The sequence below is a fragment of the Paracoccus onchidii genome (genome assembly GCF_028294535.1).
GTDB lineage: Bacteria > Pseudomonadota > Alphaproteobacteria > Rhodobacterales > Rhodobacteraceae > Paracoccus > Paracoccus onchidii.
Map to the genome: position 1 here is coordinate 1 of NZ_JAQBIE010000011.1, position 56,302 is coordinate 56,302.

A 56,302-nucleotide genomic window follows, 5' to 3' on the forward strand; every position below is an offset into this window, starting at 1 on the left:
TCATGTTCGGCAGCCTCAAGGATTGGCGGCGTGTGGCGACCCGCTATGACCGATGCCCCGTGGTGTTCCTATCGGCCATCGCCCTCGCGGCGACCGTAATCTATTGGTTATGAATCCTGACCCTAGCTTGATGGTGATGGACTGACCGTCCACAGGAACCGCCGCTGTTCTTCCCTTTGCCATATCGACCACGGCGGCAGGTATCCGCTCGTAGACGTAGAACATGCCCGACCCAGGATGCTTCTAAGGTGTCGCCATTCTCAAGCCCATGTATTCATGCCCTGTATCAATTTGGGGCAGGCCACAGCCCTGATAAATCAGGAAGTTCTCGCAAACCAACGGGATAAACTGGTGCTGTGAGCGAGGATTGAACTCGCGACCTCTCCCTTACCAAGGGAGTGCTCTACCACTGAGCTACCACAGCATCGTGGAGGGGCGTTTAGACAATGCGGCCGGAGGGCGCAAGGGGGCATCGCAAATTTTCTTTGGCTTTTGGCGGCGTCATCTGGCCGAACATATGCGGCATTGCTGGACTGCGACGCCCAGCAGCGATAACAGAACCAGATGACTGATCGATCCAAGAACAAACAAAACGGAAACGATACGCGCGAAGACAGGCTTCGGGCTGCGCTGCGCGCGAATCTGCAGCGGCGCAAGGCCCAGGCGCGGGCGCGTGCCGAGCAGGTCGATCAGGAACAGGACAAAGGCAGCGAGACAGGCGGAGACGATAGCTAGATGGATCAGATCATCGTTCAGGGAAATGGCCCGCTAAAGGGTGAAATTCCGATTGCGGGCGCCAAGAACGCCTGTCTCACACTGATGCCGGCAACCTTGTTGACCGATCAGCCGTTGACATTGACCAATGCGCCGCGCCTGTCTGATATCCGCACCATGACGGCGCTGCTGCAAAGCCTTGGGGCCGAGGTTGCGCCATTGCAGGACGGTCAGGTTCTGGCGCTGTCAAGCCATGACCTGACCAGCCACAGGGCCGAATATGATATCGTGCGCAAGATGCGGGCGTCGATTCTTGTGCTTGGTCCGATGCTGGCGCGCGATGGGCGTGCCGAGGTTTCATTGCCGGGGGGCTGTGCGATTGGCGCGCGGCCGGTCGATCTGCACCTGAAAGCGTTGGAGGCGATGGGCGCCGAGCTTGATCTGCGCGATGGTTATGTTCATGCCAAAGCGCCGTCATCCGGATTGCGCGGTGCTGTCGTGGAATTTCCGTTGGTATCCGTGGGTGCGACTGAAAACGCGCTGATGGCTGCGACTCTGGCCAAGGGGACGACGGTTCTGCGAAACGCGGCGCGTGAGCCCGAAATCGTCGATCTTGCGCAATGCTTGCGCCGCATGGGGGCGCAGATCGAAGGCGAGGGCGAAAGCACCATCACCATCCAGGGCGTCGAGACGCTGCATGGCGCGACCCATCCGGTCGTCACTGACCGGATCGAACTGGGCACCTATATGCTGGCCCCGGCGATGTGTGGCGGCGAGGTCGAGTGTCTGGGTGGCAGGATCAGCCTGCTATCGGCTTTTTGCGAAAAGCTGGACGAGGCCGGCATCGATGTCGAGGAAACCCCCCGCGGCTTGAAAGTGTCGCGCCGCAATGGCCGCGTGCGCGCCGTCGATGTCACGACCCAGCCCTATCCCGGATTTCCGACGGATCTTCAGGCGCAGTTCATGGCATTGATGTGCATGGCCGAAGGCACCAGCAGACTGGAAGAAACTATCTTCGAAAATCGCTTCATGCATGCCCCCGAACTGACCCGGATGGGCGCACAGATCGAGGTTCACGGCGGGCATGCGACCGTCACCGGTGTTGAAAAGCTGCGTGGCGCGCCGGTCATGGCCACCGATCTTCGCGCTTCGGTCAGCCTGATTCTGGCAGGCATGGCCGCCGAGGGGCAAACCACGGTCAGCCGTGTCTATCACCTGGATCGCGGGTACGAACATGTCGTGCGCAAATTGCGCGGCGTTGGAGCCCATATCGAGCGCGTCAAGGAAGAGGAGCAGGTCTGATGGTTGAAGACGCCCGTTTCGCGGACGGAGACGAACGCCCGCTGTTGCTCAAGGCCGAGGACGAACAGGATCTTCAGATCCTGAGCGCCCTTGTTCAGGACGCGGTTCTGCCTGCATCCGAGATAAGCTATGATCCCAAGGCGCGCCGCCTGGCGTTGTTGATCAACCGGTTCCGCTGGGAAGATGCAAACCGCGCCCGCGCGGAAGGTCGCGGATTTGAACGCGTGCGCAGCTTGTTGGTCATCAGCGATGTAACCGGATTGAAGAGCGACGGGATCGACCGTGACGCCGATACCGTTCTGGAGTTGCTTGCACTTGGCTGGCAGGCCGGAGAGGACGGGACCGGTCGTCTGACGCTGGATTTCGCGGGTGACGGCGCTTTGGTCGCCGAGGTGGAATGCATCAATCTGGATATTCGCGATGTGACCCGGCCATATCTTGCGCCCTCGGGCAAGGCCCCCAAGCACCCCGAATAAGGGGTGGATAGATGAATCAGGAATGATGGAACAGCCATGCCGGTCACGCTAAATACTGCAGATGCCGATTTCGAAACGCGTTTTATTGAAATGCTGTCGGCCAAGCGCGAGGATTCGACCGATGTGCATGACGCGGTGGCCGGTATTGTCGCCAGGGTGCGGACGGAAGGCGATCTGGCGTTGTGCGAACTGACCGCGCGTTTCGACCGGCTGCAGCTTGACCCTGACGGGTTGCGGATCACCGAAGCTGAAATTGCCCGGCAGGTGGCCAAGGTATCCGCCGAGGATCGCGCGGCACTGGAATTGGCCGCAGAGCGGATTCGGGCCTATCACGAAAGGCAATTGCCACGGGATGAAAGCTGGGTCGACGATTCCGGGGCGACCCTGGGGTGGCGCTGGACGCCGGTATCGGCGGCGGGCCTTTATGTGCCGGGCGGGCAGGCGGCCTATCCGTCATCGGTGTTGATGAATGCGATTCCCGCCCGTGTCGCCGGGGTAGAACGGTTGGTGGTATGCGTGCCGACGCCGGATGGCGTGCTGAATCCGCTGGTTCTTCTTGCGGCGCAACTTTCGGGCGTTGACGAAATCTATCGGATCGGTGGCGCGCAGGCGGTTGCGGCCATGGCTTATGGGACCGAAACCATCGAGCCGGTCGACAAGATCACCGGTCCGGGGAACGCATATGTCGCGGCTGCCAAGCGGCAGGTCTTCGGGCGGGTCGGAATCGATATGATCGCGGGGCCATCGGAAGTGCTGGTCATTGCCGAAGGGGCGCAGAACCCTGACTGGCTGGCGTTGGACCTGTTGGCGCAGGCTGAACATGATGCGGATGCCCAATCCATCCTGATGACCACCGATCCGGCGTTGGGCCATGCGGTGGCAGGGGCGGTGGATCGAATCCTGCCGACCTTGCCGCGCGCCGAGATCGCCGGCGCAAGTTGGCGTGACTATGGCACCATCATCATCGTGCGCGACTTGCAGGAAGCCGCGCAATTGTCGAACCGGATCGCACCCGAACATCTGGAACTGTGTGTCGACGACCCCGAGGCGTTGTCGCAGGATTGCGTTCACGCGGGTGCGATCTTCTTGGGGGCACACACGCCCGAAGCCGTCGGAGATTATGTCAGCGGCCCGAACCATGTTCTGCCTACCGCGCGGTCTGCGCGCTTTTCCTCGGGGCTGTCAGTGATGGATTTTCTGAAACGGACCACGCTTGCACGCCTGACACCGGGGGCTTTGGCTGCGATCGGCCCCGCGGCGATGCGACTGGCCGCATCCGAGGGCTTGCAGGCGCATGGCGCTTCGGTTGAAGCTCGTCTGGTTCAGCTGAATGAAAGGCAAAAGGAATGAGCCGTCTGATCCGCATACAGATCGATGATTCCGCCATGCCACCCGCAACTGCGGAAATGGAACAGGAGCGCAAGGTCGCCGTCTTCGATTTGCTGGAGGATAACAGCTTTTCCCTGCCGGGGCGCGAAGGTCAGGCCACACCTGACGGGCCGTTCGCCTTGGATCTGTGTATTCGCGAGGGCCGGCTGGTTTTCGACCTAAGCTCCGATGCGAATGAAAAAGTGGCGGAATTTCACCTGTCCCTCGGGCCGTTTCGGCAGGTGGTCAAGGATTACTTCCAGATTTGCCAAAGCTATTTCGATGCGGTGAAGAAGCTGCCGCCCGCACAGATCGAGGCGATCGATATGGCGCGGCGCGGCATTCACAATGAAGGCGCGCGTACGTTGCAGGATCGACTGGAAGGCAAGGCCGATCTCGATATTGATACGGCGCGACGTCTGTTTACCCTGATCTGTGCGCTGATACCGCAGGCCTGAGGTATGGCGCAGGACAAGATACCGCATTCGATCCTGTTCTGCTGCGACCATAACGCCATTCGCTCGCCCATGGCCGAGGGGATGATGAAGAAATTCTATGGTCATACGGCCTATGTGCAATCGGCGGGCGTCAAGAACGATATGGAAATCGACGGTTTCGCAATATCTGTCTGCGAGGAAATCGGCATCACGCTTTCCGCCCATCGCAGCCGAAGCTTTGATGAAATGCAGGAATGGGGCGATGATCTGGGCGGGTTTGACCTGATTGTGGCGTTGTCGCCGGCAAGCCAGCGACAGGCCCTTGAAATGACACGGTTGTTCCATCTGGATATAGAATACTGGCCGATCATGGATCCGTCCGGAATGGCCGAGGGGCGCGACGCCAAGCTGGCATTGTATCGCCAGACCCGCGACCAGATCGAAACCCGGATGATCGCAAGGTTCGGCCCGCCAACCGCATGAGTGTGCGTGGCGGAACCGTCCGGTTCAGGTCAGCCGCGCTAGACCACGACGCCCGCACCCGCCGTCGCAGGCCCCGCGACGGCGCGAAACGCGGCAAACATCTCGCGGCCCATGCCTTCTGCGCTGTAGCTGCCATCGAACGGTGCCGGCGTTCTGGTTTCGAAATCTTCTGCCAGACAATCGACCGTGCCCATGGTTGCATCCAATCGGATCATGTCGCCGTCACGCAGGCGGGCCAGCGGTCCCCCGGCCGACGCTTCGGGGGAAACATGGATCGCGGCGGGCACCTTGCCCGAGGCGCCCGACATGCGCCCGTCGGTCAACAGGGCGACTTTCAGGCCGCGATCCTGCAGGACAGCCAAGGTGGGGGTCAATGAATGCAGCTCGGGCATACCATTGGCGCGCGGACCCTGAAAGCGGACCACGACCACAGTGTCCTCGGTGAACTCGCCGGCGCGAAAGGCGGCCTTGACCTGTTCCTGATCCGAGAAGACACGGGCTTTGGCCTCGATGATATGGCGGTCATCCGCGACAGCGCTGATCTTGATGACGCCACGGCCAAGATTGCCCTGCAACTGCTTGAGCCCACCTGTGCGCGCGAATGGGGCTGAAACGGGACGCAGGATCTTTTCATTCAGTGATGTGTCGCTGCCCTCTTCCCAGTCAAGTTCACCTCCGCGCAGCTTGGGCTCGGCGGTGTAACCGTCCAGCCCGGTGCCGTTGATGGTCTTGACGTCCTGATGCAGCAGCCCCGCTTTCAGCAGGTGGCGGATCATATAGCCAAGGCCGCCAGCCGCGTGGAAATGGTTCACATCGGCCAGACCGTTGGGATAGACGCGGGCCATCAGGGGAACAGCTTCGGAAATGTCGTGGAAATCCTCGATGTCGATATGGATTCCCGCAGCGCGTGCCATGGCCGGAATATGCATGACCAGATTGGTAGAGCCGCCCGTGGCCATCAAGCCGACGATCCCATTCACGAACGCCTTTTCGTCCAGGATATGGCCGGCGGGCAAGTATGCGTTGCCCAGCCGTGTCAGCGCGGCTGCCCGTGTAACCGCCGCTGCGGTCAGGGCGTCGCGCAGTTCGGTGTTGGGGTTCACGAAGCTCGATCCCGGCAGGTGCAGGCCCATGAACTCCATCAGCATCTGGTTGCTGTTTGCCGTTCCGTAAAAGGTGCAGGTGCCGGGTGAATGATAAGAGGCCATTTCTGCGGCCATCAGCGCATCGCGACCGACTTCGCCGGCTGCGAATTGCTGGCGGACGCGTGATTTCTCGTCATTTGGCAAGCCGGACGGCATCGGACCGGCCGGCAGGAACACGGCCGGGACATGCCCGAAGGTCGCCGCCGCAATCACCAGTCCGGGCACGATCTTGTCGCACACACCCAGATACAGCGCCGCGTCAAAGCAGTCATGCGACAATGCCACGCCGGCGGCCAGGGCGATCACATCCCGGGAAAACAACGACAACTCCATTCCTGCGCGTCCCTGTGTGACACCATCGCACATCGCAGGAACGCCCCCTGCAACCTGAACGGTGGCCCCGATCCGGTCGCCGATGCGACGGATCACATCGGGATAGCGCTCATAGGGCTGATGCGCCGACAGCATGTCGTTATAGGCGCTGACGATTCCGATATTCGGCTTTCGTGTGGTCGCCAGATCGTCCTTGTTGGTCATGGCAGCAAAGGCATGGGCCTGATTGCCGCAGGACAGATGCGCGCGGCGCGGGCCGTCCTCGGCAGCCTTGTCGATTTTTTTCAGATAAGCATCGCGGCTGGCTTGCGAGCGTGATCTGATGCGGTCGGTTACGCGGTCGATCGTAGCATTCAGGGTCATCTGCTGGGCTCCTCTGGCGTTGGGCAATGAATACTATGTTAGCGGTAACGATTCAACCTTTGCCTTCGCGCTTCATGAAACCTGCGCGACGATGCGGCTTTGCGGAAGCTTGCTTCTTGTGCCTTGCGGGATGTCATGCGAGATCGGCAGGGAAAGGAATATTCCGCCATGAACGATCTGCCCGTTATCCGTTTGCGCCCGAAATCCAAACCTCAGGCGATCCGTCACGGTTTTCCTTGGGTCTATGCCGATGAAGCCGTGCTGGATCGACGCACACGAAATCTTGCGCCAGGAGAATTCGCAATACTTGAAGATCCCGAGCGGCGGCCATTGGCATTGGTGTCGGTCAATCCGGCCTCGAAGATTGTTGGCCGTGTCATGGATCGCGACCTGTCCGCGCAGATCGACGAAGATTGGGTGCGGGCGCGTCTGCGCGTCGCGTTGACCATGCGTGAACGTCTGTACGAGGCGCCATTCTATCGTTTGGTCCATGCCGAGGCCGATGGCCTGCCGGGGCTGATTGTCGATCGATTTGGCGATGTCGCGGTGATGCAGCCAAATGCTGCCTGGTCTGATCGGATGGCTTCGGTGATTGCTGATGCCATCGTTGCCGTGACGGGGGTCAGTTCGGTTATCCTGAACGGGCAGGGGCGTGCGCGTGGGCTGGAAGGGTTGCCCGAGCGGATGGACGTTCTCGTCGGTCAGGCACCGGCCAACCCGATCCCGGTGCAGATGAATGGTGCAACCTATATGGCCGATCTGATGGGCGGGCAAAAAACGGGTATCTTCTTTGATCAGCGCCCCAACCATGCCTTCGCGCAACGGCTGGCAGCGGGCGGCGATATGCTTGATGTGTTCAGCCATATCGGTGGATTCGGGCTTGCCGCTCTGGCCGCTGGTGCATCCAGCGCGACCTGTGTTGATGGCAGCGCGGCCGCGATCGAGCTGGCCCGGCAGGGCGCCGTGGCGGACGGACGGGAAGACAAGCTGGAAACGGTTCAGTCCGATGCGTTCAAGGCGATGGAGAAAATGGCGGAAGAGGGGCGTCGCTTCGATCTGGTGGTGTGCGATCCTCCGGCCTTTGCGCCCTCGCGGCAATCGCTTGAAGCCGGTCTGCGTGCCTATGAACGCGTGGCAAAGCTTGCGGCACCGTTGGTCAAGCCGGGCGGTTATCTGGCGCTGTGCAGTTGCTCGCATGCCGCGGATCTGACCCAGTTCAGGAATGCGAGTGCGCGCGGGATCGGGCGCGGCGGCCGTCGCGGTGTGCAGATCCACAGCGGGCAGGCCGGGCCCGACCATCCAACCTTGCCGCAACTGGCCGAGACCGGATACCTCAAGGCCTTGTTCTTCCGGCTGGATGAATGAAGGTTGTTCTCGACGCAAATGTCCTGTTTCCGACAATCCTCCGCGAAATCCTGATCGATGTTGCCGGAAGCGGCTTGTTCACGCCGATCTGGTCCCAGCGGATTCTGGATGAATGGCGGCTGGCGGCCGAGCGGCTTGGCCCTGAACAGGGGGTAATCGCCGCCGGTGAGATCGCGGTCCTTACCGCATGTTTTCCGCTTGCGGCGGTGCGCGATGATGGTGATCGTCTGATTGATTGGGATCTGCCGGATCCTGCGGACCGGCATGTCATCGAATCGGCGCTGGCGGGCGGGGCGGAAACCATCGTGACTGCCAATTTGCGTGACTTCCCCGGATATCTGATGCGGCGGGCAGGGGTCGCTGCGGTGCATCCCGATGCTTTCCTGTTGGGGCTTGCCGGGATGGATCGGATGACTATCTCGAATGCCGTAGTCCGGGCGCATGAAAAGGCTGTGACGATGGGGGGGCAGATTTCATTGACCCAGATGCTAAAACGAAGCCGGCTGCCACGGCTGGCCAAATCGATGAAAGGTTGAACCGCCTTGCTGTTATCGCTAACAAAGGCTATGGCAAGTGCTGACGAGAAGGAGGACAGCATGGTCTCGCGCGTCATTCCGGTCGATGACTTCGATCTGGTCATTTTCGGTGCCACCGGTGATCTTGCTCATCGCAAGATACTGCCTGGTCTGTTCCGGCGCTTTGTGGCCGGTCAAATTCCACAAACCTCGCAGATCATCGGGGCGGCCCGCACCGATCAGGACGATCAGGCGTTTCGGGATCAGGCCGGCAAGGCGATTTCGGAATTTGCGGGCGTCAAGAAGAACGATCCGCGTCTGGCGCAATTCCTTGAATTGCTGGGCTATACCCCCATTGACGCCAAGGGCGAGGGCGGCTGGAAAGAGCTGAAATCGCGGATGCGGGACGGGGCCGTCCATGCCTTCTATTTCTCGGTCGCGCCATCCCTGTTTGGTGACATCGCCGAGCGGTTGGCCGGGCACGGTATTGCCGATGAAGACAGCCGTATTGTCGTTGAAAAACCCTTTGGTCGCGATCTGGAAAGCGCGCGGGCGTTGAACGCGACCCTGGCGCAACATTTTCAGGAACAGCAGATCTATCGGATCGATCATTATCTGGGCAAGGAAACCGTCCAGAACCTGATGGCGGTGCGCTTTGCAAATATCCTGTTCGAACCATTGTGGAATGCGCAATATGTCGACCACATCCAGATAACCGTCGCCGAGACCGTTGGTGTGGCGGGGCGTGGCAGCTATTATGACAAGTCCGGCGCCATCCGTGACATGGTTCAGAACCACATGATGCAGCTGCTATGCCTGATCGCGATGGAGCCGCCATATCACTTTGACCCCGATGCCGTTCGTGACGAGAAACTCAAGGTGATCCGGGCATTGGAGCCGGTCGCCCCCAATGACATCGTTCGCGGCCAGTATCAGCCCGATGGCGATGAGCCGGGTTATATCGAGGATTGCGAAAATCCCGATTCACGCACTGAAAGCTATGTTGCGATGAAGGTGCGGATTTCGAACTGGCGCTGGCAGGGCACGCCGATCTACCTGCGGACTGGCAAGAAGTTGCGCGCGCGCACCAGCGAAATCGCCATCACCTTCAAAGAGCCGCCGCATTCGATTTTCGATGACACCGGTGCGCCAAAGGCAAATGAACTGGTCATACGATTGCAGCCTAACGAGGGTATGAACCTCAAGGTGATGATCAAGGAACCCGGTCCGGGCGGTATGCGTCTGGTCCAGGTGCCGCTGGACATGTCATTTGCCGATGCGCTTGGTGCGGAAGGTCAGGACATGCCGGATGCCTATGAACGCCTGATCATGGATGTGATCCGGGGCAACCAGACCCTGTTCATGCGCGGAGACGAGGTCGAGGCCGCCTGGGCCTGGACCGACCCGATCATCAACGCCTGGGAAGACAGCAAGCAGGCCCCCGAGCCTTATGATGCGGGGTCCTCGGGACCGGATGAAGCGCTTAGATTGATGCATCGTGACAATCGCCGTTGGAGAGAAATCCGATCATGAGTATGGAATTGAAGGAATATCCCGATCGCGAAATGCTGGCCCTGTCGCTGGCCGACAAGCTGGCTTCGCAGCTGGCGCAGCAATTGCGTTCAGGAGGAGATGCCAGTCTCTGCGTTCCCGGCGGCACCACCCCGACGCCCGTGTTCGAAACCCTCAGCGGAACAGATATCGAATGGGAACGCGTCACTGTATTCCTGGGGGACGAAAGATGGGTGGATGGCGATCACAAGCGGTCCAACAGCCGCCTGCTTCGGCGCCATCTGCTAAAGGATCGTGCGGCGGGCGCGCGCTATATCGATCTGTTCACCGGAGACGCGCAACCCGATGATGCGACCGCTGATCTGGGGCAAGCCCTGACCCCGCATTTGCCGATCACAGTTGCACTGCTGGGGATGGGCAACGATATGCACACGGCCAGCCTGTTTCCGGGGGCCGACGGACTGGCGCAGGCCCTTGCCAAGGACAGCCCGATGCTGATGCCAATTCGCGCCGAAGGGGCGGAAGAACCACGCATCACCCTGACGCGATCGGTCCTGAGCAATGCGATGCACACGCATGTTCTGATCATGGGACCGGAAAAGCGCGAGGCGCTGGAACGCGCACAAAAGCTTGACCCGATCGAGGCGCCGATCCGCGCCTTTTTGGACAATGCGACCGTCCATTGGGCGGAATGAACAAGGGACATATTCGTGATGAATGACATCTGGACCCGGCTGGCATCCTGCCGCGCGGCGCAGGAAGACCTGCGCATTTCCGACCTGTTTGACGCTAATCCGGCGCGGGCCGAGGTTTTTTGCACCTCGGCTGATGGGCTGGTGTTCGACTGGTCGAAAACGACCATCGATGACACCGCGCGTGACCTGTTGCTGGACCTTGCTGAAGCAGCCGGGGTCGAGGCGCGTCGTGACGCGATGTTTTCGGGCGCGCGTATCAACGAGACCGAGAATCGGGCGGTGCTGCACACGGCGCTGCGCAATCTGAGCGGTTCGGTCACGCTGGACGGGCAGGATGTCATGCCCAAGGTGCGCGAGACTTTCGATCGCATGGCGGCTTTTGCGGGCGCGTTGCGCGATGGCAGCTATGCAGGACAGGGTGGCAAGATCACCGATGTCGTCAATATCGGCATCGGCGGCTCTGACCTTGGTCCGTATATGGCTGCTCTTGCTTTGGCACCTTATCATGATGGGCCGCGCACGCATTTCGTGTCCAATGTCGATGGCGCGGATATTGCCGATACGCTTCGAGGGCTGAATCCCGAGACGACTTTGGTCATTGTCGCGTCCAAGACCTTTACGACCATCGAGACGATGACCAATGCCCGGACCGCGCGTGACTGGATGGCGGGCAGCGTCACCGATCCGGCGGCACAATTCGTGGCGCTATCCTCGGCTGTCGACAAGACATCGGAATTCGGTATCGATTCCAGCCGGGTTTTCGGTTTCGAGGACTGGGTTGGTGGGCGCTATTCTGTCTGGGGGCCGATCGGGCTGTCGGTCATGTTGGCCGTGGGCGCCGATGACTTCAGCGATTTTCTGGCGGGTGGCGCCGCAATGGACGCCCATTTCCGGCAAGCACCTCTAGCGCAGAGCCTTCCGGTCCTGCTGGCGCTGACAGGGATCTGGCATCATCAGGTCTGCGGTTATCCGACCCGTGCAGTGCTGCCCTATGACAATCGCCTGCTGCGTCTGCCCGCATATCTGCAACAGCTGGAAATGGAGTCAAACGGCAAGCGTGTCGCCATGGATGGCAGCGATCTTGAGATCGATTCAGGTCCGGTCGTCTGGGGTGAGCCGGGCACCAACGGGCAGCACGCATTTTATCAGCTGATCCATCAGGGGACGACGCCCGTCCCGTGCGAGTTCATTCTGGCGGCGCGCGGGCATGAACCGGAACTGGAACATCATCATATCCTGCTGGCTGCCAATTGCCTTGCGCAGTCAGAGGCATTGATGCGCGGGCGCGATCTGGAAGAGGCGCGCAAGCTGATGGCGGCCAAAGGTCTGACGGGTGCCGAACTGGACCGCCAGGCCCGGCACAGGGTGTTCCCGGGGAACCGCCCATCGACCACTCTGCTGATTCCGCAACTGACGCCTTTTGCCTTGGGGCAGATCATCGCACTCTATGAACATCGCGTCTTTGTCGAAGGCGTGATCCTTGGGTTGAACAGCTATGATCAATGGGGGGTCGAACTGGGCAAGGAGCTGGCCTTGCAGGTTGAACCCTTGCTCAGCGGGGGCATGGGTGACGACCATGATCCGTCCACGCGCCATCTGGCCCGGCTGTTCAGGGAATTGCGCTATCAAGCCTGATACCTTCGAATGCCTTCGTCGACGAGGCCAAGATCGGGGCAGTGCGTGCGGCGCACTGCCTTTTCCTTGTCGCGGCAAAGCATTAGGGTGGCCCGGACGAATAGGGATGCGGATATGTCGTTTTTTAACAAACTGCGCGAGCGGCTGACACGTTCGTCGACGAAGATCGGCGACGGACTTGACGAGATCGTCAATGACGGGGATGCCGAAGCGCGTGTCCCTGCTGCCACCCCGGCGCCGGATGATCCGCCACAGGTGGCAGCCGCGCCGACTGATACGCCCGATCCGCGCCCGCAATCCACCCCGCCATCAACGGGATTGGTCGGGCGGCTGTTTCGCAAATCCGAAGCCGCGCCGGATGAGCCTCGCAGGGCATTGGATGATGCCATGCTGGAAGACCTGGAAGATATGCTGGTTCAGGCGGATCTGGGTGTTGAAACGGCGCTTCGAGTCACCGCGAATATCGCCGAAGGACGCATGGGTCGCAGGGTCACATCCCGCGAGCTGAAGGAATTGCTGGCCGCCGAGGTCGCAAGGATCATGACCCCCGTTGCACGGCCTTTGCCCATTTATCCGAAAAGGCCGCAGGTGGTTCTGGTTGTCGGAGTGAACGGATCGGGAAAAACCACGACCATCGGCAAGCTTGCCAGCCAGTTCAAGGCCGCCGGAAAGAATGTCGTGATTGCCGCAGGCGATACGTTCCGGGCTGCTGCGGTCGAGCAATTGCAGGTCTGGGGCACGCGGGCCGGCGTTCCGGTCATGGTCGCCGCGCAGGGATCGGACCCCGCCAGTCTGGCCTTTGATGCCATGACCCGGGCCGAAGCCGACGGTGCAGACCTTCTGCTGATCGACACGGCTGGTCGTTTGCAGAACCGTCAGGATCTTATGGAGGAACTGGCCAAAATCGTTCGGGTCATTCGCAAAAAGGATCCTTCGGCACCGCATAACACCCTGTTGGTTCTGGATGCGACGACCGGCCAGAATGCGCTGGGGCAGGTCGAAACCTTCCGCAACCTTGCCGATGTGTCGGGTCTGGTCATGACCAAGCTGGACGGGACGGCGCGTGGCGGTGTTCTGGTGGCGTTGGCTGACCGGTTCGGGCTGCCGATTCATGCCATTGGCGTGGGCGAGCAGATCGATGATCTCGACGCCTTCGACCCCGAAGAATTTGCGCGCGCCCTGGTAGGTCTGTGACAGATTTTGCACCGCGCCTTTAGGCGCGGCTTTTCGGTGAGTCTCGGTCTTACGTCAGGCCCAGCTGCGTCAAGAAGCGTTGCATATCCTTTCCCATTGCCTGCCGGTTGGCAAACAGGGTGGCCTGCGATTTCAGAATCGGGTCTTCGTTCAGGATTTTCAGGTTGTTGGCGCGCAGTGTCGCCCCCGATGATGTGATGTCGGCGATCGCTTCGGCCGTGTGATTGGCGACCGTGCCTTCGGTTGCGCCCTGACTGTCGACCAGCTGGTAATCCGCGACCTCGTGCTGGGCCAGCCATGCACGAACCAGCCGATGGTATTTGGTTGCGATCCGCAGACGGAACCCGTGAACAGCCCGAAAATCGCGCGCGATGGTGGTAAAGTCGTCCAGATTGTCGCAATCGCGCCAGCATTCGGGAACGGCCAGAATCAGATCGGCATGGCCGAAGCCCATTTCTGCCACCGTTTCCAGATCCGAGGCCCAGCCGGGCAGCTTTTCACGGACCAGATCGGTTCCGGTCACGCCAAGCTCGATGCGACCGGCCACCAGCTCGCGCGGTATCTCTCCGGCGGATAGCAGCACCAGCGACACGCCGTCCGCGCCTTCGACCTGCCCGGCATATTCCCGATCGGAACCGGAACGCGACAGGCGCACGCCGCGGGCGGCGAACCAGTCGAATGTCTGTTCCATCAGCCGTCCCTTGGACGGCACCCCCAGTCGGATCATTGGCCTTGCTCCAGTTCGGCAATCAGTCCCGGGCGCAGGATGCCGCCAACGGCGGGAATTTCACGTCCCTTGCCCAGCACACGGGTCAGCGCGTCATAGCGCCCCCCTGAGGCAAGCGGCGGCCAGTCATCGCGCGTTGTCGCGCCAAAGCTGAAGGTGAAGCCGTCATAATATTCCATGGTGCTGCGGCCATGTTCGGCATCAAAGCGGATCTTTCCCGGGTCGATGCCGCGTTCGGCCAATGCTCCGGTGCGCAAGATGATCCCCTGAGCCGAAGCCGCAATGTCGGGCCAATCCTCGGCGATGCGCGATAGCTGGGCGCTGACCTGTGCCAGGTTGCCGCGCAGCGAAAACAGCTGACGCAATCGTTGCGCCCAGATTTCAGGCAGAGGCGGCGTATCCGCATCCGCCTGAAGACGCGCCATGCGCTGCTCCATTTCCTGTTGCCCGCGCAGGCCGGCCCATGCTGCCTGCGTTTCGGGAAAGCTGCGTTCGGGGGCGGGGGCCGAAAACCTGTCCAGCAGGCGCGCGAAGCGACCCGGCCGCCAGATATGGTGCAGCAATGCATCGCGGCGCGCCTGCGATACCGGCAAACTGCGAACGGCCGCCATCAACAGGCCAATATCTCCGACAACGGCATTTGCCCCATAGGGATGCAGAAGGTCGTGAAACATTGCGAAAACTTCGGCGTCCGCATCCGGATCGCGACTGAACAGTTCGAACCCGGCCTGCAAATATTCATTGTCGCGCGCGGTGTGCGGCCGCGTGTCGCCCATGTCCTGCTTGCGAAAAACCTCGCCCAGATAGCAATAGCGGGCGGGTTCCGCCCCGTTTTCCATATGCGCCTGCACGACCGGGACCGTAAAATCGGGGCGCAACATCATTTCGCCCCGGATCGGATCCGTCGTCACATAGGCGCGCGCGCGGATATCCTCTCCGTACAGATCCAGCAGGCTTTCCGCGGGCAACAGGATGTCGGGGACGATTTCCTCGGCACCGGTGCCTTGAAACGCGGCCAGCATCCTTTGGCCGATATTGCGCTTGTCGCGTTTCGAGATCATCCCAGAATCCGCCGCACTTCGGCCACAAGATCGCGGCGGGAAACTTCGGTCTGGGCGGGTTGCGCCTTCCATTCCTCGTGGCTGGCCTCTGCTGCGATCCTTGCGCCAAGGACAAGGTCCTTGATCTGCACGACGCCGCGCTCGGCCTCGTTTCCGCCCTGGATGATCGCGATGGGGGCATTGCGTTTATCCGCATATTTCAGCTGATTGCCGAAATTCTTGGGGTTGCCCAGATAGACCTCGGCACGGATACCTGCGTTGCGCAGCTCGGCGACCATGGCCTGATAATCGGGCATCCGGTCGCGATCCATCACCGTGACCACGACCGGGCCATGTTCGCTTTGCCCGGTCAGCCCCTTGGCCCGCAGGGCCGCCAAAAGGCGGTCGACACCGATCGAGACGCCGGTTGCGGGAACCTTCTGGCCGGTGAAGCGCTCGACCAGACCGTCATAGCGTCCACCGCCGGCGACACTGCCGAACTGGCGTTTGCGGCCCTTGTCATCAAGAATCTCAAATGTCAGCTCGGCTTCGAAGACCGGGCCGGTATAATAACCCAGCCCGCGAACGACCGAAGGATCGATGATCGCGCGATCAATGCCGATCCCCATCGCATCCAGCATCGCAGAAATCTGTTCCAGTTCCTCGACACCTTCCAGGCCGATGCCTGAATCGCCAATTGCCGCGCGCAGATTGGCCAGCGTTGCATCGTTGTCGCTGCCTTTCGAGGTCAGAAAAGCCAGAACGGGCATCGCCTGGTCAGGGTGCAGGCCCACCCCCTCGATCATGGCGCCGCTGTCATCCCTGCGCCCCGTCGTCAGCAAGGCCAGCACGCCGTCGCGACCCACCTTGTCGAACTTGTCGATGGTGCGCAGCACGTCATCGGCCATGGCGTCACCGGCAACGCCCGCCGCCTCGAGGACACCATTCAGGACCTTGCGATTATTGATGCGCACGATGTAGTCGCCACGATCGATTCCCACCGCTTCCAGCGCATCGGCCAGCATGGCGCAGATTTCGGCATCTGCGGCCACGGATGCGGACCCGACCGTGTCGGCATCGCATTGATAGAACTGACGGAAACGTCCGGGACCGGGCTTTTCGTTGCGCCAGACCGGGCCCATTGCATAACGGCGATAGGGGCTGGGAAGGTCATTGCGAAACTGGGCGGCGACACGCGCGAGGGGGGCGGTCAGGTCATAACGCAACGCCAGCCAATCCCCGGAACCACCGCCCGGCACGGCCTCTTCCTGCCAAGCGAACACACCCGCGTTGGGGCGGTCGACATCAGGCAGGAACTTTCCCAACGCCTCGACCGTTTCGACGGCACTGGTTTCCAATGGATCAAAGCCGTGTCGATGATAGATTTCGGCAATGCGGTCCAGCATTGCCTTGCGCTCGGTCACGTCGGCGCCAAAATAATCGCGAAAACCCTTTGGCGTTTCTGCCTTGGGGCGGGGCTGTTTTTTCTGACTTTTCGCCATGGTGCTGCCTCTTCGGCCAATTCCGGGCTTGCTGTAACGGAAGGGCGCGCTATGGACAAGCAGATGCACGGGGATCTGGCAAGGTGGATCGAATGACAGAGCAAGAGCGTATCGAAAAGCTGGAAGAGATGGTGGCCCATCTAAGCCGCATCGCCGATGATCTGAGCGATGTGATCGCCCGTCAGGATGGCGATATCGCAAGGCTGAACCGCAAGGTCGACATGCTGATGCGTGCCGAGGCGGCGCGCGAGGCTGATGGCGCAAATTCGATCGCGGTGGCCCATCAGCCCCCGCCGCATTGGTAGGCAGCTGTTGGGGGGGGGACGAAACGCGACCCCATCGAGGGGCCGCGTTTCGTCGGGGCGCTGCCCCGTCGCCCGCAGCGGCCTTGTTTCGGGAAATGCAATTCGCCGCTTTCCCCTTGCGTTCCCATGCGCTAGACCCTGGCCCTGATCAATTTCGGGCAACGGAAGGACCGGCTCATGGCCAATGTGGTGGTTGTCGGCGCGCAATGGGGCGACGAAGGCAAAGGCAAGATCGTTGACTGGCTGAGCGAACGTGCGGATGTGATCGCGCGTTTTCAGGGCGGGCATAACGCTGGCCATACGCTGGTCATCGGTGAAAAGGTGTTCAAGCTGTCGCTTTTGCCTTCGGGCATCGTGCGCGATGGCAAGTTGGCGGTGATCGGAAACGGAGTCGTTCTGGACCCGTGGTCGCTGTTTGCCGAGATCGACAAGCTGACGGCGCAAGGGGTGAATATTTCCGCCGATCGCCTGATGATCGCCGAGAACACGCCTCTGATCCTGCCTTTGCATCAGGACCTGGACAAGTTGCGGGAAGAGGCGGCCGGCAAGGCCAAGATTGGCACCACCGGGCGCGGAATCGGCCCGGCCTATGAGGACAAGGTCGGACGCAGGACAATCCGCGTGGCCGATCTGGCAGATGAAGAAACGCTGGACGCACGTCTTGATCGTTTGCTGGCCCATCATGATGCATTGCGCAAGGGGTTGGGCGCGGAGCCGATCAACCGCGCAGAGCTGAAGGCGAAGCTGCTTGAAGTGGCACCGCAACTGCTGCCTTATGCCCGGCCGGTCTGGAAGATCATGGCAGAGGCGCGCAAATCCGGAAAGCGGATCCTGTTTGAAGGTGCGCAAGGCAGTTTGTTGGACATCGATTTCGGGACCTATCCCTATGTGACCAGTTCGACCACGATGTCGGGCGCGGCTGCTTCGGGAACCGGCATGGGGCCGGGGGCGGTGGATTTCGTGTTGGGTATCGTCAAGGCTTATACGACAAGGGTCGGCGAGGGACCGTTTCCGACCGAGCTGGATGATGACGATGGCCAGCGGCTGGGGGAACGCGGGCATGAATTCGGCACCGTGACGGGGCGCAAGCGTCGCTGTGGCTGGTTCGACGCGGTGCTTGTGCGCCAGACCTGCGCGATCAGCGGCGTGAACGGTATCGCGCTGACCAAGCTGGATGTGCTGGACGGTTTCGACAAGCTGAAGATCTGTGTCGGTTATGAGATCGACGGCGTGACATACGATTATCTGCCGACCGCTGCCGCACTGCAGGCGCGGGTGAAGCCGATCTATGAAGAAATGGACGGCTGGCATGAATCGACCGCGGGCGCGCGCAGCTGGGCCGATTTGCCCGCCGCGGCGATCAAATATGTCCGTCGCGTCGAGGAGTTGATCGATTGCCCTGTCGCGATGCTGTCGACCAGCCCCGAGCGCGACGATACGATCCTTGTCACCGATCCTTTCGCAGACTGAGCCGGACAGCGCCCTTATGAAGCTGAAAACCCGCAAACGTCTGTCCTTGCTGATTCTGGTTCTGGGGCTGCCTGCCTATATCATGGTCGCGGTGACGCTGGTGAACTGGATGGATGCGCGTTGGGGCAGGCAACCGATCTGGATCGAATTGCTGGTCTATATCGGGCTGGGATTCATCTGGATCATGCCGCTGAAACGGGTGTTCAGCGGCATCGGCCGGGGCGAATGAACGCCCCGGTGGTCCGGTCCGATCGCGGCGTGACCATCGTCGGCGGCGGGGCTGTGTCGCCCGAAGATCTGAAAACCGCGCTTTCCGTCGCCCCCTTGCTGGTGGCTGCCGATGGGGGAGCGGATCGCGCGATGCAGCTTGGCTACCAGCCGGATTGGGTGATTGGCGATCTGGACAGTATCAGTGATCGCTCAAGACGCAGTATTGCATCCGAGCGCCTGTGCCACGTCGCGGAACAGGACAGTACCGATTTCACCAAGTCCCTGACACGAATCAGCGCCCCTTTTACGATGGCCGTCGGTTTTGCCGGGTTGCGCCTGGATCACACATTGGCGGCATTGACCGCCATGGCCAATATCGCGCAGCCGGTGACGATCATGATCGCATCCGATGATATTGTCTTTGTCGCACCGCCGCGAATTCATCTGCCCTTGGCCGAAGATGTGCGGGTGTCGCTGTATCCGTTGGGGGCAGCGAGAGGGCGCAGCCGTGGTTTGCAATGGCCCATCGACGGAATTGATTTTTCCCCGGAGGGCCGCATTGGCACATCGAACCGCGCGACCGGACCTGTCGATCTGGAGGTCGAGGGCAAGATGTTGGTCATGTTGCCACGGACACAGCTTGCCAATGTGATGATTGCGTTGGGATTGGTCGCAGAATGACCGCGAGAGCCGTTCACAGGGGCGTGCAGCGGTTGCTGTAGCCGGCCGGATGCCCTATCTCTGAGCGGAACCTGCGGAGTCTAACATGTCGCTGAACCCGATCCGACCCTGGCGCAATATCGAGCGGCGGAAATCCCGCCAGATCATGGTCGGCAATGTCCCCGTCGGGGGAGACGCGCCGATCAGCGTGCAGACAATGACGAATACCGATGGCCATGACGTGCGGGCAACGTTGGATCAGGTGATCCGCGCTGCCGAGGCCGGGGCCGATATCGTCCGGATCTCGGCGCCTGATCAGGAAACGACCCGTGCGCTTGGGGAAATCTGTCGCGAAAGTCCCGTGCCGATCGTGGCCGATATCCATTTCCACTATAAGCGCGCGATCGAGGCCGCTGAGGCCGGGGTTGCCTGCCTGCGCATCAATCCGGGGAATATCGGTGACGAGCGCCGTGTGCGCGAGGTCATCAAGGCGGCGCGGGATCACGGATGTTCGATGCGGATCGGCGTGAATGCCGGCAGCCTGGAAAAGCATCTGCTGGAAAAATACGGGGAACCATGCCCCGATGCGATGGTCGAATCCGGCCTCGATCATATCAAGATCCTGCAAGACAATGATTTTCATGAGTTCAAGATCAGCGTAAAGGCCAGCGATGTCTTCCTGGCGGCCGCAGCCTATCAGCAACTGGCGGATGCCACCGACGCGCCGATCCATCTGGGTATTACAGAAGCGGGCGGCTTTGTCGGCGGGACGGTCAAGTCGGCGGTCGGGCTGGGAAATCTGCTTTGGGCCGGAATTGGTGATACGATACGGGTCAGCCTGTCCGCAGATCCGGTCGAAGAGGTGAAGGTCGGGTTTGAAATCCTCAAGTCGCTGGGTTTGCGCACGCGCGGTGTTCAGATCATTTCCTGTCCATCCTGTGCGCGTCAGGGCTTTGACGTGATCAAGACGGTGGAAACCCTGGAACAGCGGCTTGAGCATATCAAGACCCCGATGAGCCTATCGATCATCGGTTGTGTCGTGAATGGCCCGGGCGAGGCGTTGATGACCGATCTTGGTTTTACCGGAGGCGGCGCCGGAAGTGGCATGATCTATATGGCAGGACGTCAAAGCCACAAGATGTCCAACGAGCAGATGGTGGATCATATCGTTCAGCTTGTGGAAGAACGCGCTGAAAAGCTGGAAGCCGAGAAGGCCGAAGTCGAAGCGGCTGAATAGGCTGGTTTGGCGCAATGTCGCGGCCTTGTTTTGCGCCGCGACCGAGGCGATCCGGGTATTTATACGAAGAAGAAGTTCAGCCGCCCGTATGGCTCATGTGGCGGGTCATCTGTCCGCCGACGGATTGGCGCGAATAGTCGAAATCATGGCCCTTGGGTTTGCGGGCAATGGCCGAGCGGATCGCGCTGTGCAGCGCGGCGTCATCATTGCTGGCGCGCAGGGGGGCGCGAAGGTCGGCGCGGTCTTCCTGGCCTAGGCACATGTAGAGTTCGCCGGTGCAGGTCACGCGCACACGGTTGCAGCTTTCGCAGAAATTATGTGTGAGCGGTGTGATGAAGCCGATTTTCTGATCGGTTTCCCGTAATTTGACATAGCGGGCAGGTCCGCCCGTGCGTTCGGCAAGGTCGATCAGCGTGAACCGTTCCGACAGTTGCCTGCGCAGATCGGTCAGGGGCCAGTATTGGTCGAGCCGATCCTCGTTTCCAAGATCGCCCATCGGCATGACCTCGATGAATGTCAGGTCGTGGCCTTCCTGACCGCACCAGTTCACGATGTCGAACAGTTCGTCATCGTTTACGCCTTTCAGGGCAACCGCATTGATCTTGACCTTCAGTCCGGCCTGGGTCGCCGCCCTGATCCCGCCGAGAACCTGTTGCAGGCGCCCCCAGCGGGTAATGCGCGAGAATTTCTGGCTGTCGAGCGTATCGAGAGAGACATTGACCCGGCGCACGCCGCAATCGACCAGTTCCTGGGCGTATTTCCCCAGCTGGCTGCCATTGGTGGTCAGGGTCAGCTCGTCAAGGCCTTCGCCCAGATGGCGCGACATTTGCCGAAAGAAGCCCATGATTCCGCGGCGCACAAGTGGTTCGCCCCCGGTGATGCGCAGTTTGCGCACACCCAGTCCGACGAAGGATGTGCAGAGCCGATCCAGTTCTTCCAATGTCAGAAGTTCGGCTTTCGGGAGGAATTGCATATGCTCCGCCATGCAATAGACACAGCGAAAATCGCAACGATCAGTCACGGAAACGCGCAGATAGGTGATGGCGCGTTCGAATGGGTCGATGAGCGGGGCGGTCGCGGAATGTGTCATGCAGTCAATTTAGGCTTGCGGCAGGTTGCGCACAAGTGGCGCTGATGACGCATGCGTTGGTGGACCTTGGGACGAAATGCACGTTAGGCTATGCGCGACAGCGATCATGAGGAACCACGAGATGCGGATGATGACCACGGGCGCGACGGCCGCCATTGCGCTATTGGGGCTGGTTGCCTGTAACCCGGGCGCCACGACGACACAGGCATCCCGGCCGGTTGATTCGCCAGCCTCTGGGCCGGTTGATACGAAGTTGAGCGCCGAGCAGGTTGCAGCGGCCACCGCCGTGACCCGCGCGCCGGCGCCAAAACCGGCTGCGCGCGCGACGGCAGCGCAGCTGGATACGACAACCGCGGAACAGAAGGTTGCTGCAGCAAAGGCCCCCGAGGTGGCCGAGACCCGGCTTGGGACGACAGTCGCTTCATTGGGCGATCCGACCGAAGGTGGTTTCTGGATCAAGACGCCGCTGGTCAAGTCCAGGGGAATTGGGCGGATCGTCAATCCGGGGAACGGGAAATCCGCCAAGGTCGATCTGATTCCGCTGGATGGGCCGCAATCGGGCGGCAGTCAGGTATCATTGCCGGCATTGCAGCTGATCGGCGTATCCTTGACGGATCTTCCGACGATCGAAGTCTACAAGTCCTGAATCAGCCTGCGGGCCTCGCGGCGCGCGAATGGTTTCATCGATGCTTCGTGACGATCCAGGAAGGACATCACCCGCCCTGCGTCGCGCTTGGACAGATCGCGCAGCCACCAAGCAATCGCCTTCTGGATGAACCAATCGCGATCCTGGGTCAGTTGGCCGGCCCAGCCCAGGACGCGCTCTCTTGTTTCGAGGTCGCGGGGCTTGGGGTTGTTCATCTTTGCCCAGGGCAGGGTGATTGTCAGCGCGGCGCGACGGGTCCACATGTTCTGATCGTTCAGCCAGCCTTCGACCAGATCCAGCCGTGCGGGCGTGGCGGTGACGCGTTTCTGGCCGGCAATCATCGCGGCATCGGCGATTGCGCAGCCGTCGAAATCTGCGGTCCATGCTGCGATCAGCTGCCAGGCGTCGTCATCGGGGCGAAGGCGTGCCTGGGTCAACAATTTGGCGGCGGCGATTCGTGCTTCGTGGATATTGCTGTCCCATAGCTGTGCCGCCAGAAGGACGCGTTGTTCCGTCGAACACCGGGCACGCCATGACGCGACCAATTCGTCAATCCGGGGATTGCGAAGGCCCAGATAGCGGCGATCGACCTTGTGATATGCGGCCATCTGGCTGGCTCTTTCATCATCGGCAAGTTCGATCAGTGAGGCAAGTTCCTGCATCATCGGCTCCTTCAGGGTGACGTCCTTCTAGGAATTGGGTGCGACAGGCTCAAGATCGTGGTGGCGATAAGTCGATGGTAGCGGTAAAAGACCAGCGAAATTGAAAAGGTGCTTACATGTCGCATGCCAACCAGCCCCGCCCGATGACGTCTCGCCGCAGTGGCCCGTTGACAGGACAGGCGCAGATCCCCGGTGATAAATCCATCAGCCACCGCGCCCTTATCTTGGGCGCGCTTTCGGTGGGCGAGACACGGATCACCGGGTTGCTGGAAGGCGAGGATGTTCTGGATACTGCCAAGGCGATGGCCGCGTTCGGTGCCCGGGTTCAGCGCCACGGCAATGGTGATTGGACCGTGAATGGTGTCGGCGTCGGGGGCTTTTGTGAACCCGAAGGCGTGATTGATTGCGGTAACTCGGGCACCGGTGTGCGCTTGATCATGGGGGCGATGGCGACAACCCCGATCACGGCGACCTTCACCGGAGATGCCAGCCTGTCACGCAGGCCGATGGCGCGTGTCACCGATCCGCTGTCCGAATTCGGGGCCAGTGTGACCTGTCGCGAGGGCGGGCGTCTGCCGATCACCATTCAGGGGATCGAGGACGCGCTTCCGGTTCGCTATCGCACGCCTGTGGCCAGCGCCCAGATCAAATCGGCAATCCTGCTGGCCGGGTTGAACGCGCCTGGTGAGACGGTCGTCATAGAAGCAGAGCCGACGCGTGACCACTCGGAGCGGATGCTGGCTGGGTTCGGTGCGGATATTCGCAGTGAAACAACAAGCGAGGGTCATGTCATCACGCTGGTGGGACGCCCCGAGTTGCGTGCGCAGCCGGTCGCGGTGCCCCGCGATCCGTCCAGTGCGGCTTTTCCCGTTGCGGCGGCGCTGATCGTGCCCGGCTCGGAAATCCGGGTGCCGGGGATCAGCCGTAACCCGACGCGTGACGGGTTGTATGTGACGCTTCGGGAAATGGGCGCGGATCTGCTGTTCGAGAATGATCGGGAAGAAGGGGGCGAGCCGGTGGCCGATCTGGTCGTGCGCTACAGCCGCCTGAAAGGGGTGTCTGTTCCTGCCGAACGTGCCGCCAGCATGATTGATGAATTCCCCATTCTGTCGGTCATCGCGGCCTTTGCCGAAGGTCCGACCATCATGAACGGTGTTGGCGAGTTGCGCGTCAAGGAAAGCGACCGCATCGACGCCATGGCGCGTGGCCTCGAGGCGAATGGAGTCCGGGTCGAGGAAACGCCCGACAGCATGACCGTGCATGGAATGGAGGCTGTGCCGGGTGGCGCAACTGCCGTGACGCATCTGGACCACCGTATCGCGATGTCGTTCATGGTTCTGGGGCTGGCGTCGCAATCCCCCGTGACCGTTGATGATGGCGGCCCCATCGCCACGTCGTTCCCTGATTTCACCGATCTGATGCGCCGCCTGGGCGCTGATCTGGACTAGTCCGGAATTTGGCGGCGGCGGTCTGTTCCGCCGCTGCCCTCGATCACGTGACCGGATAGCCCAGCCTTTTCAACGCATCGCCGATCTCGTTCAGAATTTCCGGATCGTCGATGGTTGCCGGTGGTTTGTATTGTTCGCCATTCGCGATCTTGACCATCGTCGCGCGCAGGATCTTGCCCGACCGGGTCTTGGGCAGGCGTTCGACGACGCAGGCGCGTTTGAAGGCCGCGACAGGGCCGATCTTGTTGCGCACCTGGGCGACCACATCATGCACCACCTGTTCCTCGGTGACATTCGCGCCTTTCTTCAGACACAGGAAGCCCAGGGGCATTTGACCTTTCAGGGGGTCGGCAACGCCGATTACCGCGCATTCGGCAACGGCCGGATGGCTGGACAGCACTTCTTCCATCGCGCCGGTCGACAGGCGGTGACCGGCCACGTTGATGACGTCATCAGTACGCGCCATGATGTAAAGATAGCCATCATCGTCGATATATCCGGCATCTCCGGTTTCGTAATAGCCGGGAAACTTCTCGAGGTATGATTTGCGGAAACGGTCTTCGGCATTCCACAGGTTTGGCAATGTTCCCGGAGGCAGGGGCAGCCTGATCGCAATCGATCCAAGTGCGCCACGCGGCATCTGCTGCCCGGATTCGTCCAGGATCTGGACATCATATCCCGGCATCGAGACCGACGGGCTGCCCTTCTTGACCGGCATCGGTTCGATTCCGAACGGGTTCGATGCGATGGCCCAGCCGGTTTCGGTTTGCCACCAGTGATCTATCACGGGCAGGTCCAGCTTGGTCTCCAGCCATTCGATCGTGTCGGGGTCGGCGCGTTCGCCCGCGAGGAATACGGCCTGCAGGCTGGACAGATTGTATTCCCTGATCAGTTCGCCATCGGGATCTTCGCGTTTGACGGCCCGGATCGCGGTCGGTGCCGTGAAAAAGCTTTTGACACGGTGGTTCTGGATGATGCGCCAGAACGCGCCTGCATCGGGGGTGCCGACCGGCTTGCCTTCAAAGACGATGGTGGTGGCCCCGGAAATCAGCGGACCGTAACAGATATAGCTGTGGCCCACGACCCAACCCACATCCGAGGCGGCCCAGAAAACGTCCCCAGCATCAATGCCATAGATGTTCTTCATCGACCAGTTCAAGGCGACCAGGTGCCCCGCGGTATGGCGGATCACCCCTTTGGGCTGACCCGTGGTGCCCGAGGTATAGAGGATATAGGCAGGGTGGTTTCCTTCGACGGGAACGCAATCGGCGGGCTTGGCGCCAAACTGAAAACTGTGCCAGGCCACGTCCCGGCCGGGGGTGAGTTGCGCGACCTCTTGTTCGCGCTGGAAGATGACGCAGAAATCGGGTTTGTGCACGGCCTGATCGATGGCGTCGTCCAGCAGGGGCTTGTAGTGGACCACGCGTCCGGGTTCCAACCCGCAAGAGGCGGCAATAATCGCCTTGGGCTTGGCATCGTCGATTCTGACGGCCAGTTCATGCGCCGCAAAGCCGCCAAAGACAACCGAATGGATCGCGCCCAGTCGCGCACATGCCAGCATTGCCTCAAGGGCTTCGGGGATCATCGGCATATAGATGATGACCCGGTCGCCCTTGGAAATGCCTTTTGCGCGCAAGGCGCCTGCCAGATTGGCAACGCGATCGCGCAATTCGCGATATGTCAGGCCACGATAGGAATGCGTGATGGGGCTGTCATGGATGATCGCCAGCTGGTCGCCGCGTCCGGCCTCGACATGGCGGTCAACCGCGTTCCAGCAGGTGTTGACCCTGGCGTCGGCGAACCATTCGCCTGCCGGTCCCTGATCGAAATAGGCGCGCCCGGGCGCTTGATCCCAGTCGATTTCCTGCGCGGCTTTCATCCAGAACGTTTCGGGATCTGACTGCCATCCCGCATAGACATCTTGGTATGCCATTGCATGCCTCCTCCTCGAAGCTGAATATCTGGTATCCAGTAGACGAGGTTCGAAGCAATATTGTTAGCGGCATCACCAAGAATATTTGCAGAATCGGCGCGGGTCGCGCTGCAAAATTTTGCAAATATCGCGGATCAGTAAATCTTGCCATGCGCAGACGGATATTTTGCAAATCAGCCGCGCATGATGTGTCACCCGGAGGCGAATCACGGCCCGGACAAAATCATCCGGGCCGTGAAATCCTAGCTGTACAGGGCGACGGGCGTCCCGGCCAGGACGCTCATGTTCAGCAGGCCGCGCGTGGTGATCGAAGGGGTGACGATATGGGCGCGGTTGCCCATGCCCATCAGGATGGGTCCCACTTCGAGGCCGTCTGCCCGCATTTTTAGGGCGTTGCGAACGCCCGAGGCGGCATCGGTGCCGGGGAACACCAGCACATTGGCCACGCCTTCCAGCCGTGATCCGGGGAAGATGCGGTCACGCAGCGCCGGATCAAGCGCGGCATCGACATGCATCTCACCATCATACATGAAATCGGGGTTCTGGTTGTCCAGTATTTCCAGCGCCGCGCGCATCTTGCGACCGGTATAGGTGTCGAGATTCCCGAATTGCGAATGCGCGCAGAGTGCGATTTTCGGGGTCATCCCGAAGCGGCGGACATGGCGCGCCGCACCCACAACGACCTCGGCGACCTGATCGGGGGTCGGGTCGTTGTGGCATTGGGTATCGGCGATGAATAGCGGGCCATCTTCGAGAATGATCATCGAAAGGGCGCCGACAGGGTGCAGGCCGTCGCGGGCCAGAACCTGACGGACATATTGCAGATGCCATGAATATTGCCCGAAGGTTCCGCAGATCAGGCTGTCGGCCTCGCCCCGATGAACCATGACCGATGCAATGGCCGTGGTGTTGGTGCGCATGATGGCGCGTGCGATATCGGGGCTGACACCGCGGCGGGCCATCAAGTGGTGATATGTTTCCCAATAGTCACGATAACGGGGGTCGTTTTCGGGGTTCACGATTTCAAAATCGCGATCCGGGCGAATCGGCAAACCCGCCCGTTCGGCGCGTGATGCCACGACATCGGGACGTCCGATCAGGATCGGAGTATCGGTTGTCTCCTCCAGCATTGCGTTTGCCGCCCGCAAGACCCGTTCGTCTTCACCTTCGGCAAAGACAATGCGGCGTTCGGTGGTCGCGGCGGCCTCGAATACGGGGCGCATGATCAGCGCCGAACGGAAGACCGACCCGTCCAGCTTGCGCTTGTAGGCTTCGAGATGTTCGATCGGGCGCAGGGCAACGCCGGTTTCCATCGCGGCCTTGGCAACCGCGGATGAGACGACCCCGACCAATCTGGGATCAAACGGTTTGGGGATCAGATAGTCTGCGCCGAAAGTCAGCGTTTCACCGCGATAGGCTGCGGCGGCCTCGGCGGCGGTGGTGGTGCGCGCCAGAGCTGCGATGCCCTCGACACAGGCGATCTTCATCTGGTCGTTGATGGTTGTCGCGCCGACATCCAACGCACCCCGGAAGATGAAGGGAAAGCAAAGAACGTTGTTGACCTGGTTCGGATAGTCGCTGCGTCCGGTGGCAATGATCGCATCCGGCGCCACGGCGCGGGCATCTTCGGGCAGGATTTCGGGGGTCGGATTGGCCAGCGCAAAGATGATCGGGCGGCTGGTCATTTTTTCGACCATCGCAGGTTTCAGGACGCCCGGCCCCGACAGGCCGAGAAACAGATCCGCACCTTCGATGACGTCATCCAGCGTGCGCAAATCGGACGATTGCGCATAGGCCGCCTTTTGCGGGGTCATGTCCTCGGACCGGCCTTCATGCACCAGCCCGTGAATATCGCAAAGCCAGACATTCTCGCGCCGGACGCCCAGCTTCAGCAGCATGTCCAGACATGCAATCCCGGCCGCACCGCCGCCGGTGGACACCACCTTGATATCTTCAAAGCGTTTGCCCGCGACACGCAACGCATTGGTCGCGGCGGCGCCGACCACGATCGCGGTGCCGTGCTGGTCGTCATGAAATACCGGGATGTTCATCCGCTCGCGGCAGATTTTCTCGACGATGAAACAGTCCGGGGCCTTGATATCTTCCAGATTGATCGCGCCGAAGGTCGGTTCCAGCGAACAGACGATATCCGCCAGCTTTTCCGGGTCGGGTTCGTCTACCTCGATGTCGAAACAATCGATATTGGCGAATTTCTTGAAGAGCACAGCCTTGCCCTCCATCACCGGTTTCGAAGCCGCAGCACCGATATTTCCAAGGCCCAGGACCGCGGTGCCGTTGGACACCACCGCCACAAGGTTTCCGCGCGCCGTATAGCGGCTTGCGTTTGTCTGGTCGGCCTTGATTTCCAGGCAGGCCTCGGCGACGCCGGGGGAATAGGCCCGCGACAGGTCGCGGCCATTTGCCAGCGGTTTGGTCGCGCGGATTTCCAGTTTCCCCGGGCGCGGGAATTCATGGTAATCCAGTGCCGACTGGCGGGCGGTGTCCTGCCTGCGCTCTTCCATCTTTGCCTCTCCGGAATTTGTAATGATTTACCGTTAAACCAATTCTTGTCCGGGGAACAGCAGGCTTGCGCTTGCGTTGCGGTTGACGGGCAAGCAAGATTGGCCGGGTTGGTACAAAGGGTCACAAAATGACGCTGATGGAATGCGCAAGAGAGGTCCGCGAGGCGGCCTATGCACCATATTCGAAATTCAAGGTCGGTGCGGCGGTGCGCGGGGCTTCGGGCAGGATATACCGGGGCTGCAATGTCGAAAACGTGGCCTATCCCGAAGGCACCTGCGCAGAGGCGGGGGCAATCGCCGCAATGGTTGCCGCAGGCGAAACCACGCTGACCGAGGTCGCGGTGATCGCCGACAGCCCCGATCCGGTTCCGCCATGCGGGGGGTGCCGGCAGAAACTGGCCGAGTTCGGCCAGGGGGATACGCCGGTCCTGCTTGGCACAACGGACGGGAAGATCATGACAACCACCATTCAGGATCTTCTGCCCGGTCGTTTCGACGCCAGCCATATGGAGAATGCCGAATGACAGATCCCCGCCCCGTCATTGCCGCGATTCGCGACGGGCGCGGGCTTGACGGCCCCGGTGCAGCACTGATTGCCCAAGGGCTTGCCGACGGATCCGTCAGCGATGCACAGGCAGGGGCTTTTGCGATGGCCACGCTTCATCGCGGGCTGGGCGAGCGGGGGCGCGTGGCGCTGACACGGGCAATGCGTGATTCGGGCCATGTCATGCAATGGGATCTGCCGGGGCCGGTTGTCGACAAGCATTCGACCGGCGGTATTGGCGATACGGTCAGCTTGGTTCTTGCACCCATGCTGGCGGCATCCGGCGCCTATGTGCCGATGATCTCGGGGCGAGGTTTGGGGCATACCGGTGGTACGCTGGACAAGCTGGATGCGATTCCGGGGTTCAGATGCGATCAGCCTGAATCCGAGTTTCGCCGGATCGTTGAAATGACGGGATGCGCCATCGTGTCGGCCAACACCGAAATTGCGCCTGCTGATCGACGTCTCTACGCTATTCGTGATGAATCGGCGACGGTGGAATCCATCGACCTGATCACCGCCTCGATTCTGTCCAAGAAGCTTGCGGCAGGTCTGGATGCTCTGGTGCTGGATGTGAAAATGGGCAGTGGCGCGTTCATGCGCAGTGCACAATCGGCCCTGGACCTTGCGCAATCACTGGTGACGACCGCAAACGGGGCAGGGTGCCGTTGTGCGGCGCTTGTGACAGATATGGATCAGCCCTTGGCGCGCAGTGCCGGCAATGCCTTGGAGGTCAGCGAAGCCATTCGTGTGCTGCGGGGCGAGGGTGGTGCATTGCGCGATCTGTCTCTGGCGCTTGGTGACGAGATCTTGCGTCTGGCCGGGCTGGCGGGCGACGAGAGTTCGGGCGGTGGACTGGCGAAGGTTCTTGATTCCGGTGCCGCGGCAGAGCGGTTTTCGCAGATGGTGGCAGCCCAGGGCGGTCCGCGTGACCTGATCGAGCGGCCTGCGACCTATCTGGCACATGCCCCTGTGATCCGCGCGGTTCCGGCCCCGTCGGGCGGGCGCGTTCACGCGATCGACGTCACCGCGCTGGGGCATGCTGTGGTCGCGCTTGGCGGAGGCCGCGTTCGGGCGGATGATCGGATCGACCATCGCGTGGGCCTGGATCGCATGGCGAAGCTGAACCAGGAGGTTGGCCCCGACATGCCCTTGGCCTTTGTCCACGCGGCCGATGAAATTGCCGCAGAGGTTGCGCGCAAGGCTGTGCAGGATGCATATCATATCGGTGACGGCGCGCCCGCCCGCCCGCTGATCCGACAGAGGATTCCATGCAATGAGTGAGAACCGGGCATTTCTGATCGTGATGGATAGCGTCGGCATTGGCGGCGCGCCGGATGCGGGGCATTTCTTCAATCGGGATCTGCCGGATACGGGTGCGAATACAGTCCTTCATATTGCCCGCGCAAAAGGGCTGACCTTACCGGTTCTGGATGGGCTTGGCCTGGGCGCTGCGCTGAAGCTGGCTTCGGGGGCGGATGCGCCGGGGCTGGGCAGCACGCCTGAAGGGCTGTGGGGCGCGGCGACAGAACGGTCACCGGGCAAGGATACACCATCCGGGCACTGGGAAATCGCCGGTGTTCCGGTGCCATGGCAGTGGCACTATTTTCCCGACGAAACGCCGGCCTTCCCCGAACACGTGACCCGGCGGCTGTGTGAGATGGCCGGCACCGAAGGCATCCTTGGCAATTGCCATGCGTCGGGCACGCAGATCATCCGTGATCTGGGTGCGCGCCATATCAGTTCGGGCTGGCCGATTTGCTATACATCTGCCGACAGTGTTCTTCAGATCGCCGCTCATGAGACGCATTTCGGGCTGGACCGTCTGTTGACGCTCTGCGCCGGCGTCGCACCGATGTTGCATGACATGAAGATCGGGCGCGTCATTGCGCGCCCCTTTGTCGGCGATGATCCTGACGGATTTACACGAACAGCGAATCGTCGCGATTTTGCCATCGCCCCTCCGGATGACACGATTCTGGATATTGCCGCTGCGGCGGGGCGTATGACCCATGCGGTCGGCAAGATCGGGGATATTTTCAGCCGTCGCGGAATTGCCCGGGAACACAAGGGAAAATCCGATGCCGATCTGGCAGAACATCTTGTGCGTTTGGGTGGGCTTGCTGAACCGGGCAGCCTGACCTTTGCCAATTTTGTCGAGTTCGACAGCCTTTACGGACATCGCCGTGATATAGATGGATACGCTGCCCAGCTTGAGTGGTTCGACCAGATTGCCGGGCGTTTCATTGCCACGTTGCGGCCAGGCGATCTGGCGATTTTCACCGCTGATCATGGCAATGATCCCAGCTGGAGCGGCACTGACCACACGCGCGAACGGGTGCCGGTTCTGGGCTATGGTCTGGGGCACAAGGCGGTGGGACATGTGTCCTTCAGTGATATCGGTGCGTCGGTCATGTCCCATCTGGGGCTTTCCGCACCCCATAGCGGAAAGTCATTCCTGTGAAGAAAACCGAATTGCATCTGCATCTCGAAGGCGCGGCCCCACCTTCGTTCATTCGCGCAATCGCTGCGGAAAAACGTGTCGATCTGACAGGCGTGTTCGATGCGCGCGGACATTACGCCTATGATGATTTTCCCGGTTTTCTCAAGGTTTACGAGGCCGCAACCAGTGTGCTGAAAACCCCGCGAGACTATGCGCGTCTGTTGGCCGAGGTGTTGGAACGCTCGGCCGAGGAAGGGGTGATTTATACCGAATTATTCGTGTCGCCCGAATTTTGCGGCGGTGCCGATCTGTCCGCCTGGCGCGATTATCTGGGTGCCATGACCGAAGTTTCCCAACAGATGAAAGGAAACGGAATCGAAAGCCGCGCAATCGTGACGGCGATTCGCCATCTCGGACCGGACCGGGCGCGCAAATCTGCAATCTGTGCGGCGGAAACCGCTGGTGACTGGATCACCGGGTTTGGCATGGGTGGGGCAGAGACCGTCGGCAAGGCAACCGATTTCACCTGGAGCTTCGATTGTGCGGGCGAAGCGGGGCTGGGTCTGACCTGCCATGCGGGGGAATGGGGCGGCCCGGAAAGCGTTCGCGAAGCGATCGCGCTGGGATGCACGCGCATCGGGCATGGCGTTCGTGCGATTGAAGATCAGGATCTGGTGCGTGATATCGTCGAACGTGACATTCTTCTAGAGGTCTGTCCCGGTTCGAATATCGCCTTGGGGCTTTTCCCCGACTGGGCTTCACATCCGATTTCGCGCTTGGCTGATGCCGGGGTCAGGCTGTGCGTTTCGACCGATGATCCGCCATTTTTTCATACCAGCCTGCGCCATGAATACGAACGACTTGCCAGCGCCTTCGGTTGGGGCGAAGAGGAGTTCCGAAAATTCAATCAATGGGCGGTGGAATCGTCCTTCTGTGACAACGAGACGCAACAGCGTCTGAGAAAGGAGTTCGCGTGACCCAGCCGCATCTGACCGTCATTACCCATCCGCTGGTGCAGCATAAGCTGACGATCATGCGCAAGCATGATGTGTCGACTGCCGGGTTCCGTCGCTTGTTGCGCGAAATCAGCCTGTTGCTGGCCTATGAAGTGACGCGCGAACTGGAACTGACGACGACCACCATCCAGACGCCGATGTGCGAAATGCAGGCGCCGACGCTAGAGGGCAAGAAGCTGGCCCTGATTTCGATCCTGCGGGCGGGCAACGGGCTTCTGGATGGTATTCTTGAAATGATCCCATCGGCGCGTGTCGGTTTTGTCGGCTTGTATCGTGACCCCGAGACGCTGAAGCCTGTCGAATATTACTGCAAGGTGCCCAATCTTCTTGATCAGCGCATGACCATCGTGGTCGATCCGATGCTGGCAACGGGCAATTCGTCGGTCGCGGCGATTGACATGCTGAAAGAACGCGGGGCGAAGAACCTGCGCTTCCTGTGCCTGCTTGCCTCGCCCGAAGGCGTCGAACGCATGCGCCAGGCCCATCCCGATGTTCCGGTCTACACGGCTTCGCTTGATGAGGGGCTGGACGATCACGGTTATATCGTCCCCGGTTTGGGCGATGCGGGTGACCGGATGTTCGGCACGAAATAGGGGCCTGTTAACGCCGCCTTCAGCCCTGCTGGTCTATCACGGATCTAGAAAATGATTCGTGGAAGGCTGATGCGGTTCCTGACTATGACAATCCTGGTGGCGGTATTGACGCGGACGGTGGGTGCCGCGCCGGTGCCGTTTCCGCCGGATGATTTCAATGGCACACAATATGTCGATCGTTCGGGCTGCGTGTTCAGGCGGATGGATGGCGTCTGGGTGGCACTGAAGGACCGCGCCGGCGGGGCGGTTTGCGGGTTTCCTCCGACATTCCAGGACGTTGTTTCGGGAACCGCCGCGCCGGACCCGCAAGGCAAGCTGCTCGGTCAATTGGCGGCCGGCATGAAACAGGGCGAATTCATCGTCGACCCCCGCCCTGTCGAACAACGCGCCCCTGCGGTGCCTGATCAGCAGGATGGGGCACTTTTGCAAGAAATCGAGGCGGTCACCCGGGCACAGGCGGGTCAAGCCAGGGCGGGGCGTCCCTCGGATCTTTGTGCCATGCTGGGCTATGCGCCTGACAAGGATATGAAAACCGGGTTGGGGCAGGATGTGACAATGGGCCTATGTCCGGGAATGCGGGCAAGCTCGGATATCCAACCGGCCAATAAGCCCGTCAAGAAGGCCGCAATCACGAAGGCTGCAGCCAGCGAGGCGACGGCAAACGGATCCCAGATCGTGCAGGATCGCCGTAGCCCCGAAAAGCCGCGGTCGAAACAATCGACGAAAGAAAAATCGTCGAAACCAGCGATGCAAAAGCAAGTCAAGAAACCGGAAGAAGCGGTCGAGATGATTCCGCCAACCGCACGGTTTGTTCAGGTTGGCGCCTATGAAGGCAACGAAAATGTCATGATCATCATTCGCCGCCTGTCGGAACTGGGCTACAAGGTTGCCCAGAAACGTATCCGCCAGAACGAAACCGATATCCGGATCGTGTTTGCCGGGCCATTTACCAACCGCAAAGGTTTGATCGCCGCATTGAACGAACTGCGTGCCTCTGGCTATCCAAAGGCGATCGCAAGATAGAGGATGTCCAGAAATATCGGCTTGCGGGGGGAATCCTGGCCCACAGGCACCATTCACCCGTTGTCAGTCGTCGCGGGGGCGCAGTTCGGTGATTCCCAATGCCGCCGCGCGCGCAAGATCGGGGTCCAGCGACATGCCGATATATTCCCCACGGCGCCACAACCCCGCCAGATCGTCGTAATGGCGCGACAACGGGTGCCCCGATTGGCCGGTTGAGGTAATGAAGACCGAGCTGTCGGGATCGGCCAGGTCATAAACCCCGCGAAATCCTGCTCCGGTCCGGGCACCATAGGGATGTTTCTGGCCCCCAAGCAGGCCGCTTTGGGCCATGGTGAAATCACCGCCCGAAATCGACTGTGTCAGGTTGACGATCCAGCCTAACCCCGCCAAGGAGCCCAGTCCCGGATGGGTATGGACGGCCTGATGCAGATCGCCCCAGCGCCAGCTTGTGACCTGGGGGCCGAAATCTTCGCTCAGATCAAGGATCGCAAGATCCAGCGCCTGACGCGCGATGGTCGTGCAATCTTCCTGCGGGGCGCTTTGCACGATGTCGCACCAGCGGGCGGCACCATTCCGGTTGCGGAACACAGCATCGATAAACGAAGGGTGCAACGACCTAATGTCGTCTGCGATCGGGCCCAGATCATCGCGGATCAGCCGATCCTGAAGCCGCTTCATCCAGGCGGCATAGATCAGCGGTTCGGGCAGATGCTCACTCATGCTGCCGTCCCATTCGGCCAACAGAGACAGGGCGTCTTGTCGCTGGCGTTCGATGGTGCCGGGTGCTGCGGGGTCGCCGTTGAACCACAGATTCGCGCCAACCAACGGCAGCAGGGCACGCGCCGCAGGGCTGATGATATCCAGCTGCGTTGCGATGAAGCTGTCACGGGAATGCACTTCGCGATCCTGAATAAGTCTGGTCAAGCGTCCCTGACGCAGAGAATCGGGTTGCTGTTCCTCGGTCGCGATCAGGATTCCCCCCGTCTTGTCGATCAGGTCGCCGTCGGTATCACCGGGGGGCTGCCAGTTTGCCGCCTCTAGCCAGCCCGGCGCGGGCATTCTTCCGGCGGTTGGATGGTTCGCGGCGCGCCGCGGAATCCGGCCTGCCTGAATTTGCCTGATTCCGTCTGAATCCGCCAACGAGACTGAAATCGCGGGGGCCACCACGTCGCGCAACGCGTTCCTGGCGCTATCGGTGTCAGGCGCGCGCATCAGGCCGATCAACGCGGACATCGTGCTGTCATCGGCCGACAATCCGGTCCAGCGCAGCACAGGGACATGGCCCATGGGCGTGACATCGCGCAGACCCGGATCAAGTCCGGGTATAACCGGGCCGTTTTCGGTTTCCCGCAGGATGATGGCCTGCGGTTGCCCATCGAGGATCCGGATAACCTCGTTCTGCGTGGCGAAATCGGTCCAGCCGTTTCGCCCACGATAGCGGTCCGGGTTCCCGGGCTGGATTTCCTCGATGGCGATATCGGCGTCGTCGACTGGGGTCGGTGCGATCCCCCAGGCCAAATGCGGATTGCGCCCCGACAGAACGGCAGGAATGCCCGGAATTGTCGCGCCGATCACACCGCCTGAGGACAGCTGCAGACGCGCCAGATAGAATAATGACGGCGCCGTCAGCGGGGTGATGATATCGTTGGCCAGCAATGCGCCGCCCGCAGCGGTTCGTTCAGGAGATGCGGCAAATCCGTTGGCGCCCAAGCCCTGACCGGGTTTCAGAAAAGTCGAAAGCACGGTCCCGTTGGACGAGGGCGAGGTCTTGGCAGGCGTTGCAAACCGTGCGCCGGGAAACAGCGACGCATAGACCGGTTTTTCTGATGATGTGGCTGCGGCGTCCAACAGATCCGGTCCGTATTGCGGGGACACGAGGGACAGGCGCGCGCGCAACACCTCATCCGCGACGGCATTGGTGGCGCTTGCGGCAATCAGTTTGAGGATTGCAAGGGAATCGGTGGGTTGCCAGTAGGAAATCTGATGCGGGAACAGAAAGAATTCGGGCGCGCCACGTCCCAGCGCGTTTTCATTCACCTCGGCGATCCATTGGTTCACCCCGGCCGCATAGGCATCGAGCGCGGCGCGCGTGTCGTCGTCCTGAACGTCAAGGGAGGCGCGTGCATTGCGGTAAAGGCCCAACCTCCGGGCCAGGTCGTCGCTTGCGAAGGCCCCGGGGCCTTGTATCTCGGACAGGCGCCCTTGGGCCGCGCGGCGCAGCAATGTCATCTGAAACAGCCTGTCCTGAGCATGGGCGACGCCAAGCGCAAAAAACATGTCCTTGTCACTCTGGCCGAAGATATGGGGAACATTCTCGGTGCTGCGCACGATTTCGACCGGAGCGCTCAATCCATCCATCCGATAGGTCGCATCATAGTCAGGCAGCGAGCGGATCGAAAAATACCAGGTCAGAACCGCGCCCAGCAACAACAACAGGATAAGGGCTATGGTCAGCCTGAGCAGCCAGCGAAATATTGTCAGCATAGGGGTGTTTTTTCCATGGACCGGTCGCGGAAGCCTTGGCGCTGGTTGCGGGATCTTGACCCGGGCGCGCGGGGGTGTTGGTGTGACCCATAAGACAGCCGCGCGACCATTTCAACGGAGCGCTTGGTCGCGCCATGCGCGAAATGCCGGGCGGTGTGCAAATTAACGGGAAGGAAGTTGCGATGGCCAAGTTGGCATTTCTGGGTCTTGGGGTGATGGGCTTTCCGATGGCCGCCCATCTGAAGAATGCGGGCCATGATGTCACGGTCTATAACCGCAGTTCATCCAAGGCCGATGCCTGGGTCAAGGCCAATGGCGGGCAGAGTGCGCAAACCCCCGGACAAGCGGTCGCGGGGGCCGAGTTCGTCTTTGCCTGCGTCGGCAATGACGATGACCTGCGTCAGATCTGTGTCGGGGATGACGGTGCCTTTTCCGGCATGTCCGACGCGGCGGTCTTTGTGGATCACACAACGGTTTCCGCCGCCGTCACACGAGAACTGGCAGAACAGGCCAGGGGGCTTGGTCTGGGCTATGTCGATGCACCAATCTCGGGCGGGCAGGCGGGTGCCGAGAACGGTCAACTGTCCGTGATGTGTGGCGGTGCACAGGCGGATTTCGACCGGGCTGCCCCCGTGATTGGGGCTTATGCCAAGATTTGCCGGCTTATGGGGGATGTCGGGGCCGGACAGATGACCAAGATGTGCAACCAGATCGCGATTGCGGGACTGGTGCAGGGCCTGTCTGAATCTCTGGCCTTCGCGCAAAAGGCCGGTCTGGAGATCGAAAGCGTGGTCGAGGTGATCAGTCAGGGCGCTGCGGGCAGCTGGCAGATGGAGAACCGGCACAAGACCATGGCCGCAGGTGAATTCGAACATGGTTTCGCCGTGAACTGGATGCGCAAGGATCTGGCGATTTGCCTTGCCGCCGCCGATGAGGTGGATGCATCCTTGCCCGTGACGGCGCTGGTGGATCAGTTCTACAAAGAAGTTCAGGGCATGGGCGGCGGACGATGGGACACCTCGGCGCTGATCGCCCGGCTGACGCGTTAGGCTCCGCACGGGCCGCGATGTAACCGCTTGATTTCGCGACACCGGGCACGCAACCTGATGCGATTCTGGGAGGGAGGGGTTCTGAGATGCATGGCCTGATGATGCACCGTCCGCTGTTGCAGGGCGAGTTGCTTGACTACGCAGCCGAGGGTTTTCCCGAGGCCGAAGTCGTCTCGCGGCGCGTCGAGGGTGACACCCACCGGCAATCCTATGGCGAAACGCGCGCTCGTGCGGTGCAGCTGTCATTCGCGCTTGAGCGGCTGGGCATTACCGGCGGTGATCGTGTCGCAACACTGGCCTGGAACGGCCATCGCCACCTGGAGTTGTATAACGGCATCTCGAATATTGGTGCGATCTGCCACACGATCAATCCGCGTCTCTCGGCGGAACAGATGATTTACATCATCCGCCATGCCGGGGACCGGTTGCTGTTTGTCGATCTGACCTTCGTGCCGCTGGTCGAGGCGATCAAGCAGCATTTTCCCGACCTGCGATACGTGATCATGACCGATGCCGCGCATATGCCCGAAAACCGGCTTGATGCGTTCTGCTATGAGGATTTGCTGCAGGGTGAAAACAGTCAGCGGGTCTGGCCCGAATTCGACGAAGGCACGGCTTCGGGGCTGTGTTATACGTCGGGGACAACGGGAAACCCCAAGGGCGTGCTTTACAGCCACCGTTCGAATGTGCTGCATGCCTTTTCGGTTGCGGCGACAATCGGACCGGATCTGGGCAAGCAACCGCGGATCTTGCCGGTCGTTCCATTGTTTCATGTCAATGCCTGGGGGTTGCCCTTTTATGCGCCGCTGGCCGGGGCCAGTCTGATCATGCCGGGGCCATATCTGGATGGTGCCAGCCTTTGGGATCTGTGCGAGGCCGAATCGGTGCAAAGCGCGTGGGGCGTGCCGACCATCTGGCAAGGGTTGCACGCAGAAATCGTCACGCGCGGGCGCAAGCCCGCCGCGTTGCGTCACGTTGTGGTCGGGGGCAGTGCGATGCCCCGCAGCCTGACGGCAGCATTTGAAGACATGGGAATCGATGTCAATCACGCGTGGGGCATGACGGAAACATCACCGCTTGGCAGCCAGGGCTCGTTGACGGCCAAGCAGATGTATCTGCCTCGGGAACGACGTCTGGACCTGAAATCGGCGCAGGGCCGGCGTGTATACGGTGTCGACATGAAGCTGGTCGATGAAGATGGGACATGCCAACCTCATGACGGAGAGGCGATGGGGCGCTTGTTCGTGCGCGGCAACACGGTCGCCAGCGCGTATTACAGGAATGAACAGGCCAGCGCCGACGCGATCGATGCCGATGGCTGGTTTGCGACGGGCGATGTCGCCTCGATTGCGCCCGGCGGTGTGCTGACCATTCGCGACCGCGCCAAGGATCTGATCAAGTCGGGCGGCGAATGGATCAGCTCGATCGATCTGGAAAACCTTGCCATCGCTCATCCCAAGATCGCCCAATGCGCGGTGATCGCGATGCCGCATCCGAAATGGGGCGAGCGCCCGTTGCTGGTGGTGAAATCAGTGGCGCCCGACGATCCTGCGACGCTGGACGATATCAAAACGCTTCTGTCGGCGCATCTGGCACAGTGGCAAATGCCTGACGATCTGGTTTTCGTCGAGGATATGCCGCTGACCGCGACCGGAAAAATCAGCAAGCTTACCCTGCGGGAGCGGTTTGCCGATCATCCGATGCCGTAGCCAGTTTACCGGTTAAGGGTTGGCTAACCCTGTGCGGTGCGATGCAGCACATATAACCTGAGGGCCGTGGCCAGCCCGATTTCGGGCGGGCGGGCGTGATCGATCTGGCTGATCAGCGCGGCGCGGGTGATTGCATGGCGCCCGGCCTCTTTGTTCAGGGCTTTCCAGAAGGCATCTTCCAGTGAAACAGATGTCCGGTGTCCGTCGATGGTCACCGAGCGTTTCAGCGGTGGCGTCATGACGGGTAAATCAATGGTCATCGCGGCGATGGGCATCGAGGTTGGTTTCAGCACGTTCCGTCAATGCTTTGCGCAATTCGCGCTGTGGCTTGGCTTCGCCGAATTTCATGGCGTTGCGATCGCCCAGTTTCCGGCGATCCATGCGATCACGTTGCTTGCGGGCCTGTCGCAGATTGACGATCTTGGTCACGGTGGTCCTCCGATGGCGACATGATCTGCCAGTTCACGCCGAACCTGTCGGCGACCCAACTATATCGTGAAGTGCCTGCAAGCGCATCATCTTGCAGCATGACCTGACCTTCGGGGCGCAAGATCGCGCCGATGCGCGCGGCATCACCGGGGGCCGAGCAACGTATCAGGACAGTGATAGGCCCGTCGTCGATATGGCGGTCCTGGCAATCAGCAGGGCGCAGATCCAGCACCAGATCGCTGATACGGATGCGGGTTGGTCCGTCGGGGGCCGTTGCCGGTGTCAGGATCCGCAGGTCCGGAAATGCGGCAGACCAAAGCGCGATGGCATCCGCCACCGCGCCCTGAATGAACATCATTGGAACCCGGGGGTTCACCCCTTGGGGCCGATCATGTCCTCGGGTCGGACGATCCGGTCAAAGGTTTCGCCGTCGACGAAGCCCAGGGCGATCGCCTCTTCGCGCAATGTGGTGCCGTTCTTATGCGCCGTCTTGGCGACCTTGGTCGCATTGTCATAGCCGATGGTGGGGGCCAGCGCCGTCACCAGCATCAGCGATTCCTTCATCAGCTTGTCGATGCGGGCGGTGTTCGCCTGAGTGCCCAGAACCATGTTGTCGGTAAAGCTGCTTGCGGCATCGCCCAGCAATTGCATCGACTGGATGACGTTATAGGACATCATCGGGTTATAGACGTTCAGTTCGAAATGACCCTGTGAGCCAGCGAAGCCGATCGCGGCGTCATTGCCCATGACATGTGCGCAAACCATGGTCAGGGCCTCGGCCTGGGTCGGGTTCACCTTGCCCGGCATGATGCTGCTGCCCGGCTCGTTTTCCGGCAGGATCAGTTCGCCCAGACCGGAACGGGGACCCGAACCCAGCAGGCGGATGTCATTGGCGATCTTGAAAAGGGAACCCGCAACGGTTTTCAGCGCGCCCGAGAAGAACACCATCGCATCATGTGCTGCCAAGGCTTCGAATTTGTTGGGGGCGGTGACAAAGGGCAGGCCGGTGATCTGCGCGATCTCGGCCGCGATTGCACTGTCCCAGCCCTTTTTGGTGTTCAGGCCGGTGCCCACGGCAGTACCGCCCTGTGCCAGTTCGTAAATGTCGCTCAGGGCCAGCTTGACGCGTTCGATTCCCTTGGCGACCTGATGGGCATAGCCGCCGAATTCCTGCCCCAGCGTCAGTGGCGTCGCGTCCTGCGTGTGGGTGCGGCCGATCTTGATGATGTCCTTGAATTCTTCGGCTTTGGCGGTCAGGGCGGCGTGCAGTTTTTCCAGGCCGGGAATCAGGACATCGCGCGCCATCATCGCGATGCCGACATGCATCGCCGTAGGAAAGGTGTCGTTGGACGATTGGCCCATATTGCAATGGTCGTTGGGATGAACCGGCTTTTTCGAACCCAGCTCGCCGCCAAGAATTTCGATGGCACGATTGGACACGACCTCATTGGCGTTCATGTTCGACTGGGTGCCCGATCCGGTCTGCCAGACGACCAGCGGGAAATTGTCGTCGAACCTGCCTTCGAACACTTCGGTCGCGGCCTGTTCCATGGCCTTGCCGATGCCGGGGTCCAGATCACCGTTCGCCATGTTGACGCGTGCAGCCGCCAGCTTGATTGCGCCAAGGGCGCGAATGATCGCGACGGGCTGGCGTTCCCAGCCAATCGGAAAATTCCTGATCGAACGCTGTGTTTGCGCGCCCCAGTATTTGCTGGAATCGACTTCAAGAGGTCCGAAGCTGTCGGTCTCGGTGCGGGTCGTGGTCATCTGGAAAGGCTCCCTCGAGGTTTTCGAGGGAATGTCTAGCCGCAGCCACGCGGATTCGCAATTCGTATACAAAGGTATGCGGCGGTGGACCTGCCCGGAATATCGGGCCGGGCCGATCTATTTGCGCCAGCGATCCAGTTGCACGACTTCCCCGCCGCCGGGACCATCATCGGGACCGTCGCCTTCATCTTCGACATCCAGTTCGAACTCGGCGTCCTCGTCTTCGTCATCCTCGTCGTCATCGGGCGATTCAAACCGCAGGCCGAATTCGACCGAAGGGTCGACAAAGGTGCGCAGCGCGTCAAATGGAATGCGCATCGGCTCCGGCGAATTGCCGAAATTCAACGTGATCGAGAAGCCGTCTTCGTCCACCGTCAGATTGTCGAACCAATGCTGGATCACGATGGTCATTTCTTCGGGATACCGCTCGCGAAGCCAGTCGGCCATCTCGACACCGTCATCACGTGTATCGAAGGTAATGAAGAAGTGATGTTCGCCGGGCAGGCCGTCGGTTGCAATGCTGCGCAGCACATTGGCGATCAGACCCTGCATGGCCCGATGCATCATTCCGCCATAGTCGATACCCGAGCTGGTCATGCTCTCATCCTTCGTTATTGAACGCCAGCATAAGGGCGCGGTTTCAGATGTGAAAGGGGGGGATTCCAACGTTATCCGATTCCGTCGCCATGATCCGGTGGTGCATTGGGCCGCAACCGCCATATGATGGCATGATATAGCTTGCGTACCAGAGGGCGGAACAGGATGCATAATTTGTTCACGCGGCGCCATTTCATGACGCTGATTGCTACCGGTGCGGCATATCCGTGGCTTGGGGCAGGGCTGTCCGCCGGTGGCACCGGGGGCGCGGTAGCGCCGGACGCCACCATTGCATTCAGCGGCCATTCCATGATCGCGGCGATTTTTCCCAACGACAATCATGCCTATAATGACGGCGTGGATTTCCCGTCGCTTTGGCAGGGAAAGGCCCATTTCGATTTTATCGGCGGGTCTTCCAACGCCAAGCGCTGGCGGGCCAAGGGCTTTGCGCGCACGGGCAATTACGATCGGCTGGTACTGACGGAGTTGGGTGATCTGGAACGCGGGCTGGCTGACCCTGCCTCGCCGCAGGGGCGGCACAATCTGCAATATCTGTATTGGTTCGCGATGACAGCCATTGCAAAGGGCGCGGAACCCGTTCTGTTCATGCCATGGTCCCCGCGTTCACCCAATCTGGATGCGCAGGCCTTGCCGGTGTTTCACTATGAACGGCAATGGCTGGAACAGCATACAGGCCACAAGATCCAGATCATTCCCGCAGGGATATTTGCCCGGGCCGCGCGCGAATACTATGATGATGACGATGCGTTATTCGTGGATCTGGTGCATTGGCGGGCGAACAGCGCCATGCCGACCGGACTGGCGTATCTGACCTATCAGTTCTTCGCGCGCGAACGCGTCAGGAACCCGTCACTTTATCCCGAGATGGAAGAACTGGCCTGGCAGGTCTTGCAGGATTATCGATGGGCGGGGTTCGGGGGAACCCAAGATGTGCCGGCCCTGACGATCAAAGACCCGCTGCCGGAACCCGCGCCCTTGCCGGACGCGGGCTAGGGTCAGGATCAGCCCGCGGCGTCCAGCGCCGAGATGATCGCGCCGAAATCAGATGCCTTGAGGCTGGCCCCGCCGACAAGTGCGCCGTCCACATGTGCAATAGAGAAAATCTCTGACGCATTGGCGGGTTTTACGCTGCCCCCATAGAGCAGGCTGATATCCGCAGCGTCAGCAACCGCTGCAGCCAGCTTGTTGCGCATAAAGGCGTGGACCTCGGCGATCTGGTCGTTGGTCGGGGTGCGACCCGTGCCAATCGCCCAGACCGGTTCATAGGCAATGACGCAATTCCCGGCATGCGCAGCCTGGGGAACCGAGCCGGACAACTGCCGGCCAATCACGTCCAGCGTCTGCCCGGCGTCGCGTTCGGCTTCGGTTTCGCCAACGCAGATCACCGCAACCAGGCCCGCATCAAACGCGGCGCTGGCTTTTTGTGCGACATCGGCGTCTGTTTCGCCATGATCCGCGCGACGTTCAGAATGGCCCAGGATCACATGGCTCGCACCCGCGTCCTTCAGTTGCGCCGCCGAAATGTCGCCGGTATGCGCACCCGAGGGTTTGGCATGACAATCCTGACCGCCAATGGCGATCGCGTGATCGCCCACACGTTCTTTCATCGCGTGGATCAGAACAGCCGGGGGGCAGATCAGAATGTCGCAGGACGCATTGCCATGCGTGCCGCACAGGCTGTCGATCTCGGCCAGTGCGGCAAGATCGCCATTCATTTTCCAGTTGCCTGCAGCAAGTTTACGCGGTGCCATATTCGCCTCCTTCACTTTGGTATTGGATTAGGAGGTCGGGGGGGCGGACGCAATGACCTTGCGGTCATGAAATTCTGGTCAGTGGTTCTACTGGTCCGAAGTGCGGCTGCCTTCCAGGGGTTCGAACCGCACCGATTCACCACAGCCGCAGCTGTCGGTGACATTGGGGTTGCGAAACTTGAAGCCGGATTCAAGCAGATCGGTCTGATAGTCGATCTCGGTTCCGAACAGGAACATTTGCGCCATTGGGGCAATCATCACCCGCGCATCGCCCTGTTGGACGACTTCTTCATTGGCGTCGGGGGCTTCGGCCAGCTCCATGGTATATTCCATGCCGGCACATCCGCCTTTTTTCAGGCCGATCCGCAGCCCGAAGGCGTTCTTGCCCGACATCAGTCGCGCGATCTGCCGTTCAGCAGCCGGAGTGATGGTGACAGGAGAGGAACCCGGAATGGCAAACATGACGTAACCCTGCATTTCAACCTGCACTTCAACATAAGTATCGCAGGCGGTTGTCTCAAGACCCGACAGGAACCGGCCATGTCGGGCCAATGGCAAGGGGATGGTTACATGAAGCCCAGTTCCAGCCGGGCTTCGTCGGACATCATGTCCATGCCCCATTGCGGCTGGAAGGTCATTTCGACATCCACCTGCTTTACGCCGGGAAGCGGTTCGATGGCATCAGCCACCCAGCCCGGCATCTCTCCGGCCACGGGACAGCCGGGCGCGGTCAGTGTCATGATGACGCGGATTTCGTTCTGGTCATTGATTTCGATCGTGTAGATCAGCCCCAGATCAAAGATATTGACCGGGATCTCGGGGTCGTAGACTGACTTGCAGGCATCTACGACCTGCTCGTATAGCGGGTGCTCGGTCGTCGAGGGCGCGATCAGGGGGGCGCCTTCCATCATCGGCTCGGTCATGTCGTTATCCTGTAAAGTCCGACGATTTATATAGGGCACCGACCGGCCCGGGTCCAGACCGGGCAACAGATTGCAGCGCAGGCCCAATGTCGCTACATACGGGCGGTTCACCTGACAGGCAGCAAGAATGACCGATCGTTTTCAATTCACGCTCAACGCCACCGATGGCGCGGCCCGGACCGGCATTATCGAAACGCCGCGTGGCGCCATTCGCACACCGGCCTTCATGCCGGTCGGCACGGCCGCCACGGTCAAGGCCATGATGCCGGAATCCGTGCGCGAAACCGGGGCCGACATCCTGTTGGGGAACACCTATCACCTGATGCTGCGCCCCGGCGCGGAACGGATCGACCGCCTTGGCGGGCTGCATGGGTTCATGAACTGGGAACGACCCATCCTGACGGATTCCGGTGGCTTTCAGGTCATGAGTCTGGCCGGGTTGCGCAAGCTGACCGAAGAAGGTGTGACATTCGCCAGCCATGTCGATGGCAGCAAACATGTTCTGACCCCGGAACGCAGCATGGAAATTCAGCGCCTTCTCGGGTCTGATATCGTCATGGCCTTCGATGAATGTCCGGCATTGCCGGCCACCGAGGATGAAGTTGCCAGGGCGATGCGCCTGTCGATGCGTTGGGCGCAGCGTTCGCGCGATGCCTTTGGCGACCGCCCCGGGCATGCGTTGTTTGGCATCATGCAAGGCGGAGTGACCCCGGACCTGCGCGAGGAATCTGCCGCCGCCCTGACCGGGATCGGCTTTGACGGCTATGCCATCGGTGGTCTGGCCGTGGGAGAAGGGCAAGAGGCGATGTTCGGCGTGCTGGATTACGCGCCGGGTTTCCTGCCTCGGGACAAGCCGCGCTATCTGATGGGGGTCGGCAAGCCCGATGATATCGTGGGTGCCGTTCAGCGTGGCGTTGACATGATGGATTGCGTGCTGCCCTCGCGTTCAGGGCGGACCGGTCAGGCATGGACCCGGCGCGGGCAGGTCAATATCAAGAATGCGCGACACCAGGATGACCCGCGCCCGCTGGACGAAAATTGCAGCTGTCCTGCCTGCCGGAACTATAGCCGTGCCTATCTGCATCACGTGTTCAAATCCGGCGAGATGATTTCGGGAATGCTGCTGACCTGGCACAATCTGCAATATTATCAGGATCTGATGCAGGGATTGCGCGATGCGATTGCCGCCGGACGGCTGGATGATTTCGTTGCCGATTTCCACGCCACGCGTGATCTGGGCGATATCGAGCGGTTATAGCAACTGGCGCGGGGCTTTTCTTTCACGAAATGACAGCGTATTGCAGCGCAACTGGCGGACGACCCGCCCAAATCGAGAAAGAGCTGAATGAGCCAGAATATCGTCACGATCACCACGACCGAGGAACTTGCACGCTTTTGCGATGCGGCAAAACGGCAGCCCTATGTCACGGTCGACACAGAATTTCTGCGTGAACGCACCTATTGGTCGAAACTGTGCCTGATCCAGATGGCCTTGCCCCCGGCGGGCTCGGCCAAGGATGAGGGCGGCGAGGCGGTGCTTGTCGACCCGCTGGCAAGCGGCCTGTCGCTGGAACCGCTATATGACCTGTTTCGCCACAAGCAGACGGTCAAGGTCTTTCACGCGGCGCGGCAGGATCTGGAGATTTTCTTTCACGACGCAAAGCTTTTTCCCGAACCGCTGTTTGACACCCAGGTCGCGGCGATGGTTTGCGGCTTTGGCGAGCAGGTCGGCTATGAAACGTTGGTGCGCAAGATCGCAAAGGCAAATCTCGACAAGTCGTCGCGGTTCACGGATTGGTCGCGCCGTCCTTTGTCGGATGCGCAGAAATCCTATGCCCTTGCCGATGTGACGCATCTGCGGGTCATATACGAGTTCCTGAACGAAAAACTGAAGGCGAACGGGCGTGAAAACTGGCTTGCCGAAGAGGTTGCCGTTCTTGAAAATCCGGAAACCTATATCACCCGGCCCGAAGAGGCCTGGTTGAAGGTTCGGACCCGCACGAACTCGCCCCGTTTTCTGGCCATCCTACGAGAACTGGCCACCTTCCGCGAGGCATATGCTCAGCAACGCGATATCCCGCGTTCGCGTGTCTACAAGGATGATGCCATGATCGAACTGGCATCGACCAAGCCTTCGAACGAGGCCGAGCTGGGCCGTTCGCGCCTGTTGCTGCGCGAGGCACGCAAGGGCGAGATTGCGGCGGGAATTCTGGCGGCGGTGAAGGCCGGGCTGGAAACCAAGGATCTGCCGCGCCCGAAAAGCGATCAGCAGGGCAAGCCGGGCAATGCGGCCCTGTCCGATTTGTTGCGGGTTTTGCTGAAGGCCAAGGCAGAAGGCGCCGGGGTGGCGACCAAGCTGATCGCATCGTCATCGGATCTGGATGCGATTGCAACGGGTGAGCGCGATCTGCCTGCATTGCATGGGTGGCGGGCAGAGGTCTTTGGCAAGGATGCGTTGCGCCTGGCGGATGGTCAGATCGCCCTGTCGGCAAAGGACGGTACCGTCCGCGTGGTGGCCGTCGACTAAGCTGCTGCATTGGATTGCCGGTGGTTCGGGCCGCCGGCCCGGTCGCGCCCTAGTCCTTGTCAGATGAAATGACCCGGAATGACGCGCGGCGCTGTTCCGGGGTTGCGTTCGGTTCTTTGGGCGCGGCCTTGGATGTTTGAGGCGCGTCGGGCGCTGCCCCTTGATCGGGACGGATGGCAGGGCGGAAATCGCGTTGCTGTTCGGCCATTCCGAAAGACGAAGGCGACGGGCGCAGGGTGGTGCCGCCATCGATGATGGGGGATACCTCATCCTCGACCAGGTCGAAGCGGCGCGGCGCGACACCGGTTTCACCTTCCGAGATCAGGCATCCCAGCGCGCGGGTCACATCGCCGAGATCGGATCGCAGCGGCAGCAACATCATGCGGGCCTGCATGGCCGGGCGCGCATATTCGCCCGGTGCGTCCAGACCCATTTCGGCGATCTGGGGCGCCTTGAACACGCTTTCCAGCACATCCGAGAACCTGCCGCGCGATGTTGGCTTGATGAAGGAACAGGCCGGCATGCCCCGAACTTCCATGCCCATCAGGTCGATCAGGTGACGCCCGGCCAGGCGAAAGCGCGCCGCGCCGGGAGCGATCCGTTCCAGGATGAACGCGTAATCCAGCACCCGATGGATGCCCCGCGGTTCTACGTCCGAACGGGCAGGAACGGCACGGCCATTGCGCAGGCTTTGCCAGTATTCGCGCATTTCCAGCATCAGGCGCCGGGGTTGGTTACGGTCGAAATCGGCAATCCGGAACAGCTGCCCCGGCGCGCTGGCCGGTTGCATCTGCGATTGCGAATTGTCCTTGCCTTTGGTGTCCGACACGCGCGCGAACCTTTGTTGCTATATCAGTCCGTAAGAGAACTCCGGAATCGGAATTCATGCAAGGCCACGATACTCTAACCGTGCGTTGATCTCCGAGTCGTTTCCTAACGATTGGTTAAGATTTGGGCAATGCTGATATTGTGACGACAGATTGCAGCCCTTGCAGGGCTTGACCAGTTGCGGCCGGTGGTCCATCTCGGCCCGTGAATATTGGTGGCAGGAAAGAACACGCATATGGAGCGGACCGGGTTGCTGATCATTCTGTCGTCACCTTCGGGGGCGGGAAAGTCGACCTTGGCGCGGCGTTTGATGGATTGGGATCCTTCGCTGCGGTTCTCGATCTCTGCGACGACCCGCCCGCCGCGCCCCGGCGAAGAGGACGGGCGCGACTATTACTTTACGACGCCCGAAAAGTTTCGCGCCTTGGTGGCCGATGACCAGATGCTGGAACATGCCGAGGTGTTCGGAAATCTGTATGGCAGTCCGCGCGGCCCCGTCGAGGCCGCGATGCGCGACGGGCGTGACACCCTGTTTGATGTGGATTGGCAGGGCGGCCAGCAGATCCGTGCCTCGGCGCTTGGCGGGCATGTGGTGTCGATCTTTGTTCTGCCGCCTTCATTGCCAGAGCTTGAACGTCGGTTGCGCAGCCGCGGGCAGGACAGCGACGAGGTGATCGCCGGGCGCATGATGAAAAGCCGTTCGGAAATCAGCCATTGGGCGGAATATGACTACGTGTTGGTCAACGATGATCTGGATGAAACCGAGACGCGCCTCAGGGCCATTCTGACCGGCGAACGGCTGCGCCGTGACCGGCAGGGCGGTCTGGGGGCTTTCGTCAAGGACCTGATGGCGGAGGGCGAGGCATGATCTGGGAACTGGCAGGGGTCGCTCCCGACCTTGCCGAGGATGTCTGGGTCGCCCCTGATGCGCAGGTCATTGGGCGCGTGGTTGCGCAGGCGGGGGCCTCGATCTGGTGGGGCGCGGTGTTGCGTGGCGACAACGAGCAGATCCTGATCGGCGCCGGCAGCAATGTTCAGGATCTCAGCGTGCTGCATACGGATCCGGGTTTTCCTCTGACCATCGGGCCGGACTGCACGATCGGGCATCGTGCGATCCTGCATGGATGCAGTATCGGTCGGGGGGCACTGGTCGGCATGGGAGCAACGATCCTGAATGGTGCGAAAATCGGCGAAGGGGCGCTGATCGGTGCCGGTGCGCTGATTGCCGAGGGAAAGGAAATCCCGCCCGGAGCCCTGGTGATGGGCGCGCCCGGCAAGGTCGTGCGCATGTTGGATCACGAGGCGCAGCAGGGGCTTTTGGAGTCTGCTGCACGTTATCGCCGGAATGCGGCACGCTATCGGTCCGACCTGAGATCGGTGTCATGCAGCGAATGATCGGGCGCAAGATCGAAACTTTCCTCGAGGCCGTGCCGCTTGCGATGCTGGCTGTCGATCATCATGCGCGCATCATCGGGGCCAATGCCGGGGCACGGGCGATGTTCGGCGAGGTGTTGATTGGCCGCCCATTCGTGACCGTGTTGCGCCACCCTTCGGTGGTCGAGGCCGTGGATTGGGTGATCGACCCAAGGTCCAATCCCGCGCCGCTGCCCGAACCGACCTTGGCAACGCCGGTCGAAGGTGTCGTGAACCTGCGGGCCGGGATCCAGGCCGATGGGCGCAATCTGGTCGCGGAAATGACGGTTTCGCCTTTGCCGCCGATTGTCGGCCGAGGGGCGATGATTGCCATTCTCGACCGCTCAGAGGCAGAGGAATCCGAACAGGTCCGCCGTGACTTTGTGGCCAATGTCAGCCACGAGTTGAAGACCCCGCTGACCGCGATGCTTGGCTTTATCGAGACGCTTCGTGGGCCGGCCCGCAACGACGCCAAGGCGCGTGACCGCTTTCTGGATATCATGGAGCGCGAGGCCGGGCGGATGAACCGGCTGGTCAGTGACCTCTTGTCGCTGAGCCGTGTTCAGTCGGATGAACGCCGCCGCCCGTCTTCGGAGGTGGATTTGCCGATGATGTTGCGCGGGGTTCTGGCGACGCTTGGGCAGGCCATCGACACTGCGGAAATGCGGGTCGAGACGTCCGGGCTTGGCGGGACGCAGCGGATCCCCGGTGATCCCGACCAGTTGGTACAGGTCTTTCAGAACCTGATCGAAAACGCGGTGAAATATGGCGGATCAGGGCATTATCTTGGGGTGACGCTGTATCGGGTTGAATACGAACCGACATTGCGCGGCGCAGCCTGGGCGGTCGAGATCGCCGACAAGGGCGACGGGATCGACGAAATCCACCTGCCACGCCTGACTGAACGGTTCTACCGCGTGGATACCCACAGATCGCGCGAACAGGGGGGCACCGGGTTGGGGCTGGCCATCGTCAAACACATCGTCAACCGGCATCGCGGGCGCTTGAAGATCGTCAGCCACAAGGGGCGTGGCAGTCGCTTTACCGTGATGCTGCCGGAAAGCCTGCGTCGCGGCTAGGCAAACCTCGTCATGGAATTTGCAGGGGTGATCATTTTCCGGCGGCCCCTCGCCCTTGCGGTTCGCATCCCCTATATGTAGCCCGACCAAGATCCGAAGGAACCCGATCATGTCGCAAACAAGTCAACCTGATCCGGCCAAGCTGGCAGCGGCGCGCGCTGCCGTGGCCCTGGTGCAGGACGGAATGAAGCTGGGGCTTGGAACCGGCTCGACCGCAGCAATCATGGTGCAGGTGCTGGCAGAACGGGTGAAGGCCGAAGGGCTTTCATTGCGGATGGCGGCGACCTCGAAGGCGACGGCGCAACAGGCCGAAGGGCTGGGGCTGAAAATCGAAAGCCTTGATGAGCTGGGCTGGCTGGACCTGACCATTGACGGCGCGGACGAGGTTGATCCCGATCTGCATCTGATCAAGGGCGGCGGCGGTGCGCATCTGCGCGAAAAAGTGGTCGCCGCAGCCAGCGATCGCATGGTTGTCATCGCGGATCCCGGCAAGGTTGTCGATCAGCTCGGGGCCTTTGCATTGCCCGTCGAGGTCTTGCAGTTCGGTTTCGAATCCAGCCGCAAATTGATCCGGCGGGCGCTTCATGGCCTTGGCCTTGGTGATCACGATGTGTTGCAGCGGTTGCGGGGCAGCGATCCCTGGATCACGGATGAAGGGAATTTCATTCTGGATCTGCCGCTTGGGGCGATTGACGATCCGGTTCGTCTTGCGCGCGCGCTGTCCTCGATTCCGGGTGTGGTCGAACATGGGTTGTTCCTTGGCATGTGCGATCTGGCAATTATCGGGAAAGGCGACGGTTCCGTCGTCGAACTGAACCGCAATGCGGATGTTGATGCCGATCTTCTGGCAGGTGAAGGAGTGGGTGCGGTATGAATTTCGACTATGATCTTTTCGTGATCGGCGGTGGCTCGGGTGGGGTGCGCGCGGCCCGGATCGCGGCGGGAGAGCATGGCGCCAGGGTCGGCCTGGCGGAAGAAAGCCGGATGGGTGGCACATGTGTCATTCGTGGCTGCGTGCCGAAAAAACTGATGATCTTTGCGTCGAACGCACCGATGATGGCGGATGAGATGCGCGGCTATGGCTGGGGCGATGCCAATGCCCATCAGTTCGACTGGGCTGCGTTTCGAAACAAGCTCGATACCGAACTGAACCGGTTGGAGGCGGCCTATACGACCAATGCCGAACGTGCTGGGGTCGAAATTCACCGTCAACGTGCAAAGCTGGTCGATCACCACACGGTGTCACTGGCGGACGGGACCCGGTTCACCGCGAAACACATCCTGATCGCTGTTGGCGGCCGTCCCGCGAAAATCGGCATTCCGGGCGAAGAGCTGGGGTTGATTTCGGATGACCTGTTCCTGTTGGATGAATTGCCGCGCCGGGCGTTGCTGATCGGCGGCGGGTTCATTGCCTGCGAATTTGCGACCATTCTGAACGGTCTCGGGGTGCAGACGGTGCAGGCCTATCGCGGTGATGCGGTCCTGCGCGGCTTTGACACCGAAGCCCGCGAAATGGCGACCCAGCAATTGTCCGATATTGGCGTCGATCTGCGCCTGGGGCTTGCCCCGACGCGGATGGACAAATCGGAAGGGGGCGTGACCGTCAGCTTCGATGACGGTTCGAGCGAAGAATTCGATGCGGTTTTCTTTGCCACCGGGCGTGACCCCTATAGCTGGGATCTGGGGCTGGAAAATACCGAGGTAAGAAGGCGCAAGAACGGCGCGATCGAGGTTGACCAGTGGTCGCAGACCTCGGTGCCTTCGATCTTTGCGGTGGGCGATGTCACCGACCGCGTCAACCTGACGCCGGTTGCCATTCGCGAAGGCCATGCCTTCGCCGATACAATCTTTGGCGGTCATGCGCGCAAGGTCAATCATGATGTGGTCGCCAGCGCCGTTTATCTGCGCCCCGCAGAACTGGGAACGATCGGCCTGACCGAAGAGCAGGCCCGCGAACGCGGCGCCGTCGATGTCTACAGCGCTGTTTTCCGGCCGATGCGCTCGATGTTTGCCGGGTCCAACAGCCGCACGATGATGAAACTTCTTGTCGACCCCGACACCGACAAGGTTCTGGGCTGCCATATTTTCGGCCCCGAGGCAGGAGAGATGATCCAGCTGGCGGCGATCCCGATTACGATGGGGGCCACGAAGGCCGATTTCGATGCAACGATGGCCGTGCATCCGACGGCTGCGGAAGAATTGGTGACAATGCGTCAACCATCGCGCCGCCATCGTCCGGGCGAGGCGTAAGATCAGGGCGGCGCGGCCCTGTGCCACAGGGGCGGCGGCGTGAAGTGACAGCGGGCAGGGTTGACTTTTTTGACCCCGACCCCAGTTTGCAACAAACGGAACAGGCAGGGAAAGAAGGTCGAAGGAATGGCAAATCAGGGCCCTTGGGGCGGCGGCGGAAATGGCGGTGGGGATGATGACGATCGGGGCAAGCGCCCTTCGAATCGTCCCTGGGGCGAGGAACAGCCACCGAAAGGACCGCGCCGGCCTGGACAGGGCGACCAGCAGATGCCCGAGATCGAAGATCTCATGAAGAAAGGGCAGGAACGTTTGCGCGTGCTGATGGGGGGGCGCGGCGGCGGCTCGAACAATGGCGGGGGCGGTGGTCGCCGCCCGTCGGGTCCGGGCTTTTCGCTCAATCGCTCGACGATCGCGATTGCGGGGCTTGCCGTGGTCGCGCTGTGGGCCTTTTCCAGCTTTTACCGCGTTCAGACCAACGAAAAGAGCGTCGAGTTCCTGTTCGGTCGTGCCGTTGCCGTCGGCAGCGAGGGTCTGAACTTTGCACCCTGGCCGTTCGTGACCGCCGAGGTTGTCTCGGTCACCAACGAGCGGGTCACCGAAATCGGCACAGGGCGGTCGGGACCGATGGATAGCGGGCTGATGCTGACCCGTGACCAGAACATCGTGGATATGGAATATCAGGTGGTCTGGAACATTTCGGACCCCGAAAAGTATCTGTTCAACCTTGCCGACCCGTCGGACACGATACGGGCTGTGGCGGAATCGGCGATGCGCGACATTATCGCACGGTCCGAACTGGCGCCGATCCTGAACCGTGATCGCGGGTCCATCGCCAATGACCTGAAGGATGCGGTCCAGCGCACGCTGGACGCGTATCAGTCGGGCATCAATGTTGTCCGTGTCAACCTTGACCGCGCCGACCCGCCGACCGAGGTGATCGATGCATTCCGCGAGGTTCAGGCCGCGCAGCAGGAACGCGACCGCCTGGAAAAAGAGGCCGACGCCTATGCGAACCGGGTTCTTGCCCAGGCACGCGGTGATGCGGCCGCAACGCTTGAGCAGGCCGAGGGTTATCGCGCCGAAGCGGTAAATACCGCCCAGGGTGAGGCTGCGCGTTTCAACTCGATCTATGAAGAATATATCAAGGCGCCGGATGTGACCCGCCGCCGGATGTATCTGGAAACAATGGAAAAAGTGCTGGGGGATGTAGACAAGGTGATCCTTGACGACGTGACTGGCGAAGGCGGTTCGGGTGTTGTGCCGTATCTGCCGCTGGATCAATTGCGTCGTTCTGGCGGCGCTGATGGCAGCAACTCGACCGGAGGAGCGAACTGATGGCGGGACGTAGAATGACCATTTCCGCACTTGCCATACCTGTCGTCATCGTTGCCGGCGTTGTTGCGATGGCCTCGATCTTTATCGTCGATGAACGGGAAAAGGCGCTGGTCCTGCGCCTTGGTCGTGTGGTCGATGTACAAGAAGAGCCGGGGCTTGGGGTGAAGGTGCCGTTTCTCGACAATGTCGTGAAATATGATGACCGTATTCTGGGGCTGCCAACCTCGCCGCTCGAGGTGACCCCGCTGGATGATCGCCGTCTTGTTGTGGATGCCTTCGCGCGCTGGCGGATTACCGATCCGGTACGCTTTCGCCAGGCTGTCGGCACAGGTGGAATTCAAGCTGCTCAGGGCCGGTTGGAACCGATCGTGAATGCTGCGATCCGCGAAGTTCTGGGTTCGGTGCCATCTACGACGGTGCTGTCGGATGACCGGACGGCGCTGATGAACCAGATCCGGGACGAGGCCCGCAACAATTCGGCCGGTCTCGGCGTCGAGATCATCGATGTTCGTCTGACGCGGACCGATCTGCCCGAGCAAAACCTGAACGCGACCTATGCACGGATGCGCGCCGAGCGTCAGCGAGAGGCGGCGGATGAGATCGCCCGCGGTGGCGAGGCAGCGCAGCGTGTGCGTGCAGCCGCAGATAGAACCGTTGTCGAACTGACCTCCGAGGCGCAGAAACGGGCCGAAATCGTGCGTGGTGAGGCCGATGCCCGCCGCAACGCGATCTATGCCGATGCCTTCGGGCGCGACCCTGAATTCTTTGCGTTCACGCGGTCCATGACCTCGTATGAACGTGCGTTGAAGGGATCGAACAGCAGTCTGGTGATGCAGCCGGATGGACAGTTCTTCAGCTATTTGTCCGATGACGGATCCAGTCGCGCCACGCCTGCGCCTGCTCCCGTGCCGCCCAGATCCGTGATCGAGGGCGAGGCAGAAACCAGCGAAGCAACGGGCGACGATGATCTGGTGACGCCGACCGTGACGGATCGGGAAGGCAACCCGTTGGGTGAATCTGCGGGCGTCAAGCTGACGCCGGTGCCCGAAAGCCTCGCGACCCCGCCGCAGGAACCATCGGCCGTGGTGACCCCCGGCGAAGGCACGCCGGCACCTGATGGCGAAGAAGAGCAATAAGCTTTATGGCGGGCGGATCACAGGATCCGCCCGCTTTTGCAACATATGTCACGATCTGTTCACTCTGCGAGAGCGTGGTTTATTTGCAACGCGACGCAATATCCCTTTCATATCAACGCAGTTTCAGGGGCCCGATCGCCCCGGCAACCGTTCCGGAAAAAAGAGGACATTCAGCATGAACACGCTTTCTCCTCGGCATCTTCTGACCGCGTCAGTCCTTGCCGTCACAGTCGGTTTGGGAATTGCAAGCGCACAGCAATCGGCCCCTGACGTTTCGCCCGAGGTCAGCCAGCAGGCGCAGGAAGCGGCGAACAACAACCAGCCCCTGGGCGCGAATGTCGCAAACAAGCAAAGCGCGCATGTGATGCCCAACAGCTTTGCCGACCTGGTGGAACA

At 60.9% G+C, this 56,302-nt stretch carries 56 protein-coding genes, 1 tRNA gene and 1 pseudogene (1 of these 58 cut by a window edge); 39 read left to right on the forward strand and 19 right to left on the reverse strand.

Annotated features, from left to right (window positions below; genetic code table 11):
• Positions 1-113 (forward strand): annotated as a pseudogene (locus tag PAF17_RS09755) (IS5/IS1182 family transposase); the annotation flags it as partial.
• 236 nt (positions 114-349) lie between these two features.
• Here PAF17_RS09755 and PAF17_RS09760 read toward each other — a convergent pair.
• A tRNA-Thr gene (locus PAF17_RS09760) sits at positions 350-424 on the reverse strand.
• 140 nt (positions 425-564) lie between these two features.
• Here PAF17_RS09760 and PAF17_RS09765 point away from each other — a divergent pair.
• The 6 genes from PAF17_RS09765 to PAF17_RS09790 are packed head-to-tail and all read left to right on the forward strand — an operon-like array spanning position 565 to position 4,780.
• Positions 565-735 carry a hypothetical protein gene (locus PAF17_RS09765; RefSeq protein WP_271888909.1) on the forward strand — a complete coding sequence of 57 codons (171 nt, stop codon included), beginning with the start codon at positions 565-567 and terminating at the stop codon, positions 733-735.
• Complete coding sequence (gene murA / locus PAF17_RS09770) at positions 736-2,016, forward strand: UDP-N-acetylglucosamine 1-carboxyvinyltransferase (RefSeq protein ID WP_271888910.1); 1,281 nt, start codon at positions 736-738, stop codon at positions 2,014-2,016.
• Positions 2,016-2,492 (forward strand): DUF2948 family protein, encoded by a 477-nt coding sequence (locus tag PAF17_RS09775; protein ID WP_271888911.1) that lies wholly within the window; start codon positions 2,016-2,018, stop codon positions 2,490-2,492. Before murA ends, PAF17_RS09775 begins: the two co-directional genes overlap by 1 nt.
• A gap of 36 nt (positions 2,493-2,528) precedes the next feature.
• The gene (hisD, locus tag PAF17_RS09780) at positions 2,529-3,842 is read left to right on the forward strand and encodes a histidinol dehydrogenase (protein ID WP_271888912.1); all 1,314 of its coding nucleotides are present in this window, start codon (positions 2,529-2,531) and stop codon (positions 3,840-3,842) included.
• Positions 3,839-4,318 carry a UPF0262 family protein gene (locus PAF17_RS09785; protein ID WP_271888913.1) on the forward strand — a complete coding sequence of 160 codons (480 nt, stop codon included), beginning with the start codon at positions 3,839-3,841 and terminating at the stop codon, positions 4,316-4,318. Before hisD ends, PAF17_RS09785 begins: the two co-directional genes overlap by 4 nt.
• A 3-nt stretch (positions 4,319-4,321) precedes the next feature.
• Positions 4,322-4,780, forward strand: coding sequence for an arsenate-mycothiol transferase ArsC (locus tag PAF17_RS09790; RefSeq protein WP_271888914.1), 459 nt, complete (start codon positions 4,322-4,324; stop codon positions 4,778-4,780).
• A 38-nt stretch (positions 4,781-4,818) separates the two neighbouring features.
• Here PAF17_RS09790 and edd read toward each other — a convergent pair whose 3' ends face one another.
• Complete coding sequence (gene edd, locus PAF17_RS09795; protein ID WP_271888915.1) at positions 4,819-6,621, reverse strand: phosphogluconate dehydratase; 1,803 nt, start codon at positions 6,619-6,621, stop codon at positions 4,819-4,821.
• A gap of 168 nt (positions 6,622-6,789) precedes the next feature.
• On the opposite strand from edd, the gene PAF17_RS09800 reads away from it, so the two are divergent.
• The 6 genes from PAF17_RS09800 to ftsY all read left to right on the forward strand — a co-directional run bounded on the left by PAF17_RS09800 (position 6,790) and on the right by ftsY (position 13,537).
• A complete protein-coding gene (locus PAF17_RS09800; protein ID WP_271888916.1) occupies positions 6,790-7,986 on the forward strand; it encodes an RSP_2647 family RNA methyltransferase in 1,197 nt (398 codons plus the stop codon).
• Positions 7,983-8,522, forward strand: a complete 540-nt coding sequence (locus tag PAF17_RS09805) for an RSP_2648 family PIN domain-containing protein (RefSeq protein WP_271888917.1) — start codon at positions 7,983-7,985, stop codon at positions 8,520-8,522. Before PAF17_RS09800 ends, PAF17_RS09805 begins: the two co-directional genes overlap by 4 nt.
• A gap of 60 nt (positions 8,523-8,582) precedes the next feature.
• Positions 8,583-10,034, forward strand: coding sequence for a glucose-6-phosphate dehydrogenase (zwf, locus tag PAF17_RS09810; RefSeq protein ID WP_271888918.1), 1,452 nt, complete (start codon positions 8,583-8,585; stop codon positions 10,032-10,034).
• Positions 10,035-10,036: 2 nt separating this feature from the next.
• Positions 10,037-10,708: a 6-phosphogluconolactonase gene (gene pgl, locus PAF17_RS09815; protein ID WP_271889067.1), complete on the forward strand. Its 672-nt coding sequence runs from the start codon at positions 10,037-10,039 to the stop codon at positions 10,706-10,708.
• 18 nt (positions 10,709-10,726) lie between these two features.
• Positions 10,727-12,343 (forward strand): glucose-6-phosphate isomerase, encoded by a 1,617-nt coding sequence (gene pgi / locus PAF17_RS09820; protein WP_271888919.1) that lies wholly within the window; start codon positions 10,727-10,729, stop codon positions 12,341-12,343.
• Between the two features lie 114 nt (positions 12,344-12,457).
• Positions 12,458-13,537, forward strand: a complete 1,080-nt coding sequence (gene ftsY, locus PAF17_RS09825; RefSeq protein ID WP_271888920.1) for a signal recognition particle-docking protein FtsY — start codon at positions 12,458-12,460, stop codon at positions 13,535-13,537.
• Positions 13,538-13,586: 49 nt separating this feature from the next.
• Here ftsY and hisG read toward each other — a convergent pair whose 3' ends face one another.
• Genes hisG through hisS form a run of 3 tightly spaced genes read right to left on the reverse strand, consistent with a single transcriptional unit; the run spans position 13,587 to position 16,806 of the window.
• A complete protein-coding gene (hisG, locus tag PAF17_RS09830) occupies positions 13,587-14,264 on the reverse strand; it encodes an ATP phosphoribosyltransferase (RefSeq protein WP_271888921.1) in 678 nt (225 codons plus the stop codon).
• Positions 14,261-15,325, reverse strand: a complete 1,065-nt coding sequence (locus tag PAF17_RS09835) for an ATP phosphoribosyltransferase regulatory subunit (protein WP_271888922.1) — start codon at positions 15,323-15,325, stop codon at positions 14,261-14,263. Before PAF17_RS09835 ends, hisG begins: the two co-directional genes overlap by 4 nt.
• Positions 15,322-16,806: a histidine--tRNA ligase gene (gene hisS, locus PAF17_RS09840; protein ID WP_271888923.1), complete on the reverse strand. Its 1,485-nt coding sequence runs from the start codon at positions 16,804-16,806 to the stop codon at positions 15,322-15,324. Before hisS ends, PAF17_RS09835 begins: the two co-directional genes overlap by 4 nt.
• A 92-nt stretch (positions 16,807-16,898) precedes the next feature.
• On the opposite strand from hisS, the gene PAF17_RS09845 reads away from it, so the two are divergent.
• From PAF17_RS09845 to ispG, 5 genes are all read left to right on the forward strand, one after another.
• Positions 16,899-17,111 carry a SlyX family protein gene (locus PAF17_RS09845; RefSeq protein WP_271888924.1) on the forward strand — a complete coding sequence of 71 codons (213 nt, stop codon included), beginning with the start codon at positions 16,899-16,901 and terminating at the stop codon, positions 17,109-17,111.
• 177 nt (positions 17,112-17,288) lie between these two features.
• Positions 17,289-18,581: an adenylosuccinate synthase gene (locus tag PAF17_RS09850; RefSeq protein WP_271888925.1), complete on the forward strand. Its 1,293-nt coding sequence runs from the start codon at positions 17,289-17,291 to the stop codon at positions 18,579-18,581.
• A gap of 16 nt (positions 18,582-18,597) precedes the next feature.
• Positions 18,598-18,810 (forward strand): DUF2842 domain-containing protein, encoded by a 213-nt coding sequence (locus PAF17_RS09855; protein WP_271888926.1) that lies wholly within the window; start codon positions 18,598-18,600, stop codon positions 18,808-18,810.
• The gene (locus PAF17_RS09860; RefSeq protein WP_271888927.1) at positions 18,807-19,472 is read left to right on the forward strand and encodes a thiamine diphosphokinase; all 666 of its coding nucleotides are present in this window, start codon (positions 18,807-18,809) and stop codon (positions 19,470-19,472) included. Before PAF17_RS09855 ends, PAF17_RS09860 begins: the two co-directional genes overlap by 4 nt.
• 85 nt (positions 19,473-19,557) lie before the next feature.
• Positions 19,558-20,688 (forward strand): flavodoxin-dependent (E)-4-hydroxy-3-methylbut-2-enyl-diphosphate synthase, encoded by a 1,131-nt coding sequence (ispG, locus tag PAF17_RS09865; RefSeq protein WP_271888928.1) that lies wholly within the window; start codon positions 19,558-19,560, stop codon positions 20,686-20,688.
• A 76-nt stretch (positions 20,689-20,764) separates the two neighbouring features.
• On the opposite strand, the gene moaA is transcribed toward ispG, so the two are convergent.
• Positions 20,765-21,778: a GTP 3',8-cyclase MoaA gene (gene moaA, locus PAF17_RS09870; protein WP_271888929.1), complete on the reverse strand. Its 1,014-nt coding sequence runs from the start codon at positions 21,776-21,778 to the stop codon at positions 20,765-20,767.
• A 121-nt stretch (positions 21,779-21,899) separates the two neighbouring features.
• Between moaA and PAF17_RS09875 the strand changes: the two genes are divergently transcribed.
• Positions 21,900-22,424: a hypothetical protein gene (locus PAF17_RS09875; RefSeq protein ID WP_408636400.1), complete on the forward strand. Its 525-nt coding sequence runs from the start codon at positions 21,900-21,902 to the stop codon at positions 22,422-22,424.
• Here PAF17_RS09875 and PAF17_RS09880 read toward each other — a convergent pair.
• Positions 22,412-23,086 (reverse strand): DNA alkylation repair protein, encoded by a 675-nt coding sequence (locus PAF17_RS09880; RefSeq protein ID WP_271888930.1) that lies wholly within the window; start codon positions 23,084-23,086, stop codon positions 22,412-22,414. The genes PAF17_RS09875 and PAF17_RS09880 overlap by 13 nt on opposite strands.
• A 116-nt stretch (positions 23,087-23,202) precedes the next feature.
• Here PAF17_RS09880 and aroA point away from each other — a divergent pair, with 116 nt between their 5' ends.
• Positions 23,203-24,534, forward strand: coding sequence for a 3-phosphoshikimate 1-carboxyvinyltransferase (gene aroA / locus PAF17_RS09885; RefSeq protein ID WP_271888931.1), 1,332 nt, complete (start codon positions 23,203-23,205; stop codon positions 24,532-24,534).
• A gap of 43 nt (positions 24,535-24,577) precedes the next feature.
• Here aroA and PAF17_RS09890 read toward each other — a convergent pair whose 3' ends face one another.
• Positions 24,578-26,467: a propionyl-CoA synthetase gene (locus PAF17_RS09890; RefSeq protein ID WP_271888932.1), complete on the reverse strand. Its 1,890-nt coding sequence runs from the start codon at positions 26,465-26,467 to the stop codon at positions 24,578-24,580.
• Positions 26,468-26,709: 242 nt separating this feature from the next.
• Complete coding sequence (locus tag PAF17_RS09895; RefSeq protein WP_271888933.1) at positions 26,710-28,989, reverse strand: NADP-dependent malic enzyme; 2,280 nt, start codon at positions 28,987-28,989, stop codon at positions 26,710-26,712.
• 128 nt (positions 28,990-29,117) lie between these two features.
• Between PAF17_RS09895 and PAF17_RS09900 the strand changes: the two genes are divergently transcribed.
• From PAF17_RS09900 to PAF17_RS09925, 6 genes are all read left to right on the forward strand, one after another.
• Complete coding sequence (locus tag PAF17_RS09900; protein WP_271888934.1) at positions 29,118-29,513, forward strand: cytidine deaminase; 396 nt, start codon at positions 29,118-29,120, stop codon at positions 29,511-29,513.
• Positions 29,510-30,817: a thymidine phosphorylase gene (locus PAF17_RS09905; RefSeq protein WP_271888935.1), complete on the forward strand. Its 1,308-nt coding sequence runs from the start codon at positions 29,510-29,512 to the stop codon at positions 30,815-30,817. The genes PAF17_RS09900 and PAF17_RS09905 overlap by 4 nt, the downstream gene beginning before the upstream one ends.
• The gene (locus PAF17_RS09910; RefSeq protein ID WP_271888936.1) at positions 30,810-31,997 is read left to right on the forward strand and encodes a phosphopentomutase; all 1,188 of its coding nucleotides are present in this window, start codon (positions 30,810-30,812) and stop codon (positions 31,995-31,997) included. The genes PAF17_RS09905 and PAF17_RS09910 overlap by 8 nt, the downstream gene beginning before the upstream one ends.
• Positions 31,994-32,953: an adenosine deaminase gene (locus PAF17_RS09915; protein ID WP_271888937.1), complete on the forward strand. Its 960-nt coding sequence runs from the start codon at positions 31,994-31,996 to the stop codon at positions 32,951-32,953. Before PAF17_RS09910 ends, PAF17_RS09915 begins: the two co-directional genes overlap by 4 nt.
• Positions 32,950-33,585: a uracil phosphoribosyltransferase gene (gene upp, locus PAF17_RS09920; protein WP_271888938.1), complete on the forward strand. Its 636-nt coding sequence runs from the start codon at positions 32,950-32,952 to the stop codon at positions 33,583-33,585. Before PAF17_RS09915 ends, upp begins: the two co-directional genes overlap by 4 nt.
• A 69-nt stretch (positions 33,586-33,654) precedes the next feature.
• Positions 33,655-34,608: an SPOR domain-containing protein gene (locus PAF17_RS09925; protein ID WP_271888939.1), complete on the forward strand. Its 954-nt coding sequence runs from the start codon at positions 33,655-33,657 to the stop codon at positions 34,606-34,608.
• Positions 34,609-34,671: 63 nt separating this feature from the next.
• Here PAF17_RS09925 and PAF17_RS09930 read toward each other — a convergent pair whose 3' ends face one another.
• Positions 34,672-37,092 (reverse strand): penicillin acylase family protein, encoded by a 2,421-nt coding sequence (locus tag PAF17_RS09930; protein WP_271888940.1) that lies wholly within the window; start codon positions 37,090-37,092, stop codon positions 34,672-34,674.
• A 182-nt stretch (positions 37,093-37,274) separates the two neighbouring features.
• Between PAF17_RS09930 and PAF17_RS09935 the strand changes: the two genes are divergently transcribed.
• Together PAF17_RS09935 and PAF17_RS09940 are read left to right on the forward strand one after the other, a co-directional pair.
• The gene (locus tag PAF17_RS09935; protein ID WP_271888941.1) at positions 37,275-38,141 is read left to right on the forward strand and encodes an NAD(P)-dependent oxidoreductase; all 867 of its coding nucleotides are present in this window, start codon (positions 37,275-37,277) and stop codon (positions 38,139-38,141) included.
• A gap of 86 nt (positions 38,142-38,227) precedes the next feature.
• Positions 38,228-39,850 (forward strand): long-chain fatty acid--CoA ligase, encoded by a 1,623-nt coding sequence (locus PAF17_RS09940; RefSeq protein ID WP_271888942.1) that lies wholly within the window; start codon positions 38,228-38,230, stop codon positions 39,848-39,850.
• Positions 39,851-39,873: 23 nt separating this feature from the next.
• Here the strand turns inward: PAF17_RS09940 and PAF17_RS09945 are convergent, their stop codons facing one another.
• The 5 genes from PAF17_RS09945 to PAF17_RS09965 all read right to left on the reverse strand — a co-directional run bounded on the left by PAF17_RS09945 (position 39,874) and on the right by PAF17_RS09965 (position 42,643).
• Positions 39,874-40,143 carry a ribbon-helix-helix domain-containing protein gene (locus PAF17_RS09945; protein WP_334223665.1) on the reverse strand — a complete coding sequence of 90 codons (270 nt, stop codon included), beginning with the start codon at positions 40,141-40,143 and terminating at the stop codon, positions 39,874-39,876.
• Entirely contained in the window at positions 40,100-40,279 is a 180-nt protein-coding gene (locus tag PAF17_RS09950) for a DUF4169 family protein (RefSeq protein WP_271888943.1), read from the reverse strand. Before PAF17_RS09950 ends, PAF17_RS09945 begins: the two co-directional genes overlap by 44 nt.
• Complete coding sequence (locus PAF17_RS09955; protein WP_271888944.1) at positions 40,236-40,634, reverse strand: VOC family protein; 399 nt, start codon at positions 40,632-40,634, stop codon at positions 40,236-40,238. The genes PAF17_RS09950 and PAF17_RS09955 overlap by 44 nt, the downstream gene beginning before the upstream one ends.
• Positions 40,635-40,651: 17 nt before the next feature.
• Positions 40,652-42,046 (reverse strand): class II fumarate hydratase, encoded by a 1,395-nt coding sequence (gene fumC / locus PAF17_RS09960; protein WP_271888945.1) that lies wholly within the window; start codon positions 42,044-42,046, stop codon positions 40,652-40,654.
• Between the two features lie 117 nt (positions 42,047-42,163).
• Positions 42,164-42,643, reverse strand: a complete 480-nt coding sequence (locus PAF17_RS09965) for an SspB family protein (protein ID WP_271888946.1) — start codon at positions 42,641-42,643, stop codon at positions 42,164-42,166.
• A gap of 195 nt (positions 42,644-42,838) precedes the next feature.
• On the opposite strand from PAF17_RS09965, the gene PAF17_RS09970 reads away from it, so the two are divergent.
• Positions 42,839-43,657 (forward strand): hypothetical protein, encoded by an 819-nt coding sequence (locus PAF17_RS09970; RefSeq protein ID WP_271888947.1) that lies wholly within the window; start codon positions 42,839-42,841, stop codon positions 43,655-43,657.
• An 8-nt stretch (positions 43,658-43,665) separates the two neighbouring features.
• On the opposite strand, the gene tpiA is transcribed toward PAF17_RS09970, so the two are convergent.
• From tpiA to PAF17_RS09985, 3 genes are all read right to left on the reverse strand, one after another.
• Positions 43,666-44,415, reverse strand: a complete 750-nt coding sequence (tpiA, locus tag PAF17_RS09975) for a triose-phosphate isomerase (RefSeq protein WP_271888948.1) — start codon at positions 44,413-44,415, stop codon at positions 43,666-43,668.
• 87 nt (positions 44,416-44,502) lie between these two features.
• Entirely contained in the window at positions 44,503-44,877 is a 375-nt protein-coding gene (locus PAF17_RS09980) for a HesB/IscA family protein (RefSeq protein WP_271888949.1), read from the reverse strand.
• A 104-nt stretch (positions 44,878-44,981) separates the two neighbouring features.
• Positions 44,982-45,338, reverse strand: a complete 357-nt coding sequence (locus tag PAF17_RS09985) for an SUF system Fe-S cluster assembly protein (protein WP_271888950.1) — start codon at positions 45,336-45,338, stop codon at positions 44,982-44,984.
• Positions 45,339-45,465: 127 nt separating this feature from the next.
• Here PAF17_RS09985 and tgt point away from each other — a divergent pair, with 127 nt between their 5' ends.
• Both tgt and rnd read left to right on the forward strand, forming a co-directional pair.
• The gene (tgt, locus tag PAF17_RS09990; protein ID WP_271888951.1) at positions 45,466-46,596 is read left to right on the forward strand and encodes a tRNA guanosine(34) transglycosylase Tgt; all 1,131 of its coding nucleotides are present in this window, start codon (positions 45,466-45,468) and stop codon (positions 46,594-46,596) included.
• Between the two features lie 99 nt (positions 46,597-46,695).
• A complete protein-coding gene (gene rnd, locus PAF17_RS09995) occupies positions 46,696-47,865 on the forward strand; it encodes a ribonuclease D (protein WP_271889070.1) in 1,170 nt (389 codons plus the stop codon).
• A 49-nt stretch (positions 47,866-47,914) separates the two neighbouring features.
• Here the strand turns inward: rnd and PAF17_RS10000 are convergent, their stop codons facing one another.
• Positions 47,915-48,694 (reverse strand): PAS domain-containing protein, encoded by a 780-nt coding sequence (locus PAF17_RS10000; RefSeq protein WP_271888952.1) that lies wholly within the window; start codon positions 48,692-48,694, stop codon positions 47,915-47,917.
• Positions 48,695-48,928: 234 nt separating this feature from the next.
• On the opposite strand from PAF17_RS10000, the gene gmk reads away from it, so the two are divergent.
• The 8 genes from gmk to PAF17_RS10040 form a co-directional block, all read left to right on the forward strand.
• Positions 48,929-49,561 (forward strand): guanylate kinase, encoded by a 633-nt coding sequence (gene gmk, locus PAF17_RS10005; protein WP_271888953.1) that lies wholly within the window; start codon positions 48,929-48,931, stop codon positions 49,559-49,561.
• Positions 49,558-50,088, forward strand: a complete 531-nt coding sequence (locus tag PAF17_RS10010) for a gamma carbonic anhydrase family protein (RefSeq protein ID WP_271888954.1) — start codon at positions 49,558-49,560, stop codon at positions 50,086-50,088. Before gmk ends, PAF17_RS10010 begins: the two co-directional genes overlap by 4 nt.
• Positions 50,076-51,185, forward strand: coding sequence for a sensor histidine kinase (locus PAF17_RS10015; RefSeq protein WP_334223666.1), 1,110 nt, complete (start codon positions 50,076-50,078; stop codon positions 51,183-51,185). The genes PAF17_RS10010 and PAF17_RS10015 overlap by 13 nt, the downstream gene beginning before the upstream one ends.
• Before the next feature lie 109 nt (positions 51,186-51,294).
• Positions 51,295-52,059 (forward strand): ribose-5-phosphate isomerase RpiA, encoded by a 765-nt coding sequence (gene rpiA, locus PAF17_RS10020; protein WP_271888955.1) that lies wholly within the window; start codon positions 51,295-51,297, stop codon positions 52,057-52,059.
• Positions 52,056-53,435, forward strand: coding sequence for a glutathione-disulfide reductase (gene gorA, locus PAF17_RS10025; protein WP_271888956.1), 1,380 nt, complete (start codon positions 52,056-52,058; stop codon positions 53,433-53,435). The genes rpiA and gorA overlap by 4 nt, the downstream gene beginning before the upstream one ends.
• Positions 53,436-53,561: 126 nt before the next feature.
• Entirely contained in the window at positions 53,562-54,770 is a 1,209-nt protein-coding gene (gene hflK, locus PAF17_RS10030; protein WP_271888957.1) for an FtsH protease activity modulator HflK, read from the forward strand.
• Between the two features lie 14 nt (positions 54,771-54,784).
• The gene (gene hflC, locus PAF17_RS10035) at positions 54,785-55,906 is read left to right on the forward strand and encodes a protease modulator HflC (protein ID WP_271889072.1); all 1,122 of its coding nucleotides are present in this window, start codon (positions 54,785-54,787) and stop codon (positions 55,904-55,906) included.
• Positions 55,907-56,081: 175 nt separating this feature from the next.
• Positions 56,082-56,302 carry the 5' end (the start) of a Do family serine endopeptidase gene (locus PAF17_RS10040; RefSeq protein WP_408636401.1) on the forward strand. 1,336 nt of this gene lie beyond the right edge of the window, so the window shows 221 of its 1,557 coding nt (coding positions 1-221); the start codon lies at positions 56,082-56,084; the stop codon falls past the right edge of the window.

Bases quoted from the DNA above. Each gene is read 5' to 3' on its own strand.
- ftsY (WP_271888920.1), top strand. From the start codon at position 12,458: ATGTCGTTTTTTAACAAACTGCGCGAGCGGCTGACACGTTCGTCGACG.
- PAF17_RS09890 (WP_271888932.1), bottom strand. From the start codon at position 26,467: ATGGCATACCAAGATGTCTATGCGGGATGGCAGTCAGATCCCGAAACG.
- PAF17_RS09860 (WP_271888927.1), top strand. From the start codon at position 18,807: ATGAACGCCCCGGTGGTCCGGTCCGATCGCGGCGTGACCATCGTCGGC.
- tpiA (WP_271888948.1), bottom strand. From the start codon at position 44,415: ATGGCACCGCGTAAACTTGCTGCAGGCAACTGGAAAATGAATGGCGAT.
- PAF17_RS09965 (WP_271888946.1), bottom strand. From the start codon at position 42,643: ATGACCAGCTCGGGTATCGACTATGGCGGAATGATGCATCGGGCCATG.
- PAF17_RS09940 (WP_271888942.1), top strand. From the start codon at position 38,228: ATGCATGGCCTGATGATGCACCGTCCGCTGTTGCAGGGCGAGTTGCTT.
- PAF17_RS09910 (WP_271888936.1), top strand. From the start codon at position 30,810: ATGAGTGAGAACCGGGCATTTCTGATCGTGATGGATAGCGTCGGCATT.
- gorA (WP_271888956.1), top strand. From the start codon at position 52,056: ATGAATTTCGACTATGATCTTTTCGTGATCGGCGGTGGCTCGGGTGGG.
- hisD (WP_271888912.1), top strand. From the start codon at position 2,529: ATGCCGGTCACGCTAAATACTGCAGATGCCGATTTCGAAACGCGTTTT.
- PAF17_RS09845 (WP_271888924.1), top strand. From the start codon at position 16,899: ATGACAGAGCAAGAGCGTATCGAAAAGCTGGAAGAGATGGTGGCCCAT.
- murA (WP_271888910.1), top strand. From the start codon at position 736: ATGGATCAGATCATCGTTCAGGGAAATGGCCCGCTAAAGGGTGAAATT.
- PAF17_RS09855 (WP_271888926.1), top strand. From the start codon at position 18,598: ATGAAGCTGAAAACCCGCAAACGTCTGTCCTTGCTGATTCTGGTTCTG.
- aroA (WP_271888931.1), top strand. From the start codon at position 23,203: ATGTCGCATGCCAACCAGCCCCGCCCGATGACGTCTCGCCGCAGTGGC.
- PAF17_RS09880 (WP_271888930.1), bottom strand. From the start codon at position 23,086: ATGCAGGAACTTGCCTCACTGATCGAACTTGCCGATGATGAAAGAGCC.
- PAF17_RS09875 (WP_408636400.1), top strand. From the start codon at position 21,900: ATGCGGATGATGACCACGGGCGCGACGGCCGCCATTGCGCTATTGGGG.
- PAF17_RS09970 (WP_271888947.1), top strand. From the start codon at position 42,839: ATGACGCTGATTGCTACCGGTGCGGCATATCCGTGGCTTGGGGCAGGG.
- PAF17_RS09930 (WP_271888940.1), bottom strand. From the start codon at position 37,092: ATGCTGACAATATTTCGCTGGCTGCTCAGGCTGACCATAGCCCTTATC.
- PAF17_RS09925 (WP_271888939.1), top strand. From the start codon at position 33,655: ATGCGGTTCCTGACTATGACAATCCTGGTGGCGGTATTGACGCGGACG.
- PAF17_RS09985 (WP_271888950.1), bottom strand. From the start codon at position 45,338: ATGACCGAGCCGATGATGGAAGGCGCCCCCCTGATCGCGCCCTCGACG.
- edd (WP_271888915.1), bottom strand. From the start codon at position 6,621: ATGACCCTGAATGCTACGATCGACCGCGTAACCGACCGCATCAGATCA.
- hflC (WP_271889072.1), top strand. From the start codon at position 54,785: ATGACCATTTCCGCACTTGCCATACCTGTCGTCATCGTTGCCGGCGTT.
- PAF17_RS09850 (WP_271888925.1), top strand. From the start codon at position 17,289: ATGGCCAATGTGGTGGTTGTCGGCGCGCAATGGGGCGACGAAGGCAAA.
- PAF17_RS09835 (WP_271888922.1), bottom strand. From the start codon at position 15,325: ATGATCTCGAAACGCGACAAGCGCAATATCGGCCAAAGGATGCTGGCC.
- moaA (WP_271888929.1), bottom strand. From the start codon at position 21,778: ATGACACATTCCGCGACCGCCCCGCTCATCGACCCATTCGAACGCGCC.
- PAF17_RS09785 (WP_271888913.1), top strand. From the start codon at position 3,839: ATGAGCCGTCTGATCCGCATACAGATCGATGATTCCGCCATGCCACCC.
- rpiA (WP_271888955.1), top strand. From the start codon at position 51,295: ATGTCGCAAACAAGTCAACCTGATCCGGCCAAGCTGGCAGCGGCGCGC.
- hisG (WP_271888921.1), bottom strand. From the start codon at position 14,264: ATGATCCGACTGGGGGTGCCGTCCAAGGGACGGCTGATGGAACAGACA.
- ispG (WP_271888928.1), top strand. From the start codon at position 19,558: ATGTCGCTGAACCCGATCCGACCCTGGCGCAATATCGAGCGGCGGAAA.
- PAF17_RS09905 (WP_271888935.1), top strand. From the start codon at position 29,510: ATGACAGATCCCCGCCCCGTCATTGCCGCGATTCGCGACGGGCGCGGG.
- pgi (WP_271888919.1), top strand. From the start codon at position 10,727: ATGAATGACATCTGGACCCGGCTGGCATCCTGCCGCGCGGCGCAGGAA.
- zwf (WP_271888918.1), top strand. From the start codon at position 8,583: ATGGTCTCGCGCGTCATTCCGGTCGATGACTTCGATCTGGTCATTTTC.
- pgl (WP_271889067.1), top strand. From the start codon at position 10,037: ATGGAATTGAAGGAATATCCCGATCGCGAAATGCTGGCCCTGTCGCTG.
- PAF17_RS09805 (WP_271888917.1), top strand. From the start codon at position 7,983: ATGAAGGTTGTTCTCGACGCAAATGTCCTGTTTCCGACAATCCTCCGC.
- tgt (WP_271888951.1), top strand. From the start codon at position 45,466: ATGACCGATCGTTTTCAATTCACGCTCAACGCCACCGATGGCGCGGCC.
- PAF17_RS09955 (WP_271888944.1), bottom strand. From the start codon at position 40,634: ATGTTCATTCAGGGCGCGGTGGCGGATGCCATCGCGCTTTGGTCTGCC.
- PAF17_RS09790 (WP_271888914.1), top strand. From the start codon at position 4,322: ATGGCGCAGGACAAGATACCGCATTCGATCCTGTTCTGCTGCGACCAT.
- hisS (WP_271888923.1), bottom strand. From the start codon at position 16,806: ATGGCGAAAAGTCAGAAAAAACAGCCCCGCCCCAAGGCAGAAACGCCA.
- PAF17_RS09800 (WP_271888916.1), top strand. From the start codon at position 6,790: ATGAACGATCTGCCCGTTATCCGTTTGCGCCCGAAATCCAAACCTCAG.
- fumC (WP_271888945.1), bottom strand. From the start codon at position 42,046: ATGACCACGACCCGCACCGAGACCGACAGCTTCGGACCTCTTGAAGTC.
- PAF17_RS09935 (WP_271888941.1), top strand. From the start codon at position 37,275: ATGGCCAAGTTGGCATTTCTGGGTCTTGGGGTGATGGGCTTTCCGATG.
- PAF17_RS10010 (WP_271888954.1), top strand. From the start codon at position 49,558: ATGATCTGGGAACTGGCAGGGGTCGCTCCCGACCTTGCCGAGGATGTC.
- PAF17_RS09895 (WP_271888933.1), bottom strand. From the start codon at position 28,989: ATGGAAGAGCGCAGGCAGGACACCGCCCGCCAGTCGGCACTGGATTAC.
- gmk (WP_271888953.1), top strand. From the start codon at position 48,929: ATGGAGCGGACCGGGTTGCTGATCATTCTGTCGTCACCTTCGGGGGCG.
- PAF17_RS09765 (WP_271888909.1), top strand. From the start codon at position 565: ATGACTGATCGATCCAAGAACAAACAAAACGGAAACGATACGCGCGAA.
- hflK (WP_271888957.1), top strand. From the start codon at position 53,562: ATGGCAAATCAGGGCCCTTGGGGCGGCGGCGGAAATGGCGGTGGGGAT.
- PAF17_RS09980 (WP_271888949.1), bottom strand. From the start codon at position 44,877: ATGTTTGCCATTCCGGGTTCCTCTCCTGTCACCATCACTCCGGCTGCT.
- PAF17_RS09900 (WP_271888934.1), top strand. From the start codon at position 29,118: ATGACGCTGATGGAATGCGCAAGAGAGGTCCGCGAGGCGGCCTATGCA.
- PAF17_RS09775 (WP_271888911.1), top strand. From the start codon at position 2,016: ATGGTTGAAGACGCCCGTTTCGCGGACGGAGACGAACGCCCGCTGTTG.
- PAF17_RS10015 (WP_334223666.1), top strand. From the start codon at position 50,076: ATGCAGCGAATGATCGGGCGCAAGATCGAAACTTTCCTCGAGGCCGTG.